This is a genomic window from Streptomyces sp. NPDC050121 (assembly GCF_044460385.1).
Classification (GTDB): domain Bacteria; phylum Actinomycetota; class Actinomycetes; order Streptomycetales; family Streptomycetaceae; genus Streptomyces; species Streptomyces soliscabiei.
The window spans coordinates 1-55728 of record NZ_JBITJV010000051.1 but is presented as its reverse complement, the minus strand read 5'-3'; the positions used below and the strand labels follow the sequence as shown (position 1 = coordinate 55728).

The 55728-nt window shown below is 71.2% G+C and carries 49 protein-coding genes, 2 pseudogenes and 1 riboswitch; of the genes and pseudogenes, 27 read left to right on the top strand and 24 right to left on the bottom strand.

Annotated features, from left to right (window positions below; genetic code table 11):
- Nucleotides 1–100 (top strand): annotated as a pseudogene (locus ACIBTS_RS43655) (IS481 family transposase); the annotation flags it as partial.
- 63 nt (nucleotides 101–163) lie between these two features.
- On the opposite strand, the gene ACIBTS_RS43650 reads toward ACIBTS_RS43655, so the two are convergent.
- The 6 genes from ACIBTS_RS43650 to ACIBTS_RS43625 all read right to left on the bottom strand — a co-directional run bounded on the left by ACIBTS_RS43650 (nucleotide 164) and on the right by ACIBTS_RS43625 (nucleotide 7325).
- A complete protein-coding gene (locus ACIBTS_RS43650) occupies nucleotides 164–1552 on the bottom strand; it encodes an aminotransferase class V-fold PLP-dependent enzyme (protein WP_399326734.1) in 1389 nt (462 codons plus the stop codon).
- Nucleotides 1553–1736: 184 nt separating this feature from the next.
- Nucleotides 1737–1853, bottom strand: a riboswitch (SAM riboswitch).
- Between the two features lie 74 nt (nucleotides 1854–1927).
- Nucleotides 1928–2992 (bottom strand): anthranilate phosphoribosyltransferase, encoded by a 1065-nt coding sequence (gene trpD / locus ACIBTS_RS43645; protein WP_319671873.1) that lies wholly within the window; start codon nucleotides 2990–2992, stop codon nucleotides 1928–1930.
- Between the two features lie 145 nt (nucleotides 2993–3137).
- On the bottom strand, nucleotides 3138–4775 hold the full coding sequence (locus tag ACIBTS_RS43640; RefSeq protein WP_399326731.1) for a cytochrome bc complex cytochrome b subunit: 1638 nt from the start codon (nucleotides 4773–4775) through the stop codon (nucleotides 3138–3140).
- Nucleotides 4772–5833, bottom strand: coding sequence for a Rieske 2Fe-2S domain-containing protein (locus tag ACIBTS_RS43635; RefSeq protein WP_399326729.1), 1062 nt, complete (start codon nucleotides 5831–5833; stop codon nucleotides 4772–4774). The genes ACIBTS_RS43640 and ACIBTS_RS43635 overlap by 4 nt, the downstream gene beginning before the upstream one ends.
- A complete protein-coding gene (locus ACIBTS_RS43630; RefSeq protein WP_399326727.1) occupies nucleotides 5830–6642 on the bottom strand; it encodes a c-type cytochrome in 813 nt (270 codons plus the stop codon). The genes ACIBTS_RS43635 and ACIBTS_RS43630 overlap by 4 nt, the downstream gene beginning before the upstream one ends.
- Before the next feature lie 62 nt (nucleotides 6643–6704).
- The gene (locus ACIBTS_RS43625) at nucleotides 6705–7325 is read right to left on the bottom strand and encodes a heme-copper oxidase subunit III (RefSeq protein WP_079662845.1); all 621 of its coding nucleotides are present in this window, start codon (nucleotides 7323–7325) and stop codon (nucleotides 6705–6707) included.
- Between the two features lie 187 nt (nucleotides 7326–7512).
- Here ACIBTS_RS43625 and ACIBTS_RS43620 point away from each other — a divergent pair, with 187 nt between their 5' ends.
- Entirely contained in the window at nucleotides 7513–7917 is a 405-nt protein-coding gene (locus tag ACIBTS_RS43620) for a hypothetical protein (RefSeq protein ID WP_399326725.1), read from the top strand.
- Between the two features lie 54 nt (nucleotides 7918–7971).
- Here the strand turns inward: ACIBTS_RS43620 and ACIBTS_RS43615 are convergent, their stop codons facing one another.
- The 4 genes from ACIBTS_RS43615 to coxB all read right to left on the bottom strand — a co-directional run bounded on the left by ACIBTS_RS43615 (nucleotide 7972) and on the right by coxB (nucleotide 12444).
- The gene (locus tag ACIBTS_RS43615; protein WP_399326723.1) at nucleotides 7972–9225 is read right to left on the bottom strand and encodes an Ig-like domain-containing protein; all 1254 of its coding nucleotides are present in this window, start codon (nucleotides 9223–9225) and stop codon (nucleotides 7972–7974) included.
- Between the two features lie 131 nt (nucleotides 9226–9356).
- Entirely contained in the window at nucleotides 9357–9755 is a 399-nt protein-coding gene (locus tag ACIBTS_RS43610; protein ID WP_399326720.1) for a cytochrome c oxidase subunit 4, read from the bottom strand.
- Nucleotides 9752–11488 carry a cytochrome c oxidase subunit I gene (ctaD, locus tag ACIBTS_RS43605; protein WP_399326718.1) on the bottom strand — a complete coding sequence of 579 codons (1737 nt, stop codon included), beginning with the start codon at nucleotides 11486–11488 and terminating at the stop codon, nucleotides 9752–9754. Before ctaD ends, ACIBTS_RS43610 begins: the two co-directional genes overlap by 4 nt.
- Nucleotides 11485–12444 carry a cytochrome c oxidase subunit II gene (gene coxB, locus ACIBTS_RS43600; protein WP_319671866.1) on the bottom strand — a complete coding sequence of 320 codons (960 nt, stop codon included), beginning with the start codon at nucleotides 12442–12444 and terminating at the stop codon, nucleotides 11485–11487. The genes ctaD and coxB overlap by 4 nt, the downstream gene beginning before the upstream one ends.
- Nucleotides 12445–12775: 331 nt before the next feature.
- Here coxB and ACIBTS_RS43595 point away from each other — a divergent pair, with 331 nt between their 5' ends.
- The gene (locus ACIBTS_RS43595; protein WP_399326715.1) at nucleotides 12776–14158 is read left to right on the top strand and encodes a cysteine desulfurase/sulfurtransferase TusA family protein; all 1383 of its coding nucleotides are present in this window, start codon (nucleotides 12776–12778) and stop codon (nucleotides 14156–14158) included.
- Between the two features lie 9 nt (nucleotides 14159–14167).
- Here ACIBTS_RS43595 and ACIBTS_RS43590 read toward each other — a convergent pair whose 3' ends face one another.
- Complete coding sequence (locus ACIBTS_RS43590; RefSeq protein ID WP_319677653.1) at nucleotides 14168–15142, bottom strand: carbohydrate kinase family protein; 975 nt, start codon at nucleotides 15140–15142, stop codon at nucleotides 14168–14170.
- Between the two features lie 145 nt (nucleotides 15143–15287).
- Between ACIBTS_RS43590 and ACIBTS_RS43585 the strand changes: the two genes are divergently transcribed.
- Nucleotides 15288–15512 (top strand): hypothetical protein, encoded by a 225-nt coding sequence (locus tag ACIBTS_RS43585; RefSeq protein WP_399326713.1) that lies wholly within the window; start codon nucleotides 15288–15290, stop codon nucleotides 15510–15512.
- 140 nt (nucleotides 15513–15652) lie between these two features.
- The gene (locus tag ACIBTS_RS43580) at nucleotides 15653–17752 is read left to right on the top strand and encodes a hypothetical protein (RefSeq protein ID WP_399326711.1); all 2100 of its coding nucleotides are present in this window, start codon (nucleotides 15653–15655) and stop codon (nucleotides 17750–17752) included.
- A 91-nt stretch (nucleotides 17753–17843) separates the two neighbouring features.
- On the opposite strand, the gene ACIBTS_RS43575 is transcribed toward ACIBTS_RS43580, so the two are convergent.
- Entirely contained in the window at nucleotides 17844–18200 is a 357-nt protein-coding gene (locus tag ACIBTS_RS43575; RefSeq protein ID WP_030794551.1) for an iron-sulfur cluster assembly accessory protein, read from the bottom strand.
- A gap of 244 nt (nucleotides 18201–18444) precedes the next feature.
- Here ACIBTS_RS43575 and nadA point away from each other — a divergent pair, with 244 nt between their 5' ends.
- Nucleotides 18445–19629, top strand: a complete 1185-nt coding sequence (nadA, locus tag ACIBTS_RS43570) for a quinolinate synthase NadA (protein ID WP_079665134.1) — start codon at nucleotides 18445–18447, stop codon at nucleotides 19627–19629.
- Between the two features lie 89 nt (nucleotides 19630–19718).
- Here the strand turns inward: nadA and ACIBTS_RS43565 are convergent, their stop codons facing one another.
- The 4 genes from ACIBTS_RS43565 to ACIBTS_RS43550 all read right to left on the bottom strand — a co-directional run bounded on the left by ACIBTS_RS43565 (nucleotide 19719) and on the right by ACIBTS_RS43550 (nucleotide 22859).
- Complete coding sequence (locus ACIBTS_RS43565; RefSeq protein ID WP_319346507.1) at nucleotides 19719–20402, bottom strand: response regulator transcription factor; 684 nt, start codon at nucleotides 20400–20402, stop codon at nucleotides 19719–19721.
- Nucleotides 20399–21622 (bottom strand): sensor histidine kinase, encoded by a 1224-nt coding sequence (locus ACIBTS_RS43560; RefSeq protein WP_399326708.1) that lies wholly within the window; start codon nucleotides 21620–21622, stop codon nucleotides 20399–20401. The genes ACIBTS_RS43565 and ACIBTS_RS43560 overlap by 4 nt, the downstream gene beginning before the upstream one ends.
- A 109-nt stretch (nucleotides 21623–21731) precedes the next feature.
- Nucleotides 21732–22010 (bottom strand): hypothetical protein, encoded by a 279-nt coding sequence (locus ACIBTS_RS43555; RefSeq protein ID WP_319675527.1) that lies wholly within the window; start codon nucleotides 22008–22010, stop codon nucleotides 21732–21734.
- Nucleotides 22011–22043: 33 nt separating this feature from the next.
- Entirely contained in the window at nucleotides 22044–22859 is an 816-nt protein-coding gene (locus ACIBTS_RS43550; protein ID WP_399326706.1) for a PspA/IM30 family protein, read from the bottom strand.
- Nucleotides 22860–23169: 310 nt separating this feature from the next.
- On the opposite strand from ACIBTS_RS43550, the gene ACIBTS_RS43545 reads away from it, so the two are divergent.
- On the top strand, nucleotides 23170–23763 hold the full coding sequence (locus ACIBTS_RS43545) for a DUF3043 domain-containing protein (protein WP_319346502.1): 594 nt from the start codon (nucleotides 23170–23172) through the stop codon (nucleotides 23761–23763).
- Nucleotides 23764–23846: 83 nt separating this feature from the next.
- Complete coding sequence (locus ACIBTS_RS43540; protein WP_399326704.1) at nucleotides 23847–24548, top strand: methyltransferase domain-containing protein; 702 nt, start codon at nucleotides 23847–23849, stop codon at nucleotides 24546–24548.
- A 70-nt stretch (nucleotides 24549–24618) separates the two neighbouring features.
- Here the strand turns inward: ACIBTS_RS43540 and ACIBTS_RS43535 are convergent, their stop codons facing one another.
- Entirely contained in the window at nucleotides 24619–24831 is a 213-nt protein-coding gene (locus ACIBTS_RS43535) for a hypothetical protein (protein ID WP_079662828.1), read from the bottom strand.
- Nucleotides 24832–24945: 114 nt separating this feature from the next.
- On the opposite strand from ACIBTS_RS43535, the gene ACIBTS_RS43530 reads away from it, so the two are divergent.
- On the top strand, nucleotides 24946–26154 hold the full coding sequence (locus ACIBTS_RS43530; protein WP_399326702.1) for a bifunctional adenosylcobinamide kinase/adenosylcobinamide-phosphate guanylyltransferase: 1209 nt from the start codon (nucleotides 24946–24948) through the stop codon (nucleotides 26152–26154).
- Nucleotides 26155–26674: 520 nt separating this feature from the next.
- Here the strand turns inward: ACIBTS_RS43530 and ACIBTS_RS43525 are convergent.
- The gene (locus ACIBTS_RS43525) at nucleotides 26675–27574 is read right to left on the bottom strand and encodes a class I SAM-dependent methyltransferase (RefSeq protein WP_399326700.1); all 900 of its coding nucleotides are present in this window, start codon (nucleotides 27572–27574) and stop codon (nucleotides 26675–26677) included.
- Between the two features lie 173 nt (nucleotides 27575–27747).
- On the opposite strand from ACIBTS_RS43525, the gene cobT reads away from it, so the two are divergent.
- The 3 genes and pseudogenes from cobT to ACIBTS_RS43510 form a co-directional block, all read left to right on the top strand.
- Entirely contained in the window at nucleotides 27748–28845 is a 1098-nt protein-coding gene (gene cobT, locus ACIBTS_RS43520; protein ID WP_399326698.1) for a nicotinate-nucleotide--dimethylbenzimidazole phosphoribosyltransferase, read from the top strand.
- A 73-nt stretch (nucleotides 28846–28918) separates the two neighbouring features.
- Nucleotides 28919–30646 (top strand): phosphatidylglycerol lysyltransferase domain-containing protein, encoded by a 1728-nt coding sequence (locus ACIBTS_RS43515; protein WP_399326697.1) that lies wholly within the window; start codon nucleotides 28919–28921, stop codon nucleotides 30644–30646.
- Nucleotides 30643–31278 (top strand): annotated as a pseudogene (locus tag ACIBTS_RS43510) (hypothetical protein); the annotation flags it as partial. The gene ACIBTS_RS43515 and the pseudogene ACIBTS_RS43510, both read left to right, overlap by 4 nt.
- 58 nt (nucleotides 31279–31336) lie before the next feature.
- Here the strand turns inward: ACIBTS_RS43510 and ACIBTS_RS43505 are convergent.
- Nucleotides 31337–32101, bottom strand: coding sequence for a hypothetical protein (locus tag ACIBTS_RS43505; RefSeq protein WP_399326695.1), 765 nt, complete (start codon nucleotides 32099–32101; stop codon nucleotides 31337–31339).
- Nucleotides 32102–32174: 73 nt separating this feature from the next.
- Here ACIBTS_RS43505 and ACIBTS_RS43500 point away from each other — a divergent pair, with 73 nt between their 5' ends.
- Nucleotides 32175–33017 carry an adenosylcobinamide-GDP ribazoletransferase gene (locus ACIBTS_RS43500; protein ID WP_399326693.1) on the top strand — a complete coding sequence of 281 codons (843 nt, stop codon included), beginning with the start codon at nucleotides 32175–32177 and terminating at the stop codon, nucleotides 33015–33017.
- Here the strand turns inward: ACIBTS_RS43500 and ACIBTS_RS43495 are convergent.
- Nucleotides 33014–33853, bottom strand: coding sequence for an endo alpha-1,4 polygalactosaminidase (locus ACIBTS_RS43495; protein ID WP_399326691.1), 840 nt, complete (start codon nucleotides 33851–33853; stop codon nucleotides 33014–33016). The two genes, ACIBTS_RS43500 and ACIBTS_RS43495, sit on opposite strands and share 4 nt — an antisense overlap.
- Nucleotides 33854–34179: 326 nt before the next feature.
- On the opposite strand from ACIBTS_RS43495, the gene ACIBTS_RS43490 reads away from it, so the two are divergent.
- From ACIBTS_RS43490 to ACIBTS_RS43460, 7 genes are all read left to right on the top strand, one after another.
- Nucleotides 34180–35736 carry a leucyl aminopeptidase gene (locus tag ACIBTS_RS43490; protein WP_319677086.1) on the top strand — a complete coding sequence of 519 codons (1557 nt, stop codon included), beginning with the start codon at nucleotides 34180–34182 and terminating at the stop codon, nucleotides 35734–35736.
- Between the two features lie 270 nt (nucleotides 35737–36006).
- Nucleotides 36007–37395 carry a dihydrolipoyl dehydrogenase gene (gene lpdA, locus ACIBTS_RS43485; RefSeq protein ID WP_079662820.1) on the top strand — a complete coding sequence of 463 codons (1389 nt, stop codon included), beginning with the start codon at nucleotides 36007–36009 and terminating at the stop codon, nucleotides 37393–37395.
- A 66-nt stretch (nucleotides 37396–37461) separates the two neighbouring features.
- A complete protein-coding gene (sucB, locus tag ACIBTS_RS43480) occupies nucleotides 37462–39258 on the top strand; it encodes a 2-oxoglutarate dehydrogenase, E2 component, dihydrolipoamide succinyltransferase (RefSeq protein ID WP_399326688.1) in 1797 nt (598 codons plus the stop codon).
- A gap of 197 nt (nucleotides 39259–39455) precedes the next feature.
- A complete protein-coding gene (locus ACIBTS_RS43475) occupies nucleotides 39456–40079 on the top strand; it encodes a GntR family transcriptional regulator (protein WP_079662818.1) in 624 nt (207 codons plus the stop codon).
- Between the two features lie 294 nt (nucleotides 40080–40373).
- Nucleotides 40374–43079, top strand: coding sequence for a pyruvate dehydrogenase (acetyl-transferring), homodimeric type (gene aceE / locus ACIBTS_RS43470; protein WP_399326685.1), 2706 nt, complete (start codon nucleotides 40374–40376; stop codon nucleotides 43077–43079).
- A 202-nt stretch (nucleotides 43080–43281) separates the two neighbouring features.
- Entirely contained in the window at nucleotides 43282–44283 is a 1002-nt protein-coding gene (locus ACIBTS_RS43465) for a helix-turn-helix transcriptional regulator (RefSeq protein WP_399326683.1), read from the top strand.
- A gap of 56 nt (nucleotides 44284–44339) precedes the next feature.
- Complete coding sequence (locus ACIBTS_RS43460; RefSeq protein ID WP_079662815.1) at nucleotides 44340–44861, top strand: DUF4240 domain-containing protein; 522 nt, start codon at nucleotides 44340–44342, stop codon at nucleotides 44859–44861.
- A gap of 25 nt (nucleotides 44862–44886) precedes the next feature.
- Here the strand turns inward: ACIBTS_RS43460 and ACIBTS_RS43455 are convergent, their stop codons facing one another.
- Complete coding sequence (locus ACIBTS_RS43455; RefSeq protein WP_399326681.1) at nucleotides 44887–45171, bottom strand: hypothetical protein; 285 nt, start codon at nucleotides 45169–45171, stop codon at nucleotides 44887–44889.
- A 72-nt stretch (nucleotides 45172–45243) separates the two neighbouring features.
- Nucleotides 45244–46032: a peptidoglycan recognition protein gene (locus tag ACIBTS_RS43450; RefSeq protein WP_399326736.1), complete on the bottom strand. Its 789-nt coding sequence runs from the start codon at nucleotides 46030–46032 to the stop codon at nucleotides 45244–45246.
- A 280-nt stretch (nucleotides 46033–46312) separates the two neighbouring features.
- Between ACIBTS_RS43450 and ACIBTS_RS43445 the strand changes: the two genes are divergently transcribed.
- The gene (locus ACIBTS_RS43445; protein WP_399326679.1) at nucleotides 46313–47497 is read left to right on the top strand and encodes a MarP family serine protease; all 1185 of its coding nucleotides are present in this window, start codon (nucleotides 46313–46315) and stop codon (nucleotides 47495–47497) included.
- A 35-nt stretch (nucleotides 47498–47532) separates the two neighbouring features.
- Here ACIBTS_RS43445 and ACIBTS_RS43440 read toward each other — a convergent pair whose 3' ends face one another.
- Nucleotides 47533–48030 (bottom strand): GNAT family N-acetyltransferase, encoded by a 498-nt coding sequence (locus ACIBTS_RS43440; protein ID WP_319672717.1) that lies wholly within the window; start codon nucleotides 48028–48030, stop codon nucleotides 47533–47535.
- 71 nt (nucleotides 48031–48101) lie between these two features.
- Between ACIBTS_RS43440 and ACIBTS_RS43435 the strand changes: the two genes are divergently transcribed.
- Together ACIBTS_RS43435 and ACIBTS_RS43430 are read left to right on the top strand one after the other, a co-directional pair.
- Complete coding sequence (locus ACIBTS_RS43435; protein ID WP_399326677.1) at nucleotides 48102–48995, top strand: TIGR01777 family oxidoreductase; 894 nt, start codon at nucleotides 48102–48104, stop codon at nucleotides 48993–48995.
- 161 nt (nucleotides 48996–49156) lie between these two features.
- Entirely contained in the window at nucleotides 49157–50545 is a 1389-nt protein-coding gene (locus ACIBTS_RS43430; protein WP_399326675.1) for an NAD(P)/FAD-dependent oxidoreductase, read from the top strand.
- 76 nt (nucleotides 50546–50621) lie between these two features.
- Here the strand turns inward: ACIBTS_RS43430 and ACIBTS_RS43425 are convergent, their stop codons facing one another.
- Entirely contained in the window at nucleotides 50622–52133 is a 1512-nt protein-coding gene (locus ACIBTS_RS43425; protein WP_399326673.1) for a regulator, read from the bottom strand.
- 262 nt (nucleotides 52134–52395) lie between these two features.
- On the opposite strand from ACIBTS_RS43425, the gene lipB reads away from it, so the two are divergent.
- The 4 genes from lipB to ACIBTS_RS43405 all read left to right on the top strand — a co-directional run bounded on the left by lipB (nucleotide 52396) and on the right by ACIBTS_RS43405 (nucleotide 55515).
- The gene (gene lipB, locus ACIBTS_RS43420) at nucleotides 52396–53196 is read left to right on the top strand and encodes a lipoyl(octanoyl) transferase LipB (RefSeq protein WP_079662809.1); all 801 of its coding nucleotides are present in this window, start codon (nucleotides 52396–52398) and stop codon (nucleotides 53194–53196) included.
- Between the two features lie 73 nt (nucleotides 53197–53269).
- The gene (lipA, locus tag ACIBTS_RS43415) at nucleotides 53270–54235 is read left to right on the top strand and encodes a lipoyl synthase (RefSeq protein ID WP_079662808.1); all 966 of its coding nucleotides are present in this window, start codon (nucleotides 53270–53272) and stop codon (nucleotides 54233–54235) included.
- A 279-nt stretch (nucleotides 54236–54514) separates the two neighbouring features.
- A complete protein-coding gene (locus ACIBTS_RS43410; RefSeq protein ID WP_319340483.1) occupies nucleotides 54515–54727 on the top strand; it encodes a hypothetical protein in 213 nt (70 codons plus the stop codon).
- Nucleotides 54728–54810: 83 nt separating this feature from the next.
- On the top strand, nucleotides 54811–55515 hold the full coding sequence (locus tag ACIBTS_RS43405; RefSeq protein WP_319672722.1) for a DUF4191 domain-containing protein: 705 nt from the start codon (nucleotides 54811–54813) through the stop codon (nucleotides 55513–55515).
- The last annotated feature ends 213 nt before the right edge of the window (nucleotides 55516–55728 follow it).

Here is a 55728-nt window from a genome sequence, read left to right as displayed (position 1 = left end):
CGACTGGCTGCACACCTACAATCACCACCGCGGACACACCGCGCTGAAAGGCCAACCACCCGCCAGCCGCGTCCCCAACCTCACAGGGCAATACACCTAGGGCTGCCCCAGCATCCGGCCGTCCGCACACCGCCTGAGGCGGAGCGAGCGCGCGGAGCAGGTCCTAGACCGCCGGGACGCAGCGGCCGTCCTGTGTGCGGTACTGCCACCGCGCGCCGTCGGCCACCAGTTCCCGCACCGCGTCGACGAACCGCTCCACGTGCTCGTCGGGGGTGCCGGCGCCGAAGCTCACCCGGATCGCGTTGAGGGACTTCTCGCCGGGGGCCGCCTCGGGGGCGCCGCACTCGCCCTGGCTCTGCGGGTCGCTGCCCAGCAGGGTGCGGAGCAGCGGGTGGGCGCAGAAGAGGCCGTCGCGGACGCCGATGCCGTACTCGGCGGAGAGAGCGGCGGCGAAGTGGGAGCTGTTCCAGCCCTCGACGACGAAGGAGATCACGCCGACCCGCGGGGCGTCGTCGCCGAAGAGGGAGAGGATCCGGACCTCCGGCACCTCGGCCAGCCCCGTCCGCACCTTCTCGATGAGGTACTGCTCGCGGGCCACCAGCGTGTCGAAGCCGGCCTCCGTCAGTGCCGTGCAGGCCGAGGCGATGGCGTAGGCGCCGATCACGTTCGGGGAGCCGGCCTCGTGGCGGGCGGCGCTCTCGTGCCACTGCACATCCACTCCCCCGTCCTCGCGCCGGGTGACCTTGCGGCTGGCGCCGCCGCCGGCGAGGTACGGGTCGGCCGCGAGGAGCCAGTCGGCGCGGCCGGCGAGGACGCCGGAGCCGAAGGGCGCGTACAGCTTGTGGCCGGAGAAGGCGACCCAGTCGACGTCGAGGTCCTGCACCGACACCGGGTGGTGCGGGGCCAGCTGGGCGGCGTCCAGGACGATGCGGGCGCCATGGGCGTGGGCCGCCGCCGCGAGCTCACGGACGGGCCACAGCTCGCCGGTGACGTTCGAGGCGCCGGTCACACACACCAGGGCCGGACCGTACCCCCCATCAATGGACACAGCGCGGTCGGCGAGGGCGCGCTCCAGGGTCTCGACGGCCTGGCGGGGGGTGCGGGGGGCGTCCAGGTAGGTGACCCGGGCGTTCTGCCAGGGCAGCAGCGAGGCGTGGTGCTCGGTCTCGAAGACGAAGACCCGGCAGTCGGCCGGGAGCGCCCGCGCCAGCAGGTTGAGGGAGTCCGTCGTGGACCGGGTGAAGATCAGCTGGTCGTCGGCGCGGCAGTCGAGGAACTCGGCGACCGTCCTGCGGGCGTTCTCGAAGAGGTCCGTGGAGAGCTGGGAGAGGTAGCCGGCGCCGCGGTGGACGCTGCCGTAGTAGGGGGCATAGGCCGCCACGTCGTCCCAGACGCGCTGGAGTGCGGGGGCGCTGGCCGCGTAGTCGAGCGCCGCGTAGGTGACCTCGCCGCCGGTGACGAGCGGAACGGTGACATCCCGGCCGAGAACGGGCAGGGCGCCCGAAAGGTCACTGCGAACGGTGCGGGCGGCGGCAGCGGTGGAGACAGACATGGCGAACTCCCGTGAGAGGCAAGGGGAAACCGCCGTGCGAGCGGGTACGGCTCGAGCACGGAGGAAGGTGAAAAGGGGGATGCGGAGGCGGGGGCGCTACGCCCTATCGCATTCGCTTGCTCACGGAAGACTCCCTCGAACGACCCAGGACCCCTGGGCTGTGCTTGCTCGAAAGAGCATGAGGGGCCCGCGCTTGCCGTAGACCTCGCTGCCTACGGCCTGGTCTTCACCCGGGGCACCCCGCCACGGAAGGAGGGTTGCCGGACAGTCGGCCGGGGCCTCATGACTGTCACTCATGACCTGGTACAGAAACGTACGTGAGGTGATCGCGGTCCCGCAACCCGTGTCCGGATCGCGGGACCGCGTCACCGACGGCTACCCGTTGCTGGCGGCCACCCAGCGCTCCAGGGACCGCTTGGCCGCGCCGGAGTCGATCGACTCGGCCGCCCGGTCCATGCCGGCCCGGATCTGCTCGGCCAGCGGCCCCGCGCCCGGGTCGAGGGCGACCAGCGCCGCCGCCGAGTTCAGCAGTACGGCGTCCCGCACCGGGCCCGTCTCGCCCGCCAGGAGGCGACGGGCCACCTCCGCGTTGTACGACGGGTCACCGCCCCGCAGCGCCTCCACCGGGACCAGGTCGAGGCCGACGTCCCGCGGGTCGAAGGTCTCCTCGCTCACCTTGCCGTCGCGGACCACCCACACATGGGAGGTGGCCGTCGTGGTCAGCTCGTCCAGGCCGTCGTCGCCCCGGAAGACCAGGGAGGAGTTGCCGCGCTCGGCGAAGACGCCCGCGACGACCGGCGCCATGCGCGGGTCCGCGACCCCGACCGCTTGGCTGCGCACCTGTGCGGGGTTGGTCAGCGGGCCCAGCACGTTGAACACCGTGCGGATGCCCAACTGGCCGCGGGCGGCGCCCACATGACGCAGCGCCGGATGGAACTTGATCGCGAAGCAGAAGGTGATCCCGGCCTCCTGGGCCACCTCCGCCACCCGCGCCGGGGTCAGCTCCAGGTTGACGCCGAGCTTCTCCAGGACGTCCGAGGCGCCGGACGCGGAGGACGCGGCCCGGTTGCCGTGCTTGACGACCGTGGCGCCCGCGCCGGCCACGACGATCGCCGACATGGTGGAGATGTTGACCGTCTTCGCGCCGTCGCCGCCCGTGCCGACGATGTCGACGGTCCGGCCCGGCACCTCGATCAGGTTGGCGTGCTCGTACATCGCCCGCACGAGGCCGTTGATCTCCTCGACGGTCTCGCCCTTGGCCCGCAGCGCCACCACGAACCCGGCGATCTGCGCGTCGGTCGCCTCGCCGCGCATGATCCGGTCCAGCGCCCAGAACGTGGCGTCGGCGCCCTGGTCCTGGCCGTACAGCAGGCCGTTCAGCACCTCGGGCCAGGAACGGTCCGCCGCGGTGTCGCCTCCAGCGGGGGTCACAGCGCTCATAGCCGCTCCTGTGCGTGTCGTCGTGCGTCGTCGTGGGTCGTCCGGACCCGTGTGAACCCCACCCTATCCAGCCCGTGGGCACGGCAAAGGGCCCCGTCCGAAGACCGGACGGGGCCCTTTGCAGGTGGCGTGGCGACGCCTGGGATCAGTGGTGACCGTGGCCGCTCGTGATCTCCTTGTACTCCTCGACAGTGGGCTTGGGGATCTGCTGGTCCTCGCCGAAGTACGCGTTGCTGATCTTGGCGCGGAGCTTCTCCGAGCCCTTCACCTTGCGCTCGACGCCGTTCTCGTCGACGGTCGCGCCGATCGCGGCCGGCGCGTACTGCTCGTGCGCGGTGAGGGTGTGCAGCTGCTCCTGGCTGAGCGGCTCGTGGATCTCGATGAACTCACCGTGCGGCAGCCGCTTGATGGTGCCGGTCTCGCGACCGTGCAGCACCTTGTCGTGGTCACGACGCTGCAGGCCGAGGCAGATCCGCTTGGTGAGGATGTACGCGATGACCGGTCCGACGAAGAAGAAGATCCGGACGAACCAGGTGATCGCGTTGATCGACAGGTGGAAGTGAGTGGCCCACAGGTCGTTGCCACCGCCGACCAGCGTGATCATGTACATCGTGACCCAGGCGACGCCCAGCGCCGTACGGGTCGGCGCGTTGCGCGGGCGGTCCAGGATGTGGTGCTCGCGCTTGTCGCCGGTGATCCAGGACTCGATGAACGGGTAGGCCGCCATCGCGCCCAGGACCACACCGAAGAGGACCAGCGGGATGAACACGCCCAGGACGAGCGTGTGACCCCAGAGGTTGATCTCCCAGCCCGGCATGAAGCGGATCAGACCCTCGGCGAAGCCCATGTACCAGTCGGGCTGGGCGCCGGTCGACACCTGGTCCGGACGGTAGGGGCCCATGGCCCAGATCGGGTTGATCTGCGCGATCGCCGCGATGGCCGCGATGACACCGAAGACCAGGAAGAAGAAGCCTCCGGCCTTGGCCATGTACACCGGCAGCAGCGGCATGCCCACGACGTTCTTGTTGCTCTTGCCGGGGCCCGCGAACTGCGTGTGCTTGTGGTAGAAGACCAGGATCAGGTGGCCCACCATCAGGCCCAGCATGATGCCGGGCAGCAGCAGGATGTGGATCGAGTAGAACCGCGCCACGAAGTCGTGACCGGGGAACTCGCCGCCGAACAGGAACATCGAGATGTACGTGCCGACGATCGGCATCGACAGGATCGCGCCCTGGGTGAAGCGGACACCGGTGCCGGAGAGCAGGTCGTCCGGGAGCGAGTAACCGGTGAAGCCGGTGAACATGCCCAGGACGAACAGCAGGAAGCCGAACAGCCAGTTGATCTCACGTGGCTTGCGGAACGCGCCCGTGAAGAACACGCGCATCATGTGCACGAACATGCCGGCGAGGAAGATCAGCGCCGCCCAGTGGTGGATCTGCCGGATGAGCAGACCGCCGCGCACGTCGAAGGAGATGTGCAGGGTCGAGCTGAACGCCTCGGACATCAGCTGTCCCTGGAGCGGGACGTAGGAGCCGTGGTACTCCACCTCGTTCATCGACGGGTGGAAGAACAGCGTCAGATACACACCCGTCAGGATGATGATGATGAAGCTGTACATGCACACTTCGCCCAACATGAACGACCAGTGGTCGGGGAAGATCTTGCGCATGTTGGCCTTGGCCAGGGAGTAGATCCCGAGCCGGCCGTCGGCCCAGTCGGCGATGCGCTCGCCGGCCGGAGCCTTCCCGCGTTCGCGGGTCTCAGTGGACTCTGTGGTGCTCATCCGCGCTCCCAGAAAGCAGGACCGACGGGCTCTTCGAAGTCGCCGAGCGCCTCGAGGTAGCCCTCGTCGTTCACACCGATGCGCAGCTGCGGCAGGGCGTGACCGGCGGGGCCGAAGATCACTCGGGCACCGTCGGAGAGGTCGAAGGTGGACTGGTGGCAGGGGCACAGCACGTGGTGCGTCTGCTGCTCGTACAGGGAGATCGGGCAGCCCACGTGGGTGCAGATCTTCGAGTACGCCACGATGCCCTCGTGCGACCACGCGAGCTCGCGCTTGTCCTTGATGTTGTCCGGCTGGAGCCGGACGATCATCAGGGCCGCCTTGGCGATCTCGTTCTGGAACTCCTCGTCGTGCTCCTCCAGGCCCTCGGGCTTGGCGAAGGTGAGCGAACCGACGGCGACGTCCGAGGGACGCAGCGGCTCGTTCGTGTTCATGTTGACGAGCAGCTTGCCCTTGGCCCACAGCGTGTGCCGCAGCTTGTCCTCGGGCAGCGGGCCGAGGTCGCGCAGCAGCACGACGCCGGAGAGCGGCACCAGGGCGACCGCGCCGAACAGCGTGTTGCGGATCAGCTTGCGTCGGCCGAGCGCGGACTCCTTGGCGCCCTGCCTGAAGTCCGCGTGGACCTTCGCGCGGACCTCGGGGTCGGCCGCGATCGCGTGCCGCTCGTCGGCGACCTCCACGTCCGACATCAGGGTGCGGGCCCAGTGGACCGCGCCGGCGCCGATCGTGAACAGCGCCGTGCCCAGCGTCAGACCCAGCGCGAAGTTCAGCGCGCTGAGGTGACCGATCGGGAACACGAAGATCGACTTGTCGGCGGGGATCGTCACATACGAGGCGATGAAGCCGACGGTGGCGAGCATCGACAGCGTGAACAGGAAGGCGACCGCACGCTCGGACCGCTTGGCGGCCCGCTCGTCGATGTCCTGGACGCGGTGCTCGTGGGGCGGCAGGCCGGGGTCGGCGAACGGGTTCTTCTCGTCCGCGACGCCTACCGCCGTACCGTGCGCGTGGCCCTGCTCAGCGGGCAGGTTCTCTTCTGGAATGTCTTGGCTACTCATGACTTCTTGGCCTTTGCGGTCCGAGCGGCGACCCAGACGGCGACCGCGATCAGGGCGCCGAGACCGAAGATCCAGGCGAACAGGCCCTCACTGACCGGCCCGAGGCCGCCCAGCTCCAGACCACCGGGGTTGTTCGTCTCGTCGCTGTTGACCGCGTGCAGGTACGCGATGATGTCCTTCTTGTTCTGCTCCGACAGCGTGGTGTCGGGGAACGAAGGCATGTTCTGCGGGCCGGTCTGCATGGCCTCGTACATGTGCTTCGGGTCCACGTCCTCCAGGGTCGGAGCGTACTTGCCCTTGGTGAGGGCGCCGCCCTTGCCGGTGAAGTTGTGGCACTGCGCGCAGTTGGTGCGGAACAGTTCGCCGCCCTTGGCGATGTCCGCGCCCTCCGGGCCGTACTCGGCCTCGGTCGGGACGGACGGGCCGGCGCCGAGGGAGGAGATGAACGCGGCGAGCTGGTCGATCGCGGCCTGCGAGTAGATGACCTTCTTCGAGGGCACCTGGGCGCCCTGGGAGGTCGCCGCCGGCATACGGCCGGTACCGACCTGGAAGTCGACGGCCGCGGCGCCCACGCCGACCAGGCTCGGACCGTCGGAGCTGCCCTGACCGCCGGTGCCGTGGCAGCTGGCGCAGCCTACGGCGTAGAGCTTCTTGCCCTCGTCGATGGCGAGGGACTGGGCGGTGTCGTCTGCCTGCGCCTTACTCGCGGGCGCGAACACGGCATACAACCCGCCTGTGCATGCCAGCGCGAGGAGTAGGACGACGAGCGCCGCCAGCGGATGGCGTCGTCGTGCGGAGAGCTTTTTCACGGATTACCCCGGTGTCAGGATCTTCTGCGTCGATGCTTGGGATGTGCGGGAGCGGGCCCCGGCTACTTGATCAGGTAGATCGTGGCGAAGAGGCCGATCCAGACGACATCGACGAAGTGCCAGTAGTAGGACACGACGATGGCCGCTGTCGCCTGCTCGTGGGTGAACCTCTTGGCCGCGTAGGTGCGCCCGAGAACGAACAGGAAGGCGATGAGGCCGCCCGTCACGTGCATGCCGTGGAAGCCGGTGGTCAGGTAGAACACCGAGCCGTACGGGTCGGAGGAGAGCGAGAGCCCGTCCTTCTTCACCAGCTCCGTGTACTCGAAGATCTGCCCGCCGATGAAGATCGCACCCATGATGAAGGTGACGATGAACCACATCCGGAGCTTCTTCACGTCACCGCGCTCGGCGGCGAAGACGCCGAGCTGGCAGGTGAGGGAGGAGAGCACCAGGATCGTGGTGTTGGTGGCCGAGAACGGAAGGTTCAGGGACTCGGCCATTTCCTTCCAGTGATCAGGACCCGTCACCGATCGCAGGGTGAAGTACATCGCGAAGAGGGCCGCGAAGAACATCAGCTCGGAGCTCAGCCAGATGATGGTTCCGACGCTGGTGAGGTTCGGCCGATTGACCGACGGGTGCGCGTGCCCGGTTTCTACTGTCGTTGCTGTCGCCACGACCGACATTATGTCGGTCCCTTATCCCGCCCTCACTCCGGGGGGTGCCGTTCGGAGTGTTCGCACCGTGTGTACTGCCCGTATGGCCCATCGAAGTCGCGTTCCAAGCGGTGTTGACGGGGTGTTCAAGGGAGTAGCATCCGCGACATCGGTTCTGTCCGTACGACGCTTACGACGCTGATGTCACGGAGGAAGCATGCAGGCGACCGCCACGGTGCTGGTCTACAGCGACGACTCCAACACCCGCGAGCAGGTACGGCTCGCGACCGGGCGCCGGCCCGCTCCGGACGCCCCTGTGGTGGAGTTCGTGGAGTGCGCGACGCCGGCCGCGGCCGTCAAGGAGTTGGACAAGGGCGGGATCGACGTCTGTGTCTTCGACGGCGAGGCCGTGCCGATGGGCGGCATGGGGTTGTGCCGGCAGGTCAAGGACGAGGTGTTCCAGTGTCCGCCGGTGCTGGTGCTGATCGGGCGGCCGCAGGATGCGTGGCTGGCCACGTGGAGCCGGGCTGACGCGGCTGTGACGCACCCTGTGGAGCCCGTGGAGTTCGCCGCGACTCTCGCTTCCCTGCTGCGGGAGAAGAGGCTTCAGCAGAGCGCGTAGCGCCCGAGGGGCGGGGGCGTCAGGTGGTACGGCTCGCCCCGCGCCCCTGTCGGCCTACACCGCCGCCGGGCTGAGGCGTGCTGTTTCCTGGGCTGTCTCCTTCTTGGCGCCTGTCAGGGCGCTGCCCTCGGTCCACTTGGGCCAGTCCAGGTTCCAGTCGCCGAAACCGTTGCCGAAGGTTTCCATGGTGTTGCCGTTGCTGTTGACGACCTGGACGACGTCGCCGGCACGGATGTTCTTGAAGAACCATGCGGCGTTCGACGTGCTCATGCCGGTGCAGCCGTGGCTGACGTTCGCGTAGCCCTGGGAGCCCACGGACCAGGGGGCGGCGTGCACGTACTCGCCGCTCCAGGTGACGCGGGTGGCGTAGTAGACGGGCAGGTCGTAGGAGTCCGAGGAGCCTGCGGAGATGCCCACGGTGGTGCTGCGCATCCGGACGAAGTACTCCTTGCCGAGCACGACCTTGACTCCGTTGCGGGTCTCGAAGCCGGGCTTTCCGGTGGTGACGGGGATCTGGTTGATCTCCTCGTCGTTCTTGAAGACCTTCATGGAGTGCGCCGCGGCGTCGGTCACGGCGATGACCCGGTCGCCGATGGTGAGTTTGAGGTCCTTCGTGGGGCCGCCCCACAGCCGGTCGCCGATCTTGATGCCGTCCAGGTTGCTGTGGGCGCGGACGACGGCGTGGGCGGGCCAGTAGTCCTTGGGGCGGTAGTGGAGCTCCTTGTCGTCCACCCAGTGCCAGCCGCCCGGCACGGCGGGCGTGGAGTCGACCTTGAGGGCCCGTTCGACGACGGCCCGCTGGGCGGGGTCCTTGACGGGCTGGTCCAGCTTGGCGGTGACGGGCTGGCCGACGCCGTACTCCCCCGCGTCGGGGCCGAACGCGACGGTCAGGCGCTTCTTCGTGGTGGGCTTGCCCGTCTCGAAGGTGAGCACCCGGCGGCCGGGGGCGCCGTCGTCGTCCTCGGTGCTCACGCGGACCGTGTAGTGGACGCCTGCGGCCAGCGGCTCGGTGCTGTGCCAGCGGCTGCCGTCGGCGGAGAGTTCGCCCGCCACGTAGCGGCCTGCGCCGTCCACGGCGGTGACGTCCGTGATGCGGTCGTCGTCCTCGGCGGTGATCTCCAGGGGCTTGTCCGGGTCGACCTTCTTCCCGTCGTCCTTGAGGCCGTTGAAGGAGATCTGGTCCGTCGCGTCGTACGGGCGCGCGGAGAGGGGGTCGCCGTCCGAGCCGCAGGCGCTTGCGACCGCGCCCAGGGCGATCACCAGCAGGGTGCAGCCGACGACGGTGCGGGGGCGGGGGTGGTGGCTCATGACTTCACGCTAGGGAGCCAAGTCAACCGCGGCGCGCTGAGTGACACGAACGGAGGACCCTCAGTACGGCAAAAGCGTGAGCCCGGACCCTCCTGACGGAGTGTCCGGGCTCTCGCCGCGTTCAGCGCGTGTTACTGGGTGCGGTTCTCACCGTGGTAGTACTCGAAGACCCAGCCCCACAGGCCGATGAGGATCAGCGGCACGGAGAAGTACAGCAGCCACCAGCCCACCGCGACGCCCAGGAAGGCCAGGGCGCCGCCGATGCCGAGCGACAGCGGCTGCCAGCTGTGCGGGCTGAAGAAGCCCAGCTCGCCGGCGTCGTCCGCGACGTCCGCTTCCTTGTTGTCCTGTGCGCCCGCGTCGACCCGCCGGGCGGTGAAGCCCAGGTAGAAGCCGACCATGATGCTCAGGCCGAAGGCCAGGAAGAGGGCCGTGGTGCCGGCCGGCTCCTTCGACCACACGCCATAGACGGTCGCCATGACGAGGAGGAAGACGCTCAGCCAGATGAACATCTTGCCCTGGATCTTCACTTGCCGGCCTCCTTGCTGCCCGTGATGGCACTGGCGCCGTGGCCGGCGTGCTCCAACTGCTCGAGCGCGGCGATCTCCGGGTGGTGCAGGTCGAACGCCGGGGATTCACTGCGGATCCGCGGCAGGGTGAGGAAGTTGTGGCGCGGCGGCGGGCAGGACGTGGCCCACTCCAGGGAGCGGCCGTAGCCCCACGGGTCGTCGACGCCGACCGGCTTGCCGTACTTGGCGGTCTTCCACACGTTGTAGAAGAACGGCAGGACGGACAGACCGAGGACGAACGAGCTGATCGTCGAGATCGTGTTCAGGGCGGTGAAGCCGTCGGCGTGCAGGTAGTCCGCGTAACGGCGCGGCATGCCCTCGGCGCCCAGCCAGTGCTGGACCAGGAAGGTGCCGTGGAAGCCGATGAACAGCGTCCAGAAGGTGATCTTGCCGAGGCGCTCGTCGAGCATCTTGCCGGTGAACTTCGGCCACCAGAAGTGGAAGCCGGAGAACATCGCGAAGACGACGGTGCCGAAGACGACGTAGTGGAAGTGCGCCACCACGAAGTACGAGTCGGACACGTGGAAGTCCATCGGCGGCGAGGCCAGGATGACGCCGGTCAGACCACCGAAGGTGAAGGTGATGAGGAAGCCCGTCGCCCACAGCATCGGTGTCTCGAAGGACAGTGAGCCCTTCCACATCGTTCCGATCCAGTTGAAGAACTTCACGCCCGTCGGCACGGCGATGAGGAACGTCATGAAGGAGAAGAACGGAAGCAGCACGCCACCGGTGACGTACATGTGGTGCGCCCACACCGTCACGGAGAGACCGGCGATCGAGATGGTCGCGGCGATCAGGCCCATGTAGCCGAACATCGGCTTGCGGGAGAACACCGGGATCACTTCGGAGATGATTCCGAAGAATGGTAGGGCGATGATGTACACCTCTGGATGGCCGAAGAACCAGAAGAGGTGTTGCCATAGCAACGCGCCGCCGTTGGCGGCGTCGAAGACATGGGCGCCGAACTTGCGGTCCGCCTCCAGGGCGAACAGCGCGGCCGCGAGGACCGGGAAGGCCAGCAGGACCAGGACACCGGTCAGCAGCACGTTCCAGGTGAAGATCGGCATGCGGAACATGGTCATGCCCGGTGCGCGCATGCAGATGATCGTGGTGATGAAGTTGACCGAGCCGAGGATCGTGCCGAAGCCGGAGAAGGCCAGACCCATGATCCACATGTCGGCGCCGATGCCCGGCGAGCGGACCGCGTCCGACAGCGGGGCGTAGGCGAACCAGCCGAAGTCGGCGGCGCCCTGCGGGGTGAGGAAGCCGGCCACGGCGATGAGCGAGCCGAACAGGTACAGCCAGTAGGCGAACATGTTCAGTCGCGGGAAGGCGACGTCCGGCGCGCCGATCTGGAGCGGCATGATCCAGTTCGTGAAGCCGGCGAACAGCGGCGTCGCGAACATCAGCAGCATGATCGTGCCGTGCATCGTGAACGCCTGGTTGAACTGCTCGTTCGACATGATCTGCAGGCCCGGTCGGGCGAGCTCGGCGCGCATGAGGAGCGCCATGACGCCGCCGATGCAGAAGAACGCGAACGACGTGACCAGATACAACGTACCGATGGTCTTGTGGTCGGTGGTCGTCAGCCACTTGACCACGACATTGCCGGGCTGCTTGCGCCGGACCGGCAGCTCATTCTCGTAGGAGTCTTCAGCTGCCGCGGCACCCTGGGGTTCGTTGAGGATGCTCACAGGTTGTTCGTCTCCCGGTTCTTCTCGTGGCTCGTCTGCTCGATGCCCGCGGGAACGTAACCGGTCTGCCCCTTCTTCACGAGTTCCTTGAGGTGCTTCTCGTAGCGCTCCTGGGAGACGACCTTCACGTTGAAGAGCATCCGGGAGTGGTCGACGCCGCACAGCTCGGCGCACTTGCCCAGGAAGGTGCCCTCGTGGTTGGGGGTCACCTGGAAGGAGTTGGTGTGGCCCGGGATGACGTCCTGCTTCATCAGGAACGGCACCACCCAGAAGGAGTGGATGACGTCACGCGAGGTGAGGATGAAGCGGACCGTCTTGCCCTCGGGAAGCCAGAGGGTCGGGCCCGGGTTCTTGGTGTCCGGGTTCTTCTCACCGGGGGTGCCGCAGGTGTAGGTGCCGCCCGCGTTGTCCGGGAAGTCCGTCTTGAACCGGTCCGGGATCGCGGCCAGGTTCTTGTCGGTCTTCGCGTCCCCGTTGGAACCGTCGACGTTCTCGATGTAGTTGAAGCACCAGCTCCACTGGAAGCCGACCACGTTGACCGTGACGTCGGGCTTCTTGTCGAGGCTCAGCAGCTTCGACTCGTCACGGGCCGTGAAGTAGAACAGCACCGAGACGATGATGATCGGCACGACCGTGTACAGCGCCTCGATGGGCATGTTGTACCGGGTCTGCGGAGGAACTTCGACCTTGGTGCGGCTGCGCCGGTGGAAGAAAGCACTCCACAGGATCAGGCCCCACACCAGCACGCCGGTGGCCAGCGCGGCAGCCCAGGAACCCTGCCACAGGGAGAGGATCCGCGGAGCCTCTTCTGTGACCGGGGTGGGCATGCCAAGGCGGGGGAAGTCCTTGTATGTGCAACCGGTGGCGGTCGCCAGGACCAGGCCCGCGGTCATTGCCTGCAGCAGCTTCCGCCGCATCGGGCGCCGCGGCGAGCGGTCGGAGCCGTTGGGACTCACGTAGCGCCTTCCCGAGAGTCTCGCCCGCGCGGTTGGCTGCGGCCTGCCTTCTCGCTGGTCGGTCGCCGCCCTGCGTCGGGCAGGGGTTTGGATGTTTATGCGGACCAAACCCTAGCCGACGCCCTCCGGGGGTTCGCGGGGAGGGTGGCATACGCGCCGCCGGTCACCCCGAAGGGGTGGGGACGGGTGGCCGATAGCGCCTAATACCTCGTCAATGCGGCTTGTGTGGCCAGGGCGGGACCGTCGTGGCCGATCGTGCCCCGCGCGGCGGAGCCGCGGATCGAAACGGCCCCACGCCCCCGGGAGCCCGCCCACGTCTTAACGTTGCCGTGTGCCCTACTTCGACGCCGCCTCCGCCGCTCCCCTGCATCCCGTGGCCCGCCAGGCTCTGTTGGCCTCGCTCGACGAGGGGTGGGCCGACCCCGCCCGGCTGTACCGGGAGGGGCGGCGCGCGCGGATGCTGCTCGATGCCGCCCGTGAGGCGACCGCTGAGGCGGTGGGGTGCCGACCGGACGAACTGGTCTTCACCCCCTCGGGAACGCGGGCCGTGCACTCCGGCGTCGCGGGCGCGCTGGCTGGGCGTCAGCGGGTTGGACGTCACCTGATCGTGTCATCTGTCGAACATTCCTCAGTGCTCCATTCGGCCGAGGCGCATGAGCGGAACGGCGGCACGCTGACACGGGTGGCCGTCGACCGGGAGGGAGCCGTGGCCGTCAAGGCGTATGCCGAGGCCCTGCGGGCCGACACCGCGCTCGCCTGTCTGCAGTCGGCCAATCACGAGGTGGGGACCGAGCAGCCGGTGGCCGGGGTGGCCGAGGTGTGCCGGGCGGCGGGGGTGCCGCTGCTGGTGGATGCGGCGCAGTCGCTCGGGTGGGGGCGGGTGGAGGGCGACTGGTCGCTGCTCACGGCCAGCGCGCACAAGTGGGGCGGGCCGTCGGGGGTCGGGGTGCTCGTGGTGCGCAAGGGGGTGCGGTTCGCCGTCCAAGGCCCGGTGGACGAGCGGGAGTCGGGGCGGGCGGCAGGGTTCGAGAACATTCCGGCGATCGTGGCCGCGGCGGCCTCGCTGCGGGCGGTGCAGGCCGAGGCGTCGGCCGAGGCGGTACGGCTGCGGGAGCTGACGGCGCGGATCCGGGCCCGGGTGGCCGCCGTCGTCCCGGAGGTGGAGGTCGTCGGGGATCCGGAGCGGCGGCTGCCGGGGATCGTCACCTTCTCCTGCCTGTACGTCGACGGGGAGGCGCTGCTGCACGAGTTGGACCGGGAGGGATTCTCCGTGTCGTCCGGTTCGTCCTGCACCAGCAGCACGCTGACGCCCAGCCACGTGCTGAAGGCGATGGGGGTGCTGAGTGAGGGAAACGTGCGGGTTTCGTTGCCGGCGGGGGCTGCCGAGGAGGATGTGGAGAGGTTCCTCGCCGTGCTGCCGGGGGCCGTGGCGGGGGTCCGGGAGAAGCTCGGGGCGCCCATGTCCGCGCAGGTGGCGGACGTACGGGGCGAGGAGCTCGTGGTGGACGCACTGGGCAGGCGGTGTCCGATCCCCGTCATCGAGCTGGCGAAGGTCATCGGGGACGTGCCGGTCGGGGGCACGGTGCGGGTGCTGTCCGACGACGAGGCTGCCCGGCTCGACATCCCCGCGTGGTGCGAGATGCGGGGACAGGAGTACGTCGGTGCGGAGCCGGCGGACCGTGGCTTCGCCTACCTGGTCCGCCGGGCCTCCTGAGAGCCTGTGTCAGGCCAGGTGCGTGCGGACCTCGGCTGCGGCCTCGTCGCCGTAGGCCTTGGTGAAGCGGTCCATGAAGTGGGCGCGGCGCAGCTGGTACTCCTGGGTGCCGACGGTCTCGATGACGAGGGTGGCGAGCATGCAGCCGATCTGCGCGGCGCGCTCGTGGGAGACACCCCAGGCGAGGCCGGAGAGGAAGCCGGCGCGGAAGGCGTCGCCGACGCCCGTCGGCTCGACCTTGGCCTCCTCGTCCGGGCAGCCGACCTCGATCGGGTCCGCGGCGATGCCCTCGATGCGGACGCCCCGCGAGCCGAGGGTGGTGACGCGGTGGCCGACCTTGGCGAGGATCTCGGTGTCGCTCCAGCCGGTCTTTGACTCGATGAGGCCCTTCTCGTACTCGTTGGAGAACAGGTATGTGGCGCCCTCCAGCAGCATCCGGATCTCGTCGCCGTTCATACGGGCGATCTGCTGGGAGAAGTCGGCGGCGAAGGGGATCGAACGGGAGCGGCACTCCTCGGTGTGCCGGAGCATCGCCTCCGGGTCGTCGGCGCCGATCAGGACCAGGTCGAGGCCGCCCACCCGGTCGGCGACGGTCTTCAGCTCGATCAGGCGGGCCTCGCTCATCGCGCCCGTGTAGAAGGACCCGATCTGGTTGTGGTCGGCGTCGGTGGTGCACACGAAGCGGGCGGTGTGCAGGGTCTCGGAGATGCGGACCGAGCCGGTGTCGACGCCGTGCCGGTCCAGCCAGGCCCGGTACTCGTCGAAATCCGCGCCCGCGGCGCCGACCAGGACCGGGCGGGTGCCCAGCTGGCCCATGCCGAAGGCGATGTTCGCGCCCACGCCGCCCCGGCGCACGTCCAGGTTGTCGACCAGGAAGGACAGCGAGACCGTGTGCAGCTGGTCCGCGACGAGCTGGTCGGCGAAGCGGCCGGGGAACGTCATGAGGTGGTCGGTCGCGATGGAGCCGGTGACTGCGATGCGCACGGCGTGGACTCTCCTGTGGAATCAAAGGGGTGCTGCGCGATAGCGGACGGTTCACGCTACCCGGTCGCCCCGACCTGCTGAAGCAGCCGAAACTACCCGATAGTAGATCTTTCTTCGCAAGCCGCGGCGTGCATACGGTTCGGTCATGACGAACCTCAAGGTCCACGCCCCCGTTCCGGCCGACCTCGACGGCGGCCTGGCGTCGCTGCGCGGTGACTGCGCCCGGATGGCTCCGCACTGGGCCGCCCCGGAGAAGATCACTTCCCGTCCGGTCTCGCCGTCACTCATCCACGGCGTGAGCGTGCCGGCGAAGTCGGCGCGGCTACTGGAGGCCATGCTGGACGACGTCGTCCTTGATTACGGGAACTAGGGGGTTTTCCCTCGGTTTCTCTCGGCTTTCCTCGGCAGGGCGCTCGGAAGGGAACCGTGCGCTCCCCTGTCGCGTCCCATCGCCGTCCCCCGTAAAGGGGATGTGAGGTACGACAGCAGGGCAGCCGAAGGAGCGATGCGGTGAACACCGAGCGACCCGAGAACGACGACGCCGCGCGCGAGCCGGGGCAGACGGACGCCGGGGGCGCGTCGGCGAAGGCACGCACCGAGGGCGGTGCGGCGGGCACCGCGGGGAAGGCGGGCACCGAGGGCGGTGCGGCGGAGCAGAGCGCCGTTCCCGAGGAGACCCCGGCGAGTGAGGTTCCCGAGGGCGCCACGGCCGGTGAGGTTCCCGAGGGGACTCCGGCCCGTGAGGTTCCCGAGGGGACTCCGGCCCGTGAGGTTCCCGAGGGGACTCCGGCCCGTGAGGTTCCCGAGGAAACTCCGGCCCGTGAGGTTCCCGAGGAAACTCCGGCCCGTGAGGTTCCCGAGGGGACTCCGGCCGGTGAGGTGGCCGAGGGAACTCCGGGCCGTGAGCTTTCCGAGGACGCAACTGCCCGTGAGGTTCCCGAGGGGACTCCGGGCCGTGAGGTGCCCGAGGAAGCCGCCGCCCGTGAGGTGCCCGAGGGTGCCCGAGTCCGTGAGGTTCCTGAGGATGGCCCGGCCCGTGAGGTGCCCGAGGGCGCCCCGGCCCGTGAGGTGCCCGAGGAAGCCGCCGCCCGTGGGGTGTCCGAGGGGGGCTCGGCCGGTGGGGTTTCTGAGGGGGTCCAGGTGGGCGGGGTTGGTGAGGAGGCGGAGGCCGCCGGCTCTCGGCGGCGTTCCCCCCTGCTCATCGCCTCCGTCGCCGCCGCCGTGCTGCTGGTGGGCGGCGGCGGGGCGTACCTCACCTCCGGTGTCGTGAGCAGCTCGGGCGGCGGGTCCGGCGGGTCCGGTTCCGGGTCGCCCTCCGGGGACGGCGCCCCCGCCGCGCTTCTCCTGGACGACTACTCCGCAGGCACGGGTGCCTCCAACGGCCGTGCGAACGGCATCGCGCCCGGCGAGCCGAACCCCTACGGGACGACCTACAAGGCCGCCGGCACGCTTCCGGACGGTCCGAGCTCCGCGCCCGTGTACTGGGCCGAGGGCGCGGTCGCCAAGGACGAGGTGGCCCGGCTGGCGAAGGCCCTGGGGGCCGACGGGACGCCGGTGGTCCACGGCGAGGCCTGGAGGGTCGGCGCCGCCGACGGTTCGGGGCCGGTGCTGCGGGTGAACCGCCAGGCGCCGGGAATCTGGACCTTCACCCGGTACGCGCCCGGTACCGACGACTGCACGGGCGGCACCGTCAAGTGCACCCGGGATCCCGCGGCCCCGGCCGGCGACACGGTGAGCGAGGCGGTCGCGAAGCAGGCGGCGGCGCCGATCCTGAAGGCGGTGGGCCAGGACGACGCCAAGGTGGACGCGAGCCAGATCATGGGCGCCCAGCGGCTGGTGAACGCCGATCCGGTGATCGGCGGTCTGCCCACCCACGGCTGGACGACCGGCATCAGCGTCAGCGCGCAGGGCGAGGTCGTCGGCGCGAACGGCCAGTTGCAGGCGCCGGTGAAGGGCGACACGTACCCCCTGCTGAGCGCTCGGGAGGCGCTGGCCGCGCTGAACGAGGCGCCGGGGAGCGATCACCGGATGGGCATCGGCGGCTGCGCCAGCCCGGTGCCGCTGAAGGACCGGCTGGAGAGCCCGTGCGGTACGTCCACCGCCGCGCCGCAGCACGAGACGGTGACGGTCGAGGACGCGGTGCTCGGGCTCGCCCCGCACACCTCGGGCGGCCGGCAGGTGCTCGTGCCGTCCTGGCTGTTCGACGTGAAGGGCGCGGGGGCCGCCGCCGGGTACACGGTGACGCAGCCGGCCGTCGAGCCGGCGTATCTGGAGTCCGCGACGACCCCCACGCCGACGCCGACCGGCAGCGCCCCGAAGACGCGTGACGTGCACCCCGACGGATACACCGCCGAGGGCAAGGAGCTGGTCGTGAGCTTCACCGGCGGGGTGTGCGCCGACTACAGGGCGACGGCGACCGAGAGCGCGGACGAGGTGAAGGTCACCGTCACGGAGACGCCCTGGCCGAACAAGATCTGCATCTTGATCGCCAAGCAGTTCCACAAGACCGTGCAGCTGGACCAGCCGCTGGGCAGCCGGACGGTGGTCGGCACGGACGGCAAGGCGATCCCCCTGGAGAAGCCGGGGGCGCGGCTGCCGCAGGTCCAGTAGCGGCCGGCGCGGCGAACAACGAAGGCGGCGGCCCCATCGACAGGGGGCCGCCGCCTTCGTTGTTCGCTCATGCCTTCGGGCGCTACCGGAATTAGCTGAAGGAGTCGCCGCAGGCGCAGGAGCCCGTCGCGTTCGGGTTGTCGATCGTGAAGCCCTGCTTCTCGATGGTGTCGACGAAGTCGATGGACGCGCCGCCCAGGTAGGGGGCGCTCATGCGGTCGGTGACGACCTTGACGCCGTCGAAGTCCTTGACGACGTCGCCGTCGAGGGACCGCTCGTCGAAGAAGAGCTGGTAGCGCAGGCCGGAGCAGCCACCGGGCTGAACGGCGACACGCAGGGCCAGGTCGTCACGGCCTTCCTGGTCGAGCAGGGCCTTGACCTTCGCCGCGGCGGCGTCGGACAGGATGATGCCGTCGGTGACGGTGCTGGTCTCGTCCGATACGGACATCTACATCTCTCCCGGGTTGTACGGAGACTGCTTGCCGACGGTTGCAACCGACGGGGCCGCGGATTCATTCCGGGCCGATCTCTTGTCTTTTTCGTTCCCTTCTCATGCTCGCACACACGGTTGCGGGCGGAAAACGCCTCACCGGGATTCATGTCACATCGACGCAATGACCATCGTCAAAGTGACGTGAAGCGGGTTATGATAGATAGCGTCAGTTCGACGAAAAGTAGAAAGGGTGCGTGTCGTGACCACCGCCCAGACCACGGAGCTCGACGTACAGCCGTCTCCGCTCGCCCTGTTGCTGCTCGGCCGTGAGGCCGACCCGAGGAGCGAGCGGGGTGTCGAGTGCCCCGGCGACCTGCCCTCCCCGTCCGACCCGGACCTGGTGGAGCGGGCCCGCGCGGCCAAGGAGAAGCTCGGGGACAAGGTCTTCGTGCTCGGCCACCACTACCAGCGCGACGAGGTCATCCAGTTCGCGGACGTCACGGGCGACTCCTTCAAGCTGGCCCGGGACGCGGCCGCCCGCCCGGAGGCCGAGTACATCGTCTTCTGCGGTGTGCATTTCATGGCCGAGTCCGCCGACATCCTGACGTCGGACGACCAGAAGGTGGTCCTCCCCGACCTCGCCGCCGGCTGTTCGATGGCCGACATGGCGACGGCCGAGCAGGTCGCCGAGTGCTGGGACGTGCTGACCGAGGCCGGCATAGCCGAGCAGGTCGTACCCGTCTCGTACATGAACTCGTCCGCGGACATCAAGGCGTTCACGGGCAGGCACGGCGGCACGATCTGCACCTCCTCCAACGCCCGGCGGGCCCTGGAGTGGGCCTTCCAGCAGGGTGAGAAGGTCCTGTTCCTGCCGGACCAGCACCTCGGCCGCAACACCGCCGTGCGGGACATGGGCCTGTCCCTGGAGGACTGCGTCCTGTACAACCCGCACAAGCCGAACGGCGGGCTGACCGCCGAGCAGCTGCGCGACGCGAAGATGATCCTGTGGCGGGGCCACTGCTCGGTGCACGGCCGCTTCAGCCTGGAGTCGGTCGAGGACGTACGCGCCCGGATCCCCGGCGTGAACGTGCTCGTGCACCCCGAGTGCCGGCACGAGGTCGTGGCCGCGGCGGACTACGTCGGCTCGACCGAGTACATCATCAAGGCGCTGGAGGCGGCCCCGGCCGGCTCGAAGTGGGCGATCGGGACCGAGCTGAACCTGGTGCGCCGGCTGGCGAACCGTTTCGCGCCCGAGGGCAAGGAGATCGTCTTCCTCGACAAGACGGTCTGCTTCTGCTCGACCATGAACCGGATCGACCTCCCCCACCTGGTCTGGACCCTGGAGTCGCTGGCCGAGGGCAACCTGGTCAACCGCATCGAGGTCGACCGGGAGACCGAGACGTTCGCGAAGCTGGCCCTGGAGCGGATGCTGGCACTGCCGTAACCCCGTGGCGGCGGGCCCCCTTCCCCCGCGGGGGAAGGGGGTCGGCGCGGCGGACCGACGTCCGACGCCATCGGCGGCGACGGCCGGCCTCACTCCGCCCTTGGTCGTACCAGTCCCGACTCGTAGGCGATCACCACGAGCTGCGCCCGGTCGCGCGCGCCCAGCTTGGCCATGGCCCGGTTGACGTGTGTCTTCACCGTCAGCGGGCTGACCTCCAGGCGCTCGGCGATCTCGTCGTTGGAGTGGCCGCCGGCGACCTGCACGAGGACCTCACGCTCGCGCACCGTGAGCGCCTCCAGCCGGGCGGAGCGGGCGGGGTCGTGCTCGTCGTCCGCCGCGCCGCCCTGGGCGAGGAAGCGGGCGATCAGGCCCTTGGTGGCGGTCGGCGAGAGCAGGGCCTCCCCGCCCGCGGCGACCCGGATCGCGCTCAGCAACTCCTCGGGCTCGCTGCCCTTGCCGAGGAAACCGGAGGCGCCCGCCCGCAGCGACTGCACCACATAGTCGTCGACCTCGAACGTCGTCAGGATGACCACCCGGACGTGCGCGAGGGAAGGATCGGCGCTGATCAGCCGGGTCGCGGCGAGACCGTCGGTGCCGGGCATGCGGATGTCCATCAGGACGACGTCGGCGCGCTGCTCCTTCGCCAGCCGGACCGCCTCCGCGCCGTCGGACGCCTCGCCCACCACCTCCATGTCGGACTCGGAGTCGACGAGCACGCGAAACGCGCTGCGCAGCAGCGCCTGGTCGTCGGCGAGCAGGACACGGATGGTCATGCGCTCTCTCCCGTGGTGGCCGTGCGGGTCTTGATCGGCAGGATCGCATGGACGCGGAAGCCGCCTCCGTAGCGGGGGCCCGTGGTGAGGGTGCCACGCAGGGCGGTGACGCGTTCGCGCATGCCGAGCAGGCCGTGACCGCCGCCTTCCTGAGGCGACTCCTCGCCGTCCGGGCGACCGTTGTCGAGGACGGTGACCTCGATGTTCGGCCCCACGCGCACGACGCTGACCTCGGCCTTCGCCTCCCCTCCGGCGTGCTTTTGAACGTTGGTGAGGGCTTCCTGGATGACCCGGTAGGCGGCCAGGTCGACGGCGGCGGGGAGCGTGGTCCCGTGGTCGGTGCGGGCCACCTCGACCTGGAGGCCCGCGTTGCGGAAGGTGCCGGCGAGCTCGTCGAGGCGGTCCAGGCCGGGCGCGGGCTCGGTGGGGGCCTCGGGGTCGCCGGACTGGCGCAGCAGGCCGACGGTGGCCCGCAGTTCGTTCAGCGCCGAGCGGCTGGCCTCGCGGACGTGCGCGAGGGCCTCCTTGGCCTGGTCGGGCCGCTTGTCCATGACATGCGCGGCGACTCCGGCCTGCACGTTGACCAGGGCGATGTGGTGGGCGACGACGTCGTGCAGGTCGCGGGCGATGCGCAGGCGCTCCTCGGCGACCCGGCGGCGGGCCTCCTCCTCGCGGGTGCGTTCCGCGCGCTCGGCGCGGTCCCGGATGGCCTGGACGACGGCCCGGCGGCTGCGGACCGCGTCCCCTGCGGTGGCGCCGATGCCGGTCCAGGCGAGGATGCCCAGGTTTTCCTGCGCGTACCAGGGCAGTGGTCCGGCGAGCATGGCGGCGCCGGTGAGGACCGTCATGGTGAGCAGGCCGGCCCGCAGGCTGGTGGCGCGGTCGGTGCCGGCGGCGACGGTGAACAGCGCGATCACGGCGGACATGGCGACGGGGGCGCGGGGGTCGCCGGTGACGGACTCGATCACGGAGGCCGCGCCGGTGAGGGCGAGGACCGTCATGGGGGCGCTGCGGCGGAAGACGAGGGCGACGGCGCCGAGGGTCATCAGCAGCAGGCTGAGCGGGTCCGGGCTGTGGATGCTCCAGCTGACGCTGTGCTCTCCGTGCGGGTCGACGAAGGAGCCCGCCAGCATGCAGAGCAGGACGCCTGCGGCGATCGAGGCGTCCAGAGTCAGGGGGTGGGCCTTGAGCTGGCACTCGGCCCGGGCAAGGAGGGTCACCTCGTAGTTACCGTCGCTTTCCTTGCCGTGGCTGGGGGCTGCCGCCCCCGGACCCCGCTTCGGCCCTGAAGGGACCTCGTCCTCACACGCCGGACGGGCTAGAAGAAGATCACCCCGGGATCAGGCCGTCGTCGCTCAGCATCTCCCGGACCTCCTCCACGCTCGCCTCCGGGGCCGGAAGGATGAGTTCCGAGGGTTCCAGCGCGTCGTCCGGCAAGGGGTCGCCCAGGCGGCGTACCGCGTCCAGGAGGGCGCCGAGGACGCGGTGGAAGCCTTCCTCGTCACCGCGCTCCATCTCGGCCAGCAGCTCGTCGTCCAGCTTGTTCAGTTCGACGAAGTGGGAGTCGGCCAGCGTCCACTGGCCCTCCCCCATGATCCGTACGATCATGTCGCCCTCCTCGGCTCCGGGACCCGGCGCGGGTTACTGCTTGTCGAAGCGCGGGGTGTCCTGCGGCTGCTGCTGGGACTGCGACTGGCTCGTGCCGCCTTCGATGGCCTGCTGTCCGGAGGACGAGCCTCCCCCAGTGCCAATGGCCTGGGAGGTGCCCCCAGCGAGCTCCGCCTTCATGCGCTGCAGTTCCAGCTCTACATCCGTACCACCGGAGAGGCGGTCCAGCTCGGCCTGGAGGTCGTCCTTCGCCATGCCCGTCGGGTCGTCCAGCGCGCCGGAGGCCATGAGCTCGTCGAGAGCGCCGGCGCGGGCCTGGAGCTGGGCGGTCTTGTCCTCGGCGCGCTGGATGGCCAGGCCGACGTCGCCCATCTCCTCGGAGATGCCGGAGAAGGCCTCGCCGATGCGGGTCTGGGCCTGGGCGGCCGTGTAGGTGGCCTTGATGGTCTCCTTCTTCGTACGGAAGGCGTCCACCTTGGCCTGGAGGCGCTGGGCCGCGAGGGTGAGCTTCTCCTCCTCGCCCTGGAGCGTTGCGTGCTGCGTCTCGAGGTCGGTGACCTGCTGCTGGAGGGCGGCGCGGCGGGAGAGCGCCTCGCGGGCGAGGTCCTCACGGCCGAGCGCGAGGGCCTTGCGGCCCTGGTCCTCCAGCTTGGTCGACTGCGACTGCAACTGGTTCAGCTGGAGTTCGAGACGCTTGCGCGAGGTGGCCACGTCGGCGACGCCGCGGCGGACCTTCTGGAGGAGCTCCAGCTGCTTCTGGTACGAGTAGTCGAGGGTTTCGCGCGGGTCCTCGGCCCGGTCAAGGGCCTTGTTCGCCTTCGCGCGGAAGATCATCCCCATACGCTTCATGACACCGCTCATGGGCTTCGCGCGCCCCCTTCTGACGTCCAGCCTGAACCTCTGCGACAGAACCCACAGTACGGGCCCTGCATCCATTGACGCACTGTTCGGGGACGGATGCGCTCATCCCCAAGGACGACTGACCGCGCTCCTGCCTCCGGCGTGAGGAGTAGGTGACCTTCAGGGTGAGCGACTGATCACCCTGTGCCCCTTCTTCCTCACTCCTGCCCGGTCTGTCCCCTCTACTGACGACTGGTGTTGCCGGATCGTTCCCCTTCGGGCTGGGGTCCATGCCCGGGAGCGCTTACCCTTGGGTTTTGTGTTCCGTAGCCGTGCCAAGGAAGAGAAGGCCCCCGCCGACGCGGTGGTGACCGACTCCAAGCAGACCCGTGACCCGCAGGCCCCCAAGGGCAGGCCCACGCCCAAGCGCAGTGAGGCCCAGTCCCAGCGCCGCAGCGTCGCCAACACCTCGACGTCGCGCAAGGACGCCGCCAAGCGTCAGCGCGAGGAGCGCCGTGCCCAGCTGGACCGCCAGCGCCAGGCGCTGGCCGGCGGTGACGAGCGTTACCTGCCGGTCCGTGACAAGGGCCCGGTGCGCAAGCACGCCCGGGACTTCATCGACTCGCGGTTCAACGTGGCGGAGTTCTTCCTGCCGATGGCCGTGGTCATTCTCGTGCTGAGCATGGTGCGGGTGGGCTCGCTGCAGACCATCGCGCTGCTGCTGTGGCTGGTCGTGATCGTGCTGATCGTGCTGGACTCGTTCGTCACCGGGTTCCGGCTGCGCAAGCAGCTGGCGGAGCGCTTCCCCGACCAGAACCGGCGGGGCGCGGTGGCGTACGCGCTGATGCGCTCGCTGCAGATGCGCCGACTCCGGCTGCCCAAGCCGCAGCTCAAGCGTGGAGCACGGCTCTGAGCGCTGCGGCCTTCTCCGGGGGAGCGGCCAAGGCCTGGCTGAGCAGGCTGGGCGGGCTGCGTGACGTCGTACGACAGGAGCTGGTGGCCCGGCAGCTCGACGAGCAGATAGCGGCGCGCTACCCGGTGGGGCAGCGGCTGCGGGTCCTCGACGTCGGAATGGGCCAGGGCACGCAGGCGCTGCGGCTGGCCCGGCTCGGGCATCAGGTGACCGGCCTCGAGCAGGACGCGACGATGATCGCCGCGGCCCGCGAGGCGCTGGGCGGCGAACCCGAGGGCATCCGGGAGCGGATGCGGATCATCGAGGGCGACGGCCGCGACACCGGAGTGCACTTCCTGCCCGGCAGCTTCGACGTGGTGCTGTGCCACGGCGTGCTCATGTACGTCGCGGAGCCGGATCCGCTGCTCGCGGGGCTCGCGCGGATGCTGGCGCCGGGCGGTCTGCTGTCGCTGCTGGTCAGGAACGCGGACGCGCTGGCCATGCGGCCGGGCCTGTCCGGCGACTGGACGGGCACGCTGGACGCCTTCGACTCCGACGCCTATCGCAACCGGCTGGGGCTCGACGTACGGGCGGACCGGCTGACGACGCTGACCGGCACGCTCGCCGGGATCGGCGCTCCGCTGCAAACCTGGTACGGCGTGCGGGTCTTCACGGACACCGCGGCGGACGGGGCAAAGATCCCGGGCGACGTCGAGGCCCTGCTGGCCGCCGAGGAGCGGGCCGGGCGGACCGATCCCTACCGGCAGGTGGCGGCGCTGCTGCACCTGTGCGGGGTGCGCGGCTGAGCGGTCGCGCTCCGCTCGTACGAGTGAACGGCATACGGGGTGGCCGTGGTGGGGCCACCCCGCTGTGCGGCTACGCCTCGTTCGCGCGCAGGCTCATCGGGCCGTAGATCTCGGTGGAGTCCTCGAACAGCCGTACCTGGTCCGCGCCGCCTTCGAGGAGGTCCTTCCACACTTCCCCGATCCAGGACTCGGCGTCCCCCTGCGTGGTGAACTCCTCGGGCTGCACCGCGGGTTGGACCTCCGTCCCGTCGGCCTTCTCGAACCGCCACGTCCATGCCGCCATGTACGCCTCCCAGCTGTGACCACGTGCAGAGCAGAAGCCGGATCTTGGTCCGGCTCCTGCCGAGCAGCCTAGTCGGATGCGCAAGACCAGGTCAGACAGGCGAAAATCAGCTCCGTGGAAGTCACTCTGCTCGGTACCGGCGCCCCCGCGGGCCTGCCCCGCCCCGACTGTTCCTGCTCCGTGTGCGCGACCTCGCTCGGTGCGCACGCGCGCGCGGCGACCGCGTTGCTCGTGGACGGGACGCTGCTGCTCGATCTGACGCCGGGCGCCGCGTTCGCCGCCGCGCGCGCGGGTCACTCGCTGGGCGGGGTGCGGCAGGTGCTGCTGACGCATCCGCACGACGGGCCACCGGTGGAGGTGCCGGCCGGGCTGCCGCAGCCCGGCCGGGTGCCGGACGGGCGGGAGTTGGCGCTGCTGACGGGGCATCGGGTGCGGGCCGTGGCGATGGACGCGCCGGGCACCGGGTACGCGGTCAGCGGCCCGGACGGGCAGCGGCTGCTGTATCTGCCGCCCGGGGGCGCGCCGGCGGGCCTGGAGGAGGGGTCGGGGGCCGCCGAGCGGTACGACATGGTCCTCGCGGATCTCGTGGGGCGGCCGGACGCGCTGGCGAAGCTGCGGGCGGTGGGCGCGGTGGGGCCGACGACGGACGTGGTCGCCGTCCACCTGGACCACGACGTGCCGCCGGGCGTGGAGCTCGCGCGGCGGCTCGCTGCGGCGGGGGCGCGGGCGGTGGCGGACGGGTCGACGCTGACGGTGGGGGTGTACGAGGAGGTGCCGGACGTGCCGAGGCGGACGCTGGTGCTGGGCGGGGCCCGGTCGGGGAAGTCGGTGGAGGCCGAGCGCCGGTTGGAGTCCTTCCCGGACGTGCTGTACGTCGCCACCGGGGGGACGCGCGGCGGCGACACCGAGTGGGCGTCGCGGGTCGCGGCGCACCGAGAGCGGCGGCCGGGGTCCTGGCGGACGACGGAGACCTGCGACCTGGTGCCGTTGCTCGCGGCGGAGGGGGCGCCGCTACTGATCGACTGTCTGTCGCTGTGGCTGACGGACGCCATGGACTCCGTCGGGGCGTGGGACGACGCGGTGTGGGCGGACGGCGGCGAGAAGGCGCTGCGCGCGCGGGTGACGGAGTTGGCGGCGGCCGTGCGCTCGGCGCGGCGGACCGTCGTACTGGTGTCGAACGAGGTCGGCTCCGGGATCGTGCCGGCCACGGCGTCGGGGCGGCGCTACCGGGACGAACTGGGCCGACTGAACGCGGCGGTCGCCACCGAGTGCGAACAGGTCGTACTGGTGGTAGCAGGCCAAGCCCTACCCCTACGCGCCTGACCGTCCGGCTCCCGCCCACAGGCTCCGGCCCGGAGCCGGCCCCGGGCTCCGGCCCGCCGGGGGGGTGGGCCGCGGGGGCGGGCCGTCGGGGGGCGGGCCGTCGGTGGGGCCGTCGGGGGGCCGTCGGGGGGGCGGGCCGTCGCCGGCGTCGAGCCGCCGGGGTGCGGCCACGGGGCTCCGGATCGCGGGCTCCGAGCCTCAGGGCCCCAGGCCGCAGGGTTCTCGGGCCGCAGGGTTCTCGGTCGCGAGGCTCCGGGGCGCCGGGCTCCGGGACGCGAGGCTCCGAATCGCGGGCTCCGAGCCGCCGCGCTCCGAACCGCCGGGCTCCGGGACGCGGGCACCGACTCGCCGGGCTTCGGGACGCCGGGCTCCGGGACGCGAGGCTCCGAATCGCGGGCTCCGAGGCACCGGGCACCGAGCCGCCGGGCTCCGGGGCGCGGGGCTTCAGGGCGCGGGGCTTCAGGGCGCGGGGCTTCAGGGCGCGGGGCTTCGAGGTGTCGGGGGGCGGGGATGTGGGGGGTTAGGGCTTGCGGGCGATGAGGCGGTAGGCGTTTGAGAAGCGGGTTCGGCGCAGGGCTGGGGCCAGGGCGTGGTCGAGGGTGGCGGCCAGGGCGGTCAGGGGGCCGGCCGTGCGGCGCAGCCGGGTCCGGTTCAGGTAGAGCGAGGCCGCCGTCGCCAGGTCGTGCGGGGTGTGCGGGGCCCTGCGGTCCGTCACGACGATCTCGCAGCCCCGGGCCTGGAGTTCCGTGCGGAGGTTGGCCAGGGGGATCAGGTGGAGGTGGCGGGGCTGGTCGTGGGAGTGCCACCACTTGCCGAGGACGGCGGCGGACGCGCTGGAGGGGTCCGGGAGTTCCAGGAGGAGGTGGCCGCCGGGGCGCAGGGCGGTCAGCGCCGCCGCGAGCTCCTTCCTCGGCTCCCGGGTGTGTTCCAGGTGGTGGAGCATGCTGACCACGTCGTAGCGGCCTCGCACGCGGGACAGGACCTCCGGTGCCGTCAGATGGCCCACGTGGGCCTCCTCGAGGCGGCCCGCGGCTCTCGCCCGCTCCACTCGGAGGGTCGGGTCCACCCCGTCGAACGCCGTGTAGACGAACAGTTCCTTCGCCGCCGCAGGGAAGGGCGCGTCCCCCGTCCCGACGTCCAGCCAGCTCTCCGGTTCGGGGAAGGGCAGCATCGCCCGTGCCGTGGCCCTCAGCTGCCCGTGGCCGGCCCGCTGGTCGCTCTCCGCGCCGTACAGCTTGAGTCCCTCGGTGGTCAGGCGCGGGTTCTGGAAGGCGTGGGCGCAGTCCCGGCACTCCTCGACCACGAACGTGCCGGGTCTGCGGTGGCGCAGGTCCGGTGCGCGCAGCCGGGTGCGCAGGCGTTTCGAGCCGCACCAGGGGCAGTCGTCGCGGCGCGGCTCGTGGACGGGCCTGGGGGGCATGAGCGGCTCCGGGGGGAGGACGGGATGAGCACACGACAGGCGAACGACAATTTGTGGCAAAACGGAACGTATGGGATACCGATCTCCGGTGCAATGACGTCACGGGGGCGCGGTGGGGGCGTGGTGACGATGTAGCGCTGAACCGTTCGATCAGTGCCGGTACTGTTCGGCGAATGAGCTCGCTTAATCTCGACGACTTCACCGATCTGATCGAGCGCCCCGACGGCGGGGTGCGCCGCGACGCGGAGGCGCGCCGGGAACGTCAGGTCGTGCCGCCCGGTTCGCTGGGGCGCCTGGACGACCTGGGTGAGTGGCTGGCGGCGGCGCAGGGCGCGGCGCCCGTGCGGCCGGTCGAGCGGCCGCGGGTGGTGCTGTTCGCCGGCGACCACGGCATCGCCGAGCTCGGCGTCTCCGTCCGGCCCGCGGGCAGCGCCGCGGAGTTGGTGCGCGAGGTCCTGGAGGGCGGCCGTCCGGTCTCCGTGCTCGCCCGCCGTCTCGGCGTGCCGTTGCGGGTCGTGGACATGGCCCTGGACTGCGACCCGGACCTGTTCCCCGAGGACGTCGTACGGCATCGGGTGCGGCGCGGCAGCGGCCGGATCGACATCGAGGACGCGCTGACGGTCGAGGAGGCGGAGGCCGCCTTCCGGGCGGGCGTGGCCGTCGCCGACGAGGAGGCCGACTCCGGCACGGATCTGGTCGTGCTCGGCGACATCAGCGTCGGCGGGACGACGGCGGCGGGCGTGCTGGTCGCCGCGCTGTGCGGGACGGACGCGTCCGTGGTGACCGGGCGGGGCGGCGAGGCGATCGACGACCTGGCGTGGATGCGCAAGTGCGCCGCGATCCGGGACGCGTTGCGCCGGGCGCGGCCGGTGCTCGGCGAGCAGTTGCAGCTGCTGGCGACGGTGGGCGGCGCCGACCTCGCCGCCATGACGGGTTTTCTGCTCCAGTGCGCGGTGCGGAAGTTGCCGGTCGTCCTGGACGGCGTCGTGGCGGCGGCGTGCGCGCTCGTCGGGCAGCGGATCGCGTTCCGGGCGCCGGACTGGTGGCTGGCCGCACACAAGAGCGGTGAACCGGGGCAGGCGAAGGCACTCGATCGGATGGCTCTGGAACCGCTCCTTGACCAGGGCGTGAGGGTCGGCGAGGGCGCCGGCGCCCTGCTCGCACTGCCGTTGGTGCAGGCAGCGGCGGCACTGGCCGCGGAACTCCCCGAGAAGCCGGAGGTGTCCGAGGACAAGTCCGAGGGCTCCGAGGAGGAGCCGACGCAGGAGTAGGGGCCCGGGGGAAAACGGACAGGCGGCGCCAAAAGAGCGGTTTCCCGGAAGTGCACCCATATGATCACCACTCATGGGCAACACCCGGGGCGCCGCCGCCTTCGCCGTCTGGTACCTGCGGGCCGTCGCGTTCGTCAACTTCCTCAGTGCCGTGTGGGTCTCCCTGGGGCAGGACGTGCGGCGGCACAACCAGGAGAACCTGTTCACGCCGTATCTGCTGACGGCCGGCTTCGCGTCCGGGGTCTTCACCGCGTTCCTGGCCGTCACCATGCGGCGGCGCAAACGGGCCGCGTGGATCCTCAACCTCGGTCTCAGCGGGGCGTTCCTGGGGCTGTTCTCACTGGCCATGACGTTTCCGGAGATCAGGCGCTGCCCGCAGAACTGGGTCTCCCTCGCGCTGACCGCCGCGTTCGTGGTCGCGCTGCTCGCCGGGCGGCGGGAGTTCTACGCCAAGGGCGACCGGTCCAACCCGAAGCTCGCCGCGGCCGTCGGCGTCGGCGGACTGCTGGCCGCCTCGCTGCTGGCCGCGCTGCTGGTGACGGTCACCAACCGGGCCTTCGCCCCCTCCACCTTCCTGCAGCGCTGGCGCTACGGCACGCTGCGGCTGGTCTCCGTCGCCGCCGACGACTACCGCGTCCCCGGGATCGCCACGCCCACCTGGGTGGACGTCGCCGTCAACGTGCTGAGCACGGTCCTCGTCCTCGCCGTGCTGTACGCGGCGTTCCGCTCCCGGCGCGCCGTCGACCCGCTCACCGAGGACGACGAGAAACGGCTGCGGGAGCTCCTCGACCGGCACGGTGAGCGGGACTCGCTCGGCTACTTCGCGCTGCGCCGCGAGAAGAGCGTGTGCTTCTCGCCGACCGGCAAGGCGGCCGTCGCCTACCGCGTCCTCGGCGGGGTGTCGCTGGCGTCCGGGGATCCGCTCGGGGATCCGGAGGCCTGGCCGGGGGCGATCGAGCCGTGGCTGTCCGAGGCGCGGGCGCACGGGTGGATCCCGGCGGTGATGGGCGCGAGCGAGGAAGCCGGGACCGTGTACGCCCGGCACGGACTGGACGCGCTGGAACTCGGGGACGAGGCGATCGTCGAGGTCGCCGAGTTCACCCTCGAAGGACGTGCCATGCGGACCGTCCGGCAGGCGTACAACCGGGTCCGCCGGGCCGGGTACACCGTGCGGGTACGGCGGCACGAGGACATCCCCGCCGACGAGATGGCGTACCTGCTGCGGCGCGCCGACGACTGGCGCGACGGGGCCACGGAGCGCGGGTTCAGCATGGCGCTGGGGCGGCTCGGGGACCCGGAGGACGGCCGCTGCGTGATGCTGGAGTGCACCGACGCCGACGGTGAGCTGCGGGCCCTGCTCTCGTTCGTGCCGTGGGGGCCGCACGGCCTGTCCCTCGACCTGATGCGCCGGGACCGCGCCTGCGACAACGGCCTGATGGAGTTCATGGTCCTCGAACTCCTGCGCCGGGCCCAGGAGACGCGAGAGATCCGGATCACCCAGGTTTCGCTCAACTTCGCCGTGTTCCGGTCGGTCTTCGAAAGGGGCGCACGCCTCGGCGCCGGGCCGGTGCTGAGGCTGTGGCGGTCGCTGCTCAGCTTCTTCTCCCGCTGGTGGCAGATCGAGTCGCTGTACCGCGCCAACGCCAAGTACCGGCCCATCTGGGAACCCCGCTTCCTGCTCTTCGAGAAGAGCGCGGACCTGCCCCGCATCGGCCTCGCCGCGGCCCGGGCGGAGGGGTTTCTGGAAGCGCCGGGGCTGCCGAAGTGGTTGCACCGCAAGCATCTGGAGACCCACCGATGAACCGGATCGCCCGCTGGGCCCGCGCCGAATGGGGTGCGCTGTACCTGGCCGTACGCACCCCGCTGGTGCGGCGGTCTCGGCGGGCGGTGCCCATGAGGCTGGCGCCCATGACTCTGGCGGCGGTGTGTCTGACGTCGGTGACGCAGGTCGTGCAGAACCAGTCGTGGGGCTATCAGCCGGTCCAGAACCTCGGTGCGGTGAGGGCGCAGGACGCCTTGTGGCTCGCCCTGCTGCGCACCCCGCTCTCGCTCTTCGTCCCCGCGCTGGACCTGCCGGTGTGGGGCGCCCTCGCGCAGCTTCTGCTGGTGTTCGGCCTCGCGGAGCTCTGCCTCGGCTGGTGGCGCACCCTCGTCATCGCCTACGCCGCCACCCTCGCCGGCACCCTGTACGCCCGCGTGGGCATCGCCCTGGGCCCCGACGGACCCTTCGGCCTGCCGGTGGCCGACGCCCGCATCGTGGACACCGGTCCGTCGGCGGCCGTGGTCGGCCTCGCGGTGTTCCTGGGCTGGCGCTACCGCGCCCGCGCGACGGCGGCCGCGGTGGTCCTCGCCATGGTGGTGGAGGTCCTGCTGAAGAACAACCTGGCGGGCAAGGAGCATCTGGCGGCGATCGGGGCGGTGGTGGCGCTGTGCGCGTGCCGGCGCGGGGCGGGGCAGCCGGCCGACGTCCCTCCCCCGCCCGTCGGCGCCCTCACTCCCCCTTACGGGACTGAGCGAGCTCGGCGTCCGTCTTCCCGCCCAGCCAGTCCCCCACCCGCCGCCGGGGCCCGGCCCACCGCCGGTCGTGGCGATACGCGCGCAGCACGGCCTTGGCCCGCGCACGCGGACGACGGCCGTAGAACCTCCGGGCCCACGGCGACCCCGGCCGGGCCAGTCGAATGAAGCCCACCAGTCCCACGAACGGCACGAACACGCTGAAGACCGCCATCTTCGCCTTGCCCTTCGCCAGCACGGCCAGCGAGAACAGGAAGTTCACGACCACGGTCGAGATGACGCTCCCCCGGTCCTGAAGCTCCTCGTCGCTCATGTCGTTGACGCCGAACGGCGAGAAGCCCACCAGCAGCAGTCCGACCAGGGCCACGGTCAGCACCACGGCCTCCACGCTCTTGCGGCCCGCCTCCGTCCAGTACACGTCGTCGAGATGCAGGATCAGCGCGAACTCGTCGAGGACGAGGCCCGTGCCGATGCCGAAGACGATCGCGAAGGCGCCCGAGCCGAAGCCCCGCAGGCCGCTCGCCACCGCGCCGAAGCCGCCCGCGACGGTCAGCACCACGCCCGGCACCACGTGGTGGATGTGCACCCCGCCGGAGCTGATGTTGCCGAACGGGCCCCGGCCCGCCCGGATCAGACGCGTGATGACCCGGGTGATCAGGAACGTGAGCACGAACGCGGCCAGCGCGAGGAGCAGCGGGAGCTTGCCCGGTTCGACGATGTTGCGCTGCAGCCACTGGCCCATGCCGCCAGTTTCCCGGCGGGAGGGGCGGGCTGCCTCGCCGGTGCGGCGTCCGGGCTAGTCTGCCGCGGTGTCCATGACCTCGCCTCTCGACGGCCTTCGGTTCGCCTTCGGTACCCTCAGCGTGCTCCCGGTCAGGGTGACCCGCTGGGATCGGCAGGCCGCCCGTGGGGGCATGCTGAGCGCCCCGCTGGTCGGGCTGGTCGTCGGCGGCTGCGCGGCGGGGCTCGGGCTGCTGCTGCTCCGGCTGGGCGCGAGCCCGCTGCTGGCCGCCGTCGCCTCGGCCGCCGTGCCCGCCGTCCTCACCCGTGGTCTGCACCTGGACGGGCTGGCCGACACCGCGGACGGACTCGGCAGCGGCAAGCCCGCCGAGGACGCGCTGCGCATCATGAAGCAGTCCGACATCGGCCCGTTCGGCGTGCTCACGCTCGTCGTCGTGCTGCTCGCCCAGGTGGCCGCGCTGACGCAGCTCTACGAGGTCTCGTGGACCCTGGGCGCGCTGGCCGCCGTCGTCTCGGCGGCCGCCGCCCGGCTCGCGCTGACCCTGGCGGCCCGCGACGGGGTGCCGGCCGCGCGGCCGGAGGGGCTGGGGGCGGCGGTCGCGGGCGTGGTCCCGGTGCGGGGCGCGGTGATCGCCGCCGTCGCGGTCACGCTGGCGGCGGCGGCCGCGGGTGCGTGGCTCGGACCGTACGGGGGCGATGGCGTCGTCGTCGTCCTCGGGCCGGGTCCCCTTTTCGAGCCGTACGACGCCGTCCGCCCGGCGCTCGCGATCCTCGCCGCCCTCGCCGCCGCCGAACTCCTCCTACGGCACTGCACGCGCCGCTTCGGCGGGGTCACCGGGGACGTGTTCGGCGGCCTCGCCGAAACGGCGGCGACCACCGCCCTCGTGGTCTTCTGCCTGGGCCACCAGGGGGCCTAGGGCCTGGCCGGCGGGCAGGCCTCGCGCCACACTCCCAGTTCGTACTTCTTCAGCAGGGAACTCAGGTGCAGGCGGCGGGAGTCGGCGCAGAAGTCGCTGGTGGGGAGTTCGTACTCGACGTGGAAGACGGCCTTGCCCGCCTCGATGAAGGGAGTCATCTCCTCGCACTCGTCGTACTGGGCGCACTGTTCGTTGACGGCGAAGTCGAAGTCGGCGACGAGGGCGGGGATCTGGTCGAGGTCGTTCTTCAGGCCGACGGACATGCCCCGGTCGTGGGCGAGGCCGGCGATGAGACGGTTGTAGCGGAGCTGGTCGGCGGCCTTGATCGGGAAGCCGGTGGTGTTCTTGTAGCCGTCCATGTTGTCCGGCTCGACGGCGTCGAAGCCCTTGGCCCGGCACATGTCGAGGCGGGCCGCCATCAGCGGTTCGAGGACGTCGGTCCGGCGGATGTCGAGCCAGCGTTCGCCGTCCCAGCCGTTGCCTTTGCCGATCACCGATTCGGGGAATTTCGCGGCGTCGGGCCGCCAGTCCTCCCAGGCGCCGGTGGAGAGGTAGCAGATGACCTTGCGGCCGTCGTCGTGCAGCCCGGCGACCGTGTCCTTGGTCTGGTCGAAGCCGTCGATGTCGTAGACGGGCACGTCGACGGAGGTGTCGAGGCGTCCGCTGAGCTGCCACTGCCAGTCGATGCCGGGGGCGGGCTGCCAGACCTTCCCGCTCGCCGACGTCGCGCCCGATGACGAGCCGTCAGGCCGGTCCTGCGGTGGGTCGTCCGGCGCGGAGGCGCAGCCCGCGAGCAGCAGGCCGAGAAGGGGCAGCAGAACGGTCGGGCGTCTCACCGGGCGGGCTCCAGGATGTGCGGCAACGTACTCCACGATGATCGCCGTCCGACGCACCGAAACCCGACGGGTGTGACCCAGTTCATGGAGTGCGAGGATCGAGAAGTGGCTACGACGCCACCGACAGGTGAACACTCGCGTGCTGGGCGAACGCACACGCACGCGTACGCTCATTCCGGGATTCGCCGCACCGGTCCGCCGCGCCGGTGAGGCAGACCCCGGATACGACCGCACCCTCTGCCCGGCTCTAGGGTCGGCTGTCGGGCCTGGTCGACCCACACCCTCCGACCACAGCAACTCCACATCGGAAGCGAGATTTCACCACCGTGACTGTTCTCACTCTCAGCACCGCCGCGGCGCCCGGCCTCCGGGCCGACGCGATCGTGATCGGTGTCGCCAAGGGCGCCGCATCCAGGTCTGGCGACCTGATCGTTGCCCCAGGCGCCGAAGCCCTCGACAAGGCCTACGACGGCCGACTCGCCGGCGTCCTGGAAACCCTCGGTGCCTCCGGGGCCGAGGGCGAGGTGACGAAGCTGCCCGCCCCGGCCGGCTTCAAGGCGCCGCTCGTGCTCGCGGTGGGGCTCGGAGCCGAGCCCGAGAAGGACGCCGGTTTCGACGCCGAGGCGCTGCGCAGGGCCGCCGGCGTGGCCGCCCGCGCCCTCGCCGGCTCCAAGAAGGCCGCGTTCGCCCTGCCGGTGACCGACGCCGCCGACATCGGCGCGATCGCCGAGGGCGTGCTGCTCGGCGCGTACTCCTTCGACGCCTACAAGCAGACCGGCCCGGGCGGCAAGGACGCCAAGGCCAAGAACGGCAAGAACGGCAAGGCGCCGCTCGCCGAGGCCGCCCTGCTGGGCGGGAAGCCGCGCGACGCCGTCCACAAGGCCGCGCTGCTGCGTGCCGCCGCGGTCGGCGAGGAGCTCAACCGCGCCCGCGACCTGATCAACATGCCGCCCAACGACCTCGACCCGCAGGCGTTCGCCGCGCTCGCCCAGACGGCGGCCAAGGAGCACGGCATCAAGGTGCAGGTGCTCGACGACAAGGCCCTCGCCAAGGGCGGCTACGGCGGCATCCTGGGCGTCGGCTCCGGCTCGGCCGCCGCCCCGCGCCTGGTGAAGCTGTCGTACACCTCCGGCAAGGCGAAGAAGCACCTCGCCTTCGTCGGCAAGGGCATCACCTACGACTCGGGCGGCATCTCCCTGAAGCCGGCCGGGCACAACGAGACGATGAAGTGCGACATGAGCGGTGCGGCGGCGGTCTTCGCCGCGGTCGTCGCCGCCGCACGGCTCGGGCTCGAGGTCAACGTCACCGGCTGGCTGGCGCTCGCCGAGAACATGCCGTCGGGCTCCGCCACCCGCCCCGGTGACGTGCTGCGCATGTACAGCGGCAAGACCGTCGAGGTCCTCAACACCGACGCCGAGGGACGGCTGGTCCTGGCGGACGCGCTGTGGGCGGCCTCCGAGGAGAAGCCGGACGCGATCGTCGACGTGGCGACCCTGACCGGCGCGATGATGCTGGCGCTGGGCAGCCGGACCTTCGGGATCATGGCGAACGACGACGCGTTCCGCTCCGCGGTGCACGAGGCGGCCGAGGAGGTCGGCGAGCCGGCCTGGCCGATGCCGCTGCCGGAGCACCTGCGCAAGGGCATGGACTCCGGCGTCGCCGACATCGCGAACATGGGTGAGCGGATGGGCGGCGGGCTGGTGGCCGGGCTCTTCCTGCGGGAGTTCGTCGGCGAGGGGATCACCTGGGCGCACCTGGACATCGCCGGGCCCGCGTTCAACGAGGGGGGTCCCTTCGGGTACACGCCGAAGGGCGGTACGGGTACGGCGGTGCGGACGCTGGTGCGGCTCGCGGAGCTGACCGCCTCCGGCGATCTGGGCTGACGTTCGCCTGACAACTCGGTCCATTCCTTCACATGGCGACCGCAGGGGCGTGGGGGCTGGTCGCGCAGTTCCCCGCGCCCCTTTGGGGCGCTCATCTGAACGTGGGACGTCTCACACCCCGGCCCCGTGTCTCGTCCGCCTCCGACAAGTGCGAGGATGGGGCTCGGCAGGACAGGGCCCCCACCACAGGGCCGATAACAGAGCGGCCGGACACCAGCCGCCGACCGGTCACTGGAGACCGGCGTGGCGCACATGCATGGAGGACGTGACGTGGCGAACGACGCCAGCACCGTTTTCGACCTAGTGATCCTCGGCGGTGGTAGTGGCGGTTACGCCGCGGCCCTGCGCGGGGCGCAGCTGGGCCTGGACGTCGCCCTGATCGAGAAGGACAAGGTCGGCGGCACCTGCCTGCACCGGGGTTGCATCCCCACCAAGGCCCTGCTGCACGCGGGCGAGATCGCCGACCAGGCCCGCGAGAGCGAGCAGTTCGGCGTCAAGGCCACCTTCGAGGGCATCGACATCGCCGGGGTCCACAAGTACAAGGACGGCGTGATCTCCGGCCTGTACAAGGGTCTGCAGGGACTTGTCGCCTCCCGGAAGGTGACGTACATCGAGGGTGAGGGTCGGCTGTCCTCCCCCACCTCCGTCGACGTGAACGGCCGGCGGATCCAGGGGCGCCATGTGCTCCTGGCGACCGGCTCCGTGCCGAAGTCGCTGCCGGGCCTGGAGATCGACGGCAACCGGATCATCTCCTCCGACCACGCCCTCGTCCTGGACCGCGTGCCGAAGTCCGCGATCATCCTCGGCGGCGGTGTCATCGGCGTCGAGTTCGCCTCGGCGTGGAAGTCCTTCGGCTCCGACGTCACGGTCATCGAGGGTCTGAAGCACCTCGTGCCGGTCGAGGACGAGAACTCCTCCAAGCTTCTTGAGCGCGCGTTCCGCAAGCGCGGCATCAAGTTCAACCTGGGCACCTTCTTCTCGAAGGCCGAGTACACCGCCGACGGCGTCAAGGTCACCCTGGCCGACGGCAAGGAGTTCGAGGCCGAGGTCCTGCTGGTCGCGGTGGGCCGCGGGCCCGTCTCCGCCGGTCTGGGCTACGAGGAGCAGGGCGTCGCGATGGACCGCGGCTACGTCCTGGTCGACGAGTACATGCGCACCAACGTCCCGACGATCTCCGCGGTCGGCGACCTGGTCCCCACGCTCCAGCTCGCGCACGTCGGCTTCGCCGAGGGCATCCTGGTGGCGGAGCGGCTGGCCGGTCTCAAGGCCGTCCCGATCGACTACGACGGTGTGCCGCGGGTGACGTACTGCCACCCCGAGGTCGCCTCCGTGGGCATCACCGAGGCCAAGGCCAAGGAGATCTACGGCGCGGACAAGGTCGTCGCCCTGAAGTACAACCTGGCGGGCAACGGCAGGAGCAAGATCCTGAACACCTCGGGCGAGATCAAGCTCGTCCAGGTCAAGGACGGTGCCGTGGTCGGCGTCCACATGGTCGGTGACCGCATGGGCGAGCAGGTCGGCGAAGCCCAGCTGATCTACAACTGGGAGGCGCTGCCGGCCGAGGTCGCGCAGCTCATCCACGCCCACCCCACGCAGAACGAGGCGCTCGGCGAGGCCCACCTGGCCCTGGCGGGCAAGCCGCTGCACGCGCACGACTGACCCTCGGTCGAAACACGTCGAAGCGACGACTCAGACTTCCGCAATTCGTAAGGAGCAACCGAAACCATGGCGGTTTCCGTAACCCTTCCGGCGCTCGGCGAGAGCGTCACCGAGGGCACTGTCACCCGCTGGCTGAAGGCCGAGGGTGAGCGCGTAGAGGCCGACGAGCCGCTGCTCGAGGTGTCGACCGACAAGGTCGACACCGAGATCCCCTCCCCCGCCGCCGGCATCCTGGCCTCCATCAAGGTCGCCGAGGACGAGACGGTCGAGGTCGGCGCCGAGCTGGCCGTCATCGACGACGGCACGGGTGCGGCTGCTGCCGCTCCGGCGCCGGTCGCCGAGCCCGTCGCGGCCCCGGCTCCCGAGCCCACCCCGGCCGCCCAGCCCTCCACCGAGCAGGCCGCTCCCGCCCCGGCGCCCACCGCCGAGGCCGCCGCCGGCGCCGGTTCCGCGCAGGGCACGGACGTGGTCCTGCCCGCGCTCGGCGAGTCCGTCACCGAGGGCACCGTCACCCGCTGGCTGAAGTCGGTCGGCGACAGCGTCGAGGCCGACGAGCCGCTGCTGGAGGTGTCGACCGACAAGGTGGACACCGAGATCCCGGCGCCCACCTCGGGTGTGCTGCTGGAGATCACCGTCGGCGAGGACGAGACCGCCGAGGTCGGCGCCAAGCTCGCCGTCATCGGCGCCCCGGGCGCGGCCCCCGCGGCTGCTCCGGCGCCCGCTGCCCCGGCCCCGGCGCCCGCCGCCGCTGCCCCGGCCCCGGCCGCTCCGGCTCCGGCCGCTCCGGCTCCGGCTCCGGCCCCCGCCGCTCCGGCGCCCGCGCCGGTCGCCGCTGCCCCGGCTCCGGCCGCTCCGGCGCCCGCCCCGGTCGCTCCGGCTCCGGTCACCCCGGCGCCCGCGCCCGCGCCCGCCGCGCAGGCCACCGACGAGGGTGCGTACGTGACCCCGCTGGTGCGCAAGCTCGCCGCCGAGAACGGCGTCGACCTGGCCGCCGTCAAGGGCACCGGCGTAGGCGGTCGGATCCGCAAGCAGGACGTCCTCGCCGCCGCCGAGGCCGCGAAGGCCGCCGCCGCTGCCCCGGCTCCGGCCGCTGCGGCGCCTGCCGCCGCCGCGAAGAAGGCCCCGAAGCTCGAGGCCTCCCCGCTGCGCGGCCAGACCGTCAAGATGCCGCGCATCCGCAAGGTCATCGGCGACAACATGGTCAAGGCGCTGCACGAGCAGGCGCAGCTGTCGTCGGTCGTCGAGGTCGACGTCACCCGCCTGATGCGGCTGCGCGCCCAGGCCAAGGACTCCTTCGCCGCGCGCGAGGGGGTCAAGCTCTCCCCGATGCCGTTCTTCGTGAAGGCGGCGGCCCAGGCGCTGAAGGCCCACCCGGCCATCAACGCCCGGATCAACGTGGAAGAGGGCACGATCACCTACTTCGACACCGAGAGCGTCGGTATCGCGGTGGACTCGGAGAAGGGCCTGATGACCCCGGTCATCAAGCACGCGGGCGACCTGAACATCGCCGGCATCGCCAAGGCCACCGCCGATCTGGCGGGCAAGGTCCGGGCGAACAAGATCACTCCGGACGAGCTGTCCGGCGCGACCTTCACCATCTCCAACACCGGCTCGCGCGGCGCGCTGTTCGACACGATCATCGTGCCGCCGAACCAGGTCGCGATCCTCGGCATCGGCGCCACGGTCAAGCGTCCGGCCGTCATCGAGACGGAGGAGGGCACGGTCATCGGCGTCCGCGACATGACGTACCTGACCCTGTCCTACGACCACCGCCTGGTCGACGGCGCCGACGCGGCCCGTTACCTGACCGCGGTCAAGGCGATCCTGGAGGCGGGCGAGTTCGAGGTCGAGCTCGGCCTGTAACCCCTGAGGTTCAGCCATGGGTGCCCCCGTCCGGAGATTTCCGGGCGGGGGCGCTCGTCGTTCCGGCACCATGTAAGTCTCGTCTCACCTGCGTAAAAGCACCCCCACGTGCCCATCTGGAAAGCGCTCACGGCCGTATTGTCTAAGCGTCAGACGCCCCCGGGGCCGAGGGGCGGCCCCTGCTCGAAGGAGCCCTCATGACCGCGCCCGTCGTCCACTCGCTGCGCGAACAGATCCGCGAGCACATCGTGGAGGGGATCGTCAGCGGGCGCTGGAAGCCGGGCGAGCGGATCGTGGAGCGGCGGATCGCGACCGAGCTGGAGGTCAGCCAGACGCCGGTGCGGGAGGCGCTGCGGGAGCTGGAGTCGCTGCGGTTGATCGAGTCCGCGCCGAACAAGGGGGTGCGGGTGCGCAACCTGACGGCCGCCGACCTGGAGGAGAGCTACCCCGTCCGGGCCGGTCTGGAGGCGATCGCGGCGGAGCTGGCCGCCCAGCGGCTCGCCGAGGACTGCTCGGCCCTGGAACCGCATGTCGTCGCCCTGTACGAGGCCGACCGCGCGGCCGACGGGACGGGCCAGGTGCGGCACACCGTCGGCTTCCACCGGGAGCTGGTGCGGGCGGCCGGAAACTCGGTGCTGCTGCACACCTGGGAGGGCCTCGGCATCGAGGTGTTCACGGCGTTGTCCATCCGCTGGCTGGGCACCGTGCAGCAGTCGTACGCGGAGGAGCACGAGGAGCTGGTGGCCGCGTTCAAGCGGCGCGACCCGCGCATCGCGGAGTTGGTGAAGGCGCATGTCCTGGGCTGCGCGCCGCGGGCGTGACCTTGCGGCCACCAGTCGAGCAGTCAGCCGCTCACCTGCGCTCACCTGCGGAAACGACGGAAAATGGGCGGCACCCGGTGCCTGCCCGAAAGGCACCGGGTGCCGACTTTCTCGTAATCGAGAGGTTTTGCCCTTCAACCCTTTGATCGATCATCGATCAGGGAGTTACAGTCGCCGACGGGCCGGCGCAGTCGCACACCGACACCGCACCCGAGCCCACGCCCTGTCCTGCCAAAGACCAAGGGCACCCCCCATACCCCATAGGGAACCCCTTCGACTGAGGAAGGCGGCGACATGACCGACCCCAAGGCCATCCAGCCGAGCGCGCTCGACCAGCTCCCCGACCGGGACCCGGAGGAGACCGCCGAATGGCAGGCCTCGCTGGACGCCGTCACCAAGGCGGCCGGGCCGCACCGTGCCGCGTATCTGATGCGGCGCACGCTGGAGCGTGCCGAGGGCAACGGCATCGCGCTGCCCAAGCTGCTCGAGACGGACTACGTCAACACCATCCCCACCGCTGCCGAGCCCTCCGCGCCCGGTGACCAGGAGATGGAGCGGAAGATCACCGCGTGGAACCGCTGGAACGCGGCCGCGATGGTGACCCGGGGCAGCAAGTACGGCGTCGGCGGCCACATCGCCACCTTCGCCTCCGCCGCCTGGCTCTACGAGACCGGCTTCAACCACTTCTTCAAGGGCAAGGAGGCCGACGGATCGGGCGACCAGCTCTACATCCAGGGCCACGCCTCCCCCGGCATCTACGCCCGCGCCTTCCTCGACGGCCGGCTGAACGAGTCCCATCTGGACAACTTCCGCCAGGAGGCCGGCGGCAACGGCCTCCCGTCGTACCCGCACCCGCGCCGTCTGCCCTGGCTGTGGGAGTTCCCCACCGTCTCCATGGGTCTCGGACCGCTCTCCGCCATCTACCAGGCGCGCTTCAACCGCTATCTCACCAACCGCGGCATCAAGGACGTCTCCGCGTCCCACGTGTGGGCGTTCCTCGGTGACGGCGAGATGGACGAGCCCGAGTCCACGGCGGCACTCGCACTCGCCTCCCGCGAGGGCCTGGACAACCTGACCTTCGTCATCAACTGCAACCTGCAGCGGCTCGACGGCCCGGTCCGCGCCAACTTCAAGATCGTGCAGGAGCTGGAGGCGCAGTTCCGCGGCGCCGGCTGGAACGTCGTCAAGACGCTGTGGGGTTCCGCCTGGGACGAGCTGTTCGCGCTCGACACCACCGGCGCCCTCGTGCGCCGCCTGCGCGAGGTACCCGACGCGCAGGTGCAGACGTACCAGACGCGCGACGCCGCCTACATCCGCCAGGACTTCTTCGGCAAGGACCCGGCGCTCGTCGAGATGGCCAAGCTGCTGTCCGACGACAAGATCCTCGAGTGTTTCCACCTCTCCCGCGGTGGCCACGAGGCGCGCAAGGTGTACGCCGCGTACAAGGCGGCCGTCGAGTTCAAGGGCGCGCCGACCGTCATCCTGGCCCAGACCGTCAAGGGCCACACCCTCGGCGAGGGCTTCGCGTCGAAGAACGCCAACCACCAGATGAAGAAGCTGACGGTGGACGAGTTCAAGGCGATGCGCGACCTGCTGGAACTGCCGATCTCCGACGCGCAGTTCACCGACGGGGTCGTGCCCTACGGCCACCCCGGCGCCGACTCCCCCGAGGTGCGCTACCTCCAGGAGCGGCGCGCCGCGCTCGGCGGCCCGGCCCCGGCCCGCCGCACGCATGCGCTCGCCCCGCTGCCGGCCCCTGCCGAGAAGGCCTTCGCCTCCTTCGACAAGGGTTCCGGCTCCCAGAACGTGGCCACCACCATGGCCTTCGTCCGGCTGGTCAAGGACCTGGTCCGCGACAAGGAGACCGGAAAGCGCTGGGTGCCGATCGTCCCCGACGAGGCGCGCACCTTCGGCATGGAGAGCCTCTTCCCCTCCCTGGGCATCTACTCGCCCAAGGGCCAGACGTACGAGCCGGTCGACCGTGACCAGCTGATGTACTACAAGGAGGCCAAGAACGGCCAGATCCTCAACGAGGGGATCACCGAGGCCGGTTCGATGGCCGACTTCATCGCCGCGTCCACCGCGTACTCCACGCACGGTGAGGCGATGATCCCGTTCTACATCTTCTACTCGATGTTCGGCTGGCAGCGCACGGCCGACCAGATGTGGCAGCTCGGCGACCAGCTCGGCCGCGGCTTCCTCGTCGGCGCCACCGCGGGCCGGACCACGCTGACCGGCGAGGGCCTCCAGCACGCCGACGGCCACTCCCCGGTCATCGCCGCGACGAACCCGGCCGCCCTCTCCTACGACCCGGCGTTCGCCTACGAGATCGCGACGATCGTCAAGGACGGTCTGCGCCGGATGTACGGCGAGGCGGCCCCGGGTGAGGACCCGAACGTCTTCTACTACCTGACCGTCTACAACGAGCCGATTCCGCAGCCGGCCAAGCCCTCCGGCGCCGGCGTCGACGAGGGCATCGTCAAGGGCCTGTACCGCTTCAACACGGCGGAGTCGGCGGGCCTGGACGTGGCGGCGGCCAACGCCCCGCGCATCCAGCTGCTGGGCTCGGGCACGGCGATCCACTGGGTCCTGACGGCGCAGAAGCTGCTCGCCGAGGAGTGGGGTGTGGCCGCCGACGTGTGGTCCGCGACCTCCTGGACCGAGCTGCGGCGGGACGCGCTGGAGGCCGACGCGGCGCTGCTGCGCGGCGAGGAGCGCGTGCCGTACGTCCGCCGGGCCCTGCAGGGCGCCGAGGGCCCGGTCCTCGCGGTCTCCGACTACATGCGTCAGGTCCCGGACCAGATCGCGCAGTGGGTCGAGCAGGACTACTCCTCGCTGGGCGCGGACGGCTTCGGTCTGTCCGACACCCGTGAGGCGGCCCGCCGCCACTTCGGCGTCGACGCGCAGTCGATCGTCGTGGCGGCCCTGGCGCAGCTCGCCCGCCGCGGCGAGGTGAAGGCGACGGCGGTGAAGGAGGCGCGCGAGCGCTACGGGCTGTAAGCCCGGGGTTCTCGGTTGGTGAGGGGGCCCGGCGGCTGAAGCTCGCCGGGTCCCCTCACCGTTTCCGGTCGTGCGTCGGCCGCGGGACGGTGGGGGCTGGTCGCGCAGTTCCCCGCGCCCCTTCAAAAACAGGTCCGCTCAGGCGCGCCTGCGCGACCAGCCGCCTCTGGGCCCGCGGCCGAAGACGCACCATGATGACCTCATGCGCGCTGCCCGCCTCATCAAGATGGTGCTCCTCCTGCAGTCCCGGCCGACGATGACCGCCGCCGAACTGGCCCGGGAGCTGGAGGTGTCGGAGCGTACGGTCACGCGGGACGCACAGGCGCTGTCGGAGGCGGGCGTGCCGGTGTACGCGGAGCGGGGGCGGGCCGGGGGCTACCGGCTGATCGGCGGGTACCGGACGCGGCTGACCGGGCTGGGGCGCGGCGAGGCCGAGGCGCTGTTCCTGAGCGGGGTGCCGGGGGCGCTGCGGGAGATGGGCCTTCAGGACGTCGCCTCGGCGGCGCGGCTGAAGGTGTCGGCGGCTCTGCTGCCCTCGCTGCGGGACGCACCGCGGGCGGCGGCGCAGCGGTTTCATCTGGACGCGCCGGCGTGGTTCCGGGAGCCGGAGACTCCGGGACTGCTGACGGTGATCGCGGACGCGGTGTGGGACGACCGGTGTGTGCGGGCGCGGTACCGGCGCGACGCCGGGGAGCGTCGGCGGGAAGTGGTGCGGGAGTTGGAGCCGTACGGGCTCGTGCTGAAGGCGGGGGTCTGGTATTTGTGCGCCCGGGTGCGGGAGGAGGGCCGGGGCGGCGGGGCGTTCCGGACGTACCGCATCGATCGGTTCGTCGGCGTCGAGAACCTGACGGATCGTTTCAGCCGGGACGAGGAGTTCGACCTTCCCGGTTTCTGGGTCGAGCAGGCGCAGCGGTTCGCGCGTTCGATCCTGCGGGACGAGGTCGTGCTGCGGCTGTCGGAGGCGGGCCTGCGCGGGCTGGCGCACGCGGTGGACCCGGTGGCGGCCCGGGACGCGCTGGCGAAGGCCGGGCAGGCGGACGGGCGGGGGTGGGTGACGCTCACGCTGCGGGTGGAGTCGCAGGACGTGGCGCACACGCAACTCACGGCGCTGGGGGCGGAGGTCGAGGTGGTCTCCCCCGAGCCCCTGCGCAAACGCTTCGCCGAGGACGCGGCCCGACTGGCGGAGCTGTACCGGCCGGGGTGAGAATCCCGGGCACTCCGGGTGCGTCCCGCACGCTGAGGCACGATGCTGGACGCGTGATGGACGAGACGGAGTTCTGGGAGCTGGTGGACGCCTCCCGCGAGGCCGCCGAGGGCGATCCCGAGGAGCAGGCCGACCTGCTCGTGGAACGGCTGCTCAGACTGGACCCGGAGTCGGTGCTCGACTTCGCCCGGCACTTCGAGTCCCGCTACAACCGCGCCTACCGCTGGGATCTGTGGGGCGCGGCCTGGCTGTTGCTGGACGGGGCGAGCGACGACGCCTTCGACTTCTTCCGCTGCTGGCTGATCGGGCAGGGCCGCGAGGTCTTCGAGGGCGCCCTGCACAACGACCCGGACTCGCTCGCCGACCTGCTGGAGGACTTCGACGAGGAGATCGACGGCGACGGCGAGGAACTCGGCTACGCGGCCGACGAGGCCTACGAGCAGCTCACCGGGACCGTCGCCCCGGACCTGGGCATTCCGCCCGCGCCCTCCGAACCCGAGGGCACACCGGTGAACTTCGAGAACGAGGGGGCGCTGGCCGAGCGGTATCCCCGGCTGTGGCAGCGCTTCAAGGAGTGAGCCTCGCGGCGGGGCGCGCCGGGGGTCACACCGCGAGCTTGCGGCGGGTGCTGTCCGTGGGGATGTAGGCCTGCGGCCGGTCGGCCCGCACCGCGTGGTGCATCGGCGCGCTGTTGGCCTGCTCCAGGGCGGACGCGGTGGCCGCTGCCGGGCCCAGGACGACCGCGGCGACGGCGCAGAGCACGGTCCACGGACCGCGGGCGGCCCTGGTCCAGCCGGCGCCCTGCCGCGCGGCCTCCCGGCCCTCGCCGGCCCGTGTGGCTCCCGTGGACTCCGTGACCCCCGTGGACCGAGTACGGCCGCTGTTCATGATCCCCACCTCCGGTCGGCTTGTGTTGTGCATGACCGTAGGACGCCGGGATGGGAGAACCCTGAACGCCGCCTAAGGCGTTCCTGTGAGCGTGCGCGCGTCCGTCGCGCCCGGGAGGCGGTCCTGGAGACGGGCGGCCGTCTCGCGGATCTCCGGCAGACGGGCGGTGAGGGCCCGGCCGGGGCAACTGGTCATGTAGCCGTCGTTGTGGCCCGCCAGGGCGGGGAGGGCGGCGGTGGTGCCGGCGCGGTAGCGGCTGAGGCTGTTGCTGGAGGTGAGCCGGACCTTCACCCGCGGGTCGATGCCGGACAGGCCGAGTTTCCAGGCGGTCAGGGCGGCGATCGCGTCGACCATCGGCTGCGGCACCGGCACTGTGGAGGTGAAGGTGCCGAGTGCGGCGATACCGGCCGTGCGGTGGTTGAAGCCCTGGGTGTGGGCGCCGGTGACGGGCCGGTCGACGCCGCCCGCGCGGCCCTCGTAGATCGTGCCGCAGCGGTCGACGAGGAAGTTGTAGCCGATGTCGTCCCAGCCCCGGGCCGCGGTCTGGCCCGTGTACAGGGAGCGGATGATGCGGGGCGCGTCGGCGCAGTCGTAGCCGTTGGGCGAGTCGGTGTGGTGGACGAAGACGGCGACGACCTTGTCGTCGTAGCGCGGGGGCGGCTGGGCGTGCCGGGCGAGGTCGTCCAGCCAGGCGGCGCGCGGCACGATCGGCGGCCTCCCCGCCCGGTGCGCGCCGGCGGGAAGGGCGGCCCGACTGCCGTCGGGGGCGGCCGGGCCGGCCGTGGCGGCGTGGTCGACACCGCCCGCGCACAGTCCCAGGGCGGCGACGGCGGAGAGCCCCGGCAGGCAGCCCAGGAGCACGAGGAGCGGGCCCGGTCTCCGCGCCGGGGACCGCCCTCGGGTTCGCCGCCGGGCGCGGGCGGCCGCTCGAAGGGCGCACATGGACCCACTGTCGGCCGGTTCCGCTCCGCCCGCGATGTGTGCTGTGCCACCTGGTGGAACCATCCTCCCGGTGCACACCGTTTTACGAGGTACACGCGCACGTGGCCGGTTCCGGGTGTACGCGTGGGCGTGATCGATGGGTAGCTGATCACTGGGCCCTTCCCGCACGTACTAGGGGATCTGAGAGAAAGGGGGCCGTGTGGACCTGCTCGACATCCTGCTGACGCTGGTGGTGCTGGCCTACGCCGGCTCCGGCTACCGGCGTGGGCTGGTGGCCGGCTGTGTCTCGCTGGCCGGGTTCGTGGGCGGCGCGGTGATCGGCGTGTGGGTCCTGCCGTGGCTGATGGACCTGGTGACTCCGGGGACGACGGCGGCGACGGTGACTGCCGTGTTCACGGTCCTCGTCCCCGCGGTGGTGGGGCACGAGCTGGCGGGACGGCTGGCGCTGCAGCTGCGCCGGGAGCTGGACCGGGGGCCGCTCAGGGTGGCCGACGGGGTCGGCGGGGCGGCGGCGAACGCGGTGGCGGTGCTGATCGTGGCGTGGGTGGCGGCGAGCGTGCTGGGCGCGTCCTCGTCGCCGGTGGTCACGTCGTCGATACGGGACTCACGGCTGCTGGGCGCGGTGCAGGACGCCATGCCGGACACCACGCCCACCTGGTTCTCGCGGGCCACGTCGGCGCTGACCCAGGCGGGCTTCCCGCAGGTCTTCAACCCGTTCGAGAACGAGTCGACGGCCGAGGTCGCCAAGCCCACCGGCGACAGCGTCACACCGAGCGCGACCAACGCGGCGAAGACGAGCACGGTGAAGATCGAGGGCTCCTCGGGCGACCAGGGCCGCGAGGGCAGCGGCTTCGTGTACGCGAGCGAGCATGTGATGACCAACGCGCACGTGGTGGCGGGCATCGACGACCCGACCGTACGGATCGGCGGTGTGGGGCGGTCGTTCGAGTCGCGCGTGGTGCTCTTCGACCCGGAAAAGGACGTGGCCGTGCTGTACGTGCCGGGCCTGAACGCGCCGGTGCTGGGCTTCGACGACGACGCCTCCCGCGGGGACTCGGCGGTCGTCGCCGGCTATCCGCAGGACGGCGACCTGAACCTCCAGGCGGCGACGGTCGCCAACCGGGTGAAGGCGACCGGCCGGAACATCTACAACGACCGGATCGTCACCCGCGAGATCTACTCGATCCGCTCCACCGTCCGCCCCGGCAACTCCGGCGGCCCGCTGCTGACCACCGACGGCCGGGTCTACGGCGTCGTCTTCGCCCGCTCCACCTCCGACGACGAGACGGGGTACGTGCTGACGGCGGCCGAGGTCGCCGACGACGCGGCGCGGGCCGCGACGGCGACCCGGCCGGTGGACACGGGCAACCTGGTCACCTCGTGAGTCCTGACCGGTACCGGCCTCGTGCGTTCTGCGGGCTACAGGGAGCGGCCCATGAACACGTCGTCCACGTACTTCCCGTCCAGCAGGAACTCCTCCGGCAGCACGCCCTCCACCACGAACCCCTCGGACTCGTAGAGCGCGCGGGCCGGGGTGTTGTGGCCGAGGACGCGCAGGGTGAGGCGGCGGGCGCCCAGCCCGCGGGCCTCCTCGACGGCGGCGCGGACCAGCGCCCGCCCGACGCCCCGGCCGCGTACCTCGTCGAGGACGGCGAGGCCCCGGATCTGCCGGACGTGCCGGTTGCAGTCGAGCTTGGTGGGAAGGCCGAGGCGGAGGTAGCCGACCACGCGGTCGTCGAGTTCGGCGACCAGGATCTCCTCGGGCGGGTGTTGCTCGTCGAAGAAGGGGTCGTAGGGCGGCTGCGGCTCGGGCATCACGGCGTGCAGCGGGGACCAGGTGAGACGGTCGACGAGACCCAGCGCCCCGTCGTCAGCGAGCACCGCGGTGCGTATGCGAAGTGCGGAAGGTTCGGGCATGGCCGCCACCCTAGAACGCGGGGGCGCCGACCAGACCGGGGTTTTATCCGCTCACCGGGCAGGATGGCCGCATGGAACGTAAGCGAATCGCGGTGGCGGGTGCGTCCGGCCTGATCGGCAGCGCCCTGGTGCGGTCCCTGACCGCGGACGGGCACGAGGTGGTACGGCTGGTGCGCCATGCGCCCCGGGGCGCGGACGAGGTGCGCTGGGATCCCGAGCGGGGGCAGGTGGACACGTCCGGGCTCGCCGGCTGCGACGCCGTGGTCAACCTGGCGGGGGCGGGGGTCGGCGACCGGCGCTGGAGCGAGGCGTACAAGAAGCTGATCCACGACAGCCGGGTGCACGGCACGTCCGCGCTGGCACAGGCGCTCGCCTCGCTCGAGAGACGGCCGCGGGTGTTCGTCAACGGCAGCGCGATGGGGCTGTACGGCGAGACGGGCGAGCGGATCGTGGACGAGAGCGCGCCCGCCGGGAGCGGCTTCCTGCCGGAGCTGTGCGTGGAGTGGGAGGCGGCGGCCGCTCCGGCCCAGGAGGCGGGCGTCCGTACGGTCTTCACCCGGACCGGGCTGGTCGTGGCGCGCGGGGGCGGGGCCTGGGGCCGGCTGTTCCCCCTCTTCATGGCCGGGCTCGGGGGGCGGATGGGCGACGGGCGGCAGTACTGGTCGTACATCGCGCTGCACGACGAGGTGGCGGCGATCCGGCATCTGATCGACCGCGACGACCTGTCGGGGCCGTTCAACCTGACCGCGCCCGAGCCGCTGACCAACCGTGAGATCACGGCGGCGATGGGGCGGGTGCTGCACCGGCCGACGCTCTTCACGGTGCCGGCGCCGGTGCTGCGGACGGTGCTGGGCGAGATGGCCGGGGATGTGCTGGGCAGTGCGCGGGTGGTGCCGAAGCGGCTGCTGGAGTCCGGGTTCACGTTCGCATTTCCCGGGATCGAGGACGCGATCCGGGCAGCCTGACCCCCTGCGTGACCGTATGCGACCGCCGTGCGACCGTGCTCTGCCCATGCGCGACTGTTCCTGACCGATCACGGCCCTAACCTCGATCCGAACTCGGGCATCCCGGACGGCCGTTGGGGGCATGACGTCTCCACCGGCCGCGCAACCTCGAGGAGGGGCACGTGCTTGAGCCCGCGTACCAGGCAGACGTCGTCGTGGTGGGAGCAGGAGTCGCCGGACTCTCCGCGGCGCATCGGCTGACCAGCGCAGGAGTAACGACCGCGGTCCTGGAGTCCGCCCCCTGGGTGGGCGGCCGGATGTCGACGGAGAAGGTCGACGGGTTCCGGCTCGACCGCATCGGGCAGCTGTTGTCCACGGCGTATCCCGAACTGGCCCTGACACCGGGGCTGGACGCGCTCGTACTGCGCCCGTTCGCGCCGGGCGTCCTGCTGCACAGCGACGGGCGACATCACCGCGCGGGTGCGCAGTCGGGTGCGGGGAGCGCAAGGAGCGCACTGCACGCCGTACGCGCCCTGGCGAGCGCTCCCCGGCCGGGTGCGCTGCCCAGGCCCCGCACCGGCGGCTCCGCGCCGGTACGCGCGGGCGCGCCGCTGGGCAGCGCCATGGACCAGGCCCGGCTGGGCGCGGCGCTCAGCCGGCTCGCGGCCACGCCCGCCGAACGGCTGCTCCGCCGCCCGGAGTTGCCGGCCGCCCGGGCCCTCGCCGCCCGTGGGCTGCCGGCCCGCACGATCGACGGCTTTCTGCGTCCGCTGCTCGCCGCGCTGCTGTGCGACCCGGAGCTCTCAACGTCCAGCCGGTGCGCGGACCTCGCGCTGCGCGCCTTCGCGGCCGGACGGCTGTCGCTGCCGGAGGGCGGGGCCGAGGTGCTGCCGGAGCTGCTCGCGCGGACGCTGCCGGAGGGCAGTGTGCACACCGGCGTGCGGGTCACCTCGGTCTCGACGACCTCGGTGACCACCGCCGAGCACGGTGAGTTCCGCTGCCGTGCCGTCCTGGTGGCCACCGACGCGCGCACCGCGGCGGAACTGCTGCCCGGGCTGCGGGTGCCCGACTTCCACCCGGTGACGGTCGTCCACCACACCACGGACGACCCGCCGCAGACCGGCGCGTCGCTGCTCCTGGACGCCGACCGGGGCGGGCCGGTCGCGCACACGGCGGTGGTCAGCCGGGTGGACCCGAGCCGGGCGCCCGGCGGGCGGGCGCTGATCTCGTCCACGGTCCTCGGCACACCGCCGCCGGGCGTCGACACCGCCGTACGCAAGCATCTGTCCCGGCTGTACGGCGCCTCGACCACGCGGTGGGAGACGCTGGCCGTGCATCACACCGCCGAGGCCGTGCCGGCGATGCGGGCGCCGCACGACCTGCGGCGGCCGGTGCGGCTGCTGGCGGGGCTGTACGTGTGCGGGGACCATCGGGACACCAGCACCGTCCAGGGCGCACTGCACTCCGCGCACCGGGCGGCGGCGGCGATCGTCTCCGACCTTCGCTCCGCCGGTTCCCTGAACCTGGCCGACCCCGCACCGACACCCCGCCGGGAACAGGCAGCGGCCTGACCGGGCGGGCCGGCACCGGCCAGGCATCCCAGCCCGTCCGGCGATTGAGGACGAGGCCCCTTGAGATTCCCCGGGCTCAGCCCAGGGCTGCCACCTTGTCTCGGTAGGTGCGGGCCGGGGTCGCGTCCCGGTAGGGCTCCAGGCGGCGTTCGAAGTCCCGGACGTACTCCAGGGCGCGGACGGACCGCATCTCCGCCGCCTGGCCGGCGGCCTCCGCGGCGAGCTGGCAGGCCTGGTCGAGCTCGCCGAGGCCGAGGCGCGCCGAGGCGAGGACGACGCGGCAGAACAGCCGACTGCGGGCGTACGCGGCGGGACGCAGCTGGAGCGAGCGTTCGGCATGCTGCACGGCCGCCCGGAACTGCTGCAGGTCACGGTGGCAGTGCCCGAACTCGTCGGCGAGCTGCGCCTCGTCGAAGAAACGCGCCCAGTACGGCACCTCGTCCCCGGCCTTGGCCGCCTCCAGCGCCCGCTCGGCCCGTACGAGCGCGGCGGTCGAGGCCCGCACCTCGCCCAGCACACCGTGCCCGCGCGCCTCCGCCGAGTGCAGCAGCGCCTGCACGACAGGCGGGGCGCCCGTGCCGACGCCCTGCTGGGCCACCCGCGCGAGCTGCACCGCCTCGCGCCCGTGCCCGAGATAGACGGCCTGACGGCTCATGGTGACCAGGACGAAGGAGCCGTACGCCCGGTCCGCGGCGGCCTGGGACAGCCGCAGGGCCTGGACGAAGTAGCGCTGGGCCAGACCGTGCGCGGCGATGTCGAACGAGGTCCAGCCCGCGAGCCGGGTCAGGTCGGCGGCGGCGCCGAACAGACGGCGGCCGGTCTGCTCGCCGTAGGAGCCGCGCAGCATCGGCTCGCACTCGTGCTCCAGGTAGCGCACGAGGGCCTGCCGGGCGTGGCCGCCGCCGTACCTGTCGTCGAGGGTGCGGAAGAGCTCGCCGACCGAGCGCAGTGCGCAGATGTCGCCGCCGGTGACCCGCTGGCCCGGCCCGCGCTCGGTGGCGTGGCCCCGCTGCCGGGGAACGGCCGCCGGTGCGGGCGAGGCCTGGGCGGGCGCCGGCGGGGACGAGGGTTGCTGGGGTACGGCGGGCCGGGCGGACGGACGGCCCTGGACGGGCAGCCGGGCGGGCGGCTCACTGCGGGCGACCTTCTCGTCGGCCCGCCCGATCAGCCAGTCGCGGCTCGGCACTACGAGCCCCGCCGGGGTGAAGGCGATCTTGCGGAGCTCGGCGTGGCTGCCGGAGTCCTTGCGCCAGAGCCCGCCGACGATGTCGATGGCCTCCTCGGGGGATCCGGCGAACTCCAGGCCCGCGTAGACGGGGGCGCAGGCGTCCAGACCGAGGTCCTGGGCGGTGAGCCGACGGCCCAGCCGCCGGGTGAACACCTCGGCGATGAGGGCGGGGGTGGTGCCCCGGGGCTGCTGCCCGCGCAGCCACCGGGTGACGGACGTCTTGTCGTATCGCAGGTCCAGCCCGTGTTCGAGGCCGAGCTGATCGACGCGACGGGCCAGTCCCGCGTTGGAGAAGCCCGCTTCTGCGATGAGCGCGGCGAGCTGACGGTTGGGAGTGCGCTGCGCGGGTCGTTCCGTCATCTGCGGTGCGGTCTCCTGCCTCCCGGGCCTGTGACGTGCCCGGATGAAGTGCGCTGATGCTGTGATCAGCCCTTTTGGCCTCATGAACGGCGCGAATGTAGCGGAGAGTAAGCAGCCGCTCGCACATCTCGGGGCTCATTCATCCGATCGTGTGAGGATTGAGCGTGCGGCTGACGCGGAGGGCCCGAAGGACGCGGAGGGCGCGGACGTACAGTGGCTTGGGCGCGTAACGCGCCTGACGACTTTCAGGGAGGCGCTTGCCGTGAGCGAGTTGCGGTTCGTCCGGATGGGGTTCGGCGGGGACGCCGTCGAGTACCGGGAGGCGTGGGACGAGCAACGCCGGGTGCACGCGGCCCGGTTCGCCGACGAGGTCCCGGACACCGTGCTGCTCCTGGAGCACCCCCCGGTCTACACGGCCGGCCGGCGCACCGCCGACGACGAGCGACCCCTGGACGGCACCCCGGTGGTCGACGTGGACCGCGGCGGCAAGATCACCTGGCACGGGCCGGGCCAGCTGGTGGGCTACCCGATCCTGAAGCTGCCGCGCCCGGTGGACGTCGTCGCCCATGTGCGGCGTCTGGAGGACGCCCTGATCCGCACCTGCGCGGAGTTCGGCGTGCAGACCTCCCGGGTCGAGGGCAGGAGCGGGGTGTGGGTGCTCGGCGACCCGGTGGAGCAGCGTCCCTCGCTCGGCGGTCTGTCGCTGGACTTCGACCCCCGGCTCACCGACGAGGAGTTCGACCCCCGGCTGAACGGGCCGGAGTACGCGCCGTCCAACGCCGGTCAGCGGCGGGAGGACCGGAAGGTGGGCGCGATCGGCATCCGGGTCGCCAAGGGCGTCACCATGCACGGCTTCTCGTTCAACGTGAACCCGGACAACAAGTGGTTCGACCGGATCATCCCGTGCGGCATCCGGGACGCGGGCGTCGCCTCCCTCGCCGGCGAGCTGGGCCGCGACGTCACGATCGAGGAGGTCCTGCCGGTGGTGGAACGGCACCTGAGGGACGTCCTGGAGAACGCGGAACCGAAGCCGCGGGAAATCGAGAGAACACCGGCAGCCTGACGCCGCAGCGGTCTTTCAAATCCACGGGCGTACCCTGGGGGACGCCGAAGAATCAATCGTTAGGGAGCCGGTCGTGTCCGCAGTCGCACCCGACGGACGCAAGATGCTGCGCCTGGAGGTCCGCAACAGCCAGACCCCCATCGAGCGCAAGCCCGAGTGGATCAAGACCCGGGCGAAAATGGGCCCCGAGTACACGAAGATGCAGAACCTCGTGAAGAGCGAGGGCCTGCACACCGTCTGCCAGGAAGCCGGCTGCCCGAACATCTACGAATGCTGGGAGGACCGCGAGGCCACCTTCCTCATCGGCGGCGACCAGTGCACCCGGCGCTGCGACTTCTGCCAGATCGACACCGGCAAGCCCGAGGCGCTGGACCGCGACGAGCCGCGGCGCGTCGGTGAGTCCGTCGTCACGATGGACCTGAACTACGCCACCATCACCGGCGTCGCACGCGACGACCTGGCGGACGGCGGGGCGTGGCTCTACGCCGAGACGGTCCGCCAGATCCACCGGCAGACCGCCGAGCGCGAGGCCGGCCGCACCAAGGTCGAGCTCCTCGCTCCCGACTTCAACGCCGTCCCGGAGCAGCTCGCCGAGGTCTTCTCCTCGCGGCCCGAGGTCTTCGCGCACAACGTGGAGACGGTCCCGCGGATCTTCAAGCGGATCCGCCCCGGCTTCCGCTACGAGCGTTCACTGAACGTCATCACGGCCGCCCGCGACTACGGCCTCGTCACCAAGTCGAACCTGATCCTCGGCATGGGCGAGACCCGCGAGGAGGTCAGCGACGCGCTCCGGCAGCTGCACGAGGCCGGCTGCGAGCTGGTCACCATCACGCAGTACCTGCGGCCCTCCGTGCGCCACCACCCCGTCGAGCGCTGGGTCAAGCCGCACGAGTTCGTTGAGCTGAAGGAGGAGGCCGAGCAGATCGGCTTCTCCGGCGTGATGTCGGGTCCGCTGGTACGGTCCTCCTACCGTGCCGGGCGCCTCTATCAGATGGCCGTCGAGAAGCGCGGTTCCTTCATCGCCGCCCAGGCTGTCTGACACGACGTCACCTCGCTTGCGCCGTACGGCTGCACGCCGAGTGTGTGAATTCGCGCACAAGCCCCTACTCGCCAGTAGTGACCGATATGACGCGGTCCCGGCCGTCCTCGCAGATGAGGGCGTCGTCGGGGCCGCGTCAGCGTTTCGGCCCTGCGCATCAAGGCTTCATTCGTGTTTGACCGGTCGGTCACGCCCTGGTAACACCAATCAGTGACGCTCGTATCACATCACGTGCACCACGCCGCCCTTACCCGAAGCCGCCCGAGGGGGACCTCCACCATGCAGGCCGCGCCCGTATCCGCCACCGCGATCCCGACCTTCACCGACGCACTGCGGGCCGTCGAGTCGCTGCTCATGAGCAGCGGCCAGCGCACCGCCCGTCGCAACGCCTGGACCTCCGTACTGGAGGACCGTCGTCGCGCCAAGGACCGGGTCGAGGCGCAGCGCGTCCTCGAGGCGGTCACCGCACCCCTGACCTCCACCCACCCCTGACCGCCGGCCAACCCCTGATCCCCCGCCGCACAGCTCCCCTCCTGCCGTCGTAGGCGCTGGAGAGGGCACGTAGACTTCGTGGCATGGCGAGAAGTGACAGCGCGGCGGACGCCGCTAACCCCGGGCGACTGAAGCAGATCGCCCTGACGTACAAGATGACCCGCAAGGCCGACAAGACGATCGGCCTGGTACTCGCGGGCGTCTTCCTCCTCATCTTCGGTGTCTTTCTCGCGATCGGTTTCCTGATCGGCCACCCGGTCTACCTCGGCATCCTGGGCTTCCTGCTCGCCTTCCTCGGGACGGCGATCGTGTTCGGGCGCCGGGCCGAGCGGGCCGCGTTCGGTCAGATGGAGGGACAGCCCGGCGCGGCCGCGGCCGTCCTCGACAACATCGGCCGGGGCTGGACGACGACCCCCGCGGTGGCGATGAACCGCAGCCAGGACGTGGTGCACCGGGCCGTCGGCAAGGCCGGCATCGTCCTGGTCGCCGAGGGCAACCCGAACCGGGTGAAGAGCCTGCTGGCCGCCGAGAAGAAGAAGATGAACCGCATCGTCGCGGACGTCCCGGTGCACGACGTGATCGTGGGTACGGGCGAGGGTCAGGTCGAGCTGAAGAAGCTGCGCACCACCCTGCTGAAGTACCCGCGCGTCCTGGCCGGCCCGCAGGTCACGGCCACCAACGACCGGCTGCGCGCCATGGGCGACCTGATGAGCAACATGCCGCTGCCGAAGGGGCCGATGCCCAAGGGCATGCGGCTGCCGAAGGGCGGCGGCGGCAAGGCCCGCTGAGTCGCCTGTCCCAGGTCACGACATCACGAAGGGGCGCCCCGATCACTCGGGGCGCCCCTTCGTCGTACCGCCGCGCAGTCGTGCGAGGTCTCGGATGCCCGCTTCGATCCCCGCTTCGTCTCAGCTTGTTCTTTATCTACCAGGATCTGCCAGGGCGGCCGATGGCCTTGAGGGTCTCGGGGCGTTTGACGGTCTTGCCGACGTCGTAGCGGG

What these genes read in the sequence shown, in the direction of transcription:
- cobT (WP_399326698.1), top strand. Translation starts at nt 27,748, where the DNA reads ATGAGCTCGCTTAATCTCGACGACTTCACCGATCTGATCGAGCGCCCC.
- ACIBTS_RS43425 (WP_399326673.1), bottom strand. Translation starts at nt 52,133, where the DNA reads ATGACGGAACGACCCGCGCAGCGCACTCCCAACCGTCAGCTCGCCGCG.
- ACIBTS_RS43615 (WP_399326723.1), bottom strand. Translation starts at nt 9,225, where the DNA reads ATGAGCCACCACCCCCGCCCCCGCACCGTCGTCGGCTGCACCCTGCTG.
- ACIBTS_RS43635 (WP_399326729.1), bottom strand. Translation starts at nt 5,833, where the DNA reads ATGAGTAGCCAAGACATTCCAGAAGAGAACCTGCCCGCTGAGCAGGGC.
- ACIBTS_RS43515 (WP_399326697.1), top strand. Translation starts at nt 28,919, where the DNA reads ATGGGCAACACCCGGGGCGCCGCCGCCTTCGCCGTCTGGTACCTGCGG.
- ACIBTS_RS43565 (WP_319346507.1), bottom strand. Translation starts at nt 20,402, where the DNA reads ATGACCATCCGTGTCCTGCTCGCCGACGACCAGGCGCTGCTGCGCAGC.
- ACIBTS_RS43555 (WP_319675527.1), bottom strand. Translation starts at nt 22,010, where the DNA reads ATGATCGTACGGATCATGGGGGAGGGCCAGTGGACGCTGGCCGACTCC.
- ACIBTS_RS43620 (WP_399326725.1), top strand. Translation starts at nt 7,513, where the DNA reads ATGCAGGCGACCGCCACGGTGCTGGTCTACAGCGACGACTCCAACACC.
- ACIBTS_RS43575 (WP_030794551.1), bottom strand. Translation starts at nt 18,200, where the DNA reads ATGTCCGTATCGGACGAGACCAGCACCGTCACCGACGGCATCATCCTG.
- ACIBTS_RS43625 (WP_079662845.1), bottom strand. Translation starts at nt 7,325, where the DNA reads ATGTCGGTCGTGGCGACAGCAACGACAGTAGAAACCGGGCACGCGCAC.
- ACIBTS_RS43475 (WP_079662818.1), top strand. Translation starts at nt 39,456, where the DNA reads ATGACCGCGCCCGTCGTCCACTCGCTGCGCGAACAGATCCGCGAGCAC.
- ACIBTS_RS43465 (WP_399326683.1), top strand. Translation starts at nt 43,282, where the DNA reads ATGCGCGCTGCCCGCCTCATCAAGATGGTGCTCCTCCTGCAGTCCCGG.
- ACIBTS_RS43505 (WP_399326695.1), bottom strand. Translation starts at nt 32,101, where the DNA reads ATGGGCCAGTGGCTGCAGCGCAACATCGTCGAACCGGGCAAGCTCCCG.
- sucB (WP_399326688.1), top strand. Translation starts at nt 37,462, where the DNA reads ATGGCGGTTTCCGTAACCCTTCCGGCGCTCGGCGAGAGCGTCACCGAG.
- ACIBTS_RS43405 (WP_319672722.1), top strand. Translation starts at nt 54,811, where the DNA reads ATGGCGAGAAGTGACAGCGCGGCGGACGCCGCTAACCCCGGGCGACTG.
- ACIBTS_RS43550 (WP_399326706.1), bottom strand. Translation starts at nt 22,859, where the DNA reads ATGAAGCGTATGGGGATGATCTTCCGCGCGAAGGCGAACAAGGCCCTT.
- ACIBTS_RS43650 (WP_399326734.1), bottom strand. Translation starts at nt 1,552, where the DNA reads ATGTCTGTCTCCACCGCTGCCGCCGCCCGCACCGTTCGCAGTGACCTT.
- ACIBTS_RS43525 (WP_399326700.1), bottom strand. Translation starts at nt 27,574, where the DNA reads ATGCCCCCCAGGCCCGTCCACGAGCCGCGCCGCGACGACTGCCCCTGG.
- ACIBTS_RS43460 (WP_079662815.1), top strand. Translation starts at nt 44,340, where the DNA reads ATGGACGAGACGGAGTTCTGGGAGCTGGTGGACGCCTCCCGCGAGGCC.
- ACIBTS_RS43640 (WP_399326731.1), bottom strand. Translation starts at nt 4,775, where the DNA reads ATGAGCACCACAGAGTCCACTGAGACCCGCGAACGCGGGAAGGCTCCG.
- ACIBTS_RS43440 (WP_319672717.1), bottom strand. Translation starts at nt 48,030, where the DNA reads ATGCCCGAACCTTCCGCACTTCGCATACGCACCGCGGTGCTCGCTGAC.
- ACIBTS_RS43435 (WP_399326677.1), top strand. Translation starts at nt 48,102, where the DNA reads ATGGAACGTAAGCGAATCGCGGTGGCGGGTGCGTCCGGCCTGATCGGC.
- ACIBTS_RS43535 (WP_079662828.1), bottom strand. Translation starts at nt 24,831, where the DNA reads ATGGCGGCATGGACGTGGCGGTTCGAGAAGGCCGACGGGACGGAGGTC.
- ACIBTS_RS43455 (WP_399326681.1), bottom strand. Translation starts at nt 45,171, where the DNA reads ATGAACAGCGGCCGTACTCGGTCCACGGGGGTCACGGAGTCCACGGGA.
- ACIBTS_RS43410 (WP_319340483.1), top strand. Translation starts at nt 54,515, where the DNA reads ATGCAGGCCGCGCCCGTATCCGCCACCGCGATCCCGACCTTCACCGAC.
- ACIBTS_RS43585 (WP_399326713.1), top strand. Translation starts at nt 15,288, where the DNA reads ATGACGAACCTCAAGGTCCACGCCCCCGTTCCGGCCGACCTCGACGGC.
- ACIBTS_RS43500 (WP_399326693.1), top strand. Translation starts at nt 32,175, where the DNA reads ATGACCTCGCCTCTCGACGGCCTTCGGTTCGCCTTCGGTACCCTCAGC.
- trpD (WP_319671873.1), bottom strand. Translation starts at nt 2,992, where the DNA reads ATGAGCGCTGTGACCCCCGCTGGAGGCGACACCGCGGCGGACCGTTCC.
- aceE (WP_399326685.1), top strand. Translation starts at nt 40,374, where the DNA reads ATGACCGACCCCAAGGCCATCCAGCCGAGCGCGCTCGACCAGCTCCCC.